This is a genomic window from Dictyobacter formicarum (genome assembly GCF_016587435.1).
On the sequence record NZ_BNJJ01000013.1, the window covers coordinates 230686 to 283903 of the forward strand.

Annotated in this window: 42 protein-coding genes and 6 tRNA genes (1 of these 48 cut by a window edge); 24 read left to right on the forward strand and 24 right to left on the reverse strand. The window is 50.2% G+C overall.

Annotated elements, in window-relative coordinates:
* From cysS to JMI88_RS22905, 3 genes are all read left to right on the forward strand, one after another.
* Positions 1-1157 carry the 3' portion of a cysteine--tRNA ligase gene (gene cysS, locus JMI88_RS22895; RefSeq protein WP_201364295.1) on the forward strand. Its footprint begins 28 nt before the window's first position, so 1157 of the gene's 1185 nt are visible here — the last part of the coding sequence; the start codon falls outside the window, past its left edge; the stop codon is at positions 1155-1157.
* Between the two features lie 554 nt (positions 1158-1711).
* Entirely contained in the window at positions 1712-4165 is a 2454-nt protein-coding gene (locus JMI88_RS22900; RefSeq protein ID WP_201364296.1) for an MFS transporter, read from the forward strand.
* A gap of 72 nt (positions 4166-4237) precedes the next feature.
* Positions 4238-5398 carry a hypothetical protein gene (locus JMI88_RS22905; protein ID WP_201364297.1) on the forward strand — a complete coding sequence of 387 codons (1161 nt, stop codon included), beginning with the start codon at positions 4238-4240 and terminating at the stop codon, positions 5396-5398.
* A gap of 65 nt (positions 5399-5463) precedes the next feature.
* Here the strand turns inward: JMI88_RS22905 and JMI88_RS22910 are convergent, their stop codons facing one another.
* From JMI88_RS22910 to JMI88_RS22920, 3 genes are all read right to left on the reverse strand, one after another.
* Positions 5464-6375, reverse strand: coding sequence for a hypothetical protein (locus JMI88_RS22910; RefSeq protein WP_201364298.1), 912 nt, complete (start codon positions 6373-6375; stop codon positions 5464-5466).
* Positions 6376-6628: 253 nt separating this feature from the next.
* On the reverse strand, positions 6629-8062 hold the full coding sequence (locus tag JMI88_RS22915) for an APC family permease (protein WP_201364299.1): 1434 nt from the start codon (positions 8060-8062) through the stop codon (positions 6629-6631).
* Positions 8063-8207: 145 nt separating this feature from the next.
* Positions 8208-9173, reverse strand: a complete 966-nt coding sequence (locus JMI88_RS22920) for an acetamidase/formamidase family protein (protein ID WP_201364300.1) — start codon at positions 9171-9173, stop codon at positions 8208-8210.
* Between the two features lie 418 nt (positions 9174-9591).
* Between JMI88_RS22920 and radC the strand changes: the two genes are divergently transcribed.
* Entirely contained in the window at positions 9592-10251 is a 660-nt protein-coding gene (gene radC / locus JMI88_RS22925) for a RadC family protein (protein ID WP_373323959.1), read from the forward strand.
* A gap of 114 nt (positions 10252-10365) precedes the next feature.
* Here the strand turns inward: radC and lon are convergent, their stop codons facing one another.
* Together lon and JMI88_RS22935 are read right to left on the reverse strand one after the other, a co-directional pair.
* A complete protein-coding gene (gene lon, locus JMI88_RS22930) occupies positions 10366-13191 on the reverse strand; it encodes an endopeptidase La (protein WP_236023016.1) in 2826 nt (941 codons plus the stop codon).
* 28 nt (positions 13192-13219) lie between these two features.
* Positions 13220-13696 carry an Hsp20/alpha crystallin family protein gene (locus JMI88_RS22935; RefSeq protein WP_201364301.1) on the reverse strand — a complete coding sequence of 159 codons (477 nt, stop codon included), beginning with the start codon at positions 13694-13696 and terminating at the stop codon, positions 13220-13222.
* A 734-nt stretch (positions 13697-14430) separates the two neighbouring features.
* On the opposite strand from JMI88_RS22935, the gene JMI88_RS22940 reads away from it, so the two are divergent.
* Positions 14431-14910: a hypothetical protein gene (locus JMI88_RS22940; RefSeq protein ID WP_201364302.1), complete on the forward strand. Its 480-nt coding sequence runs from the start codon at positions 14431-14433 to the stop codon at positions 14908-14910.
* 188 nt (positions 14911-15098) lie between these two features.
* Here JMI88_RS22940 and JMI88_RS22945 read toward each other — a convergent pair whose 3' ends face one another.
* From JMI88_RS22945 to JMI88_RS22970, 6 genes are all read right to left on the reverse strand, one after another.
* Positions 15099-16004 carry a hypothetical protein gene (locus tag JMI88_RS22945; RefSeq protein WP_201364303.1) on the reverse strand — a complete coding sequence of 302 codons (906 nt, stop codon included), beginning with the start codon at positions 16002-16004 and terminating at the stop codon, positions 15099-15101.
* A 467-nt stretch (positions 16005-16471) separates the two neighbouring features.
* Positions 16472-16918 carry a hypothetical protein gene (locus JMI88_RS22950; RefSeq protein ID WP_201364304.1) on the reverse strand — a complete coding sequence of 149 codons (447 nt, stop codon included), beginning with the start codon at positions 16916-16918 and terminating at the stop codon, positions 16472-16474.
* A 1106-nt stretch (positions 16919-18024) separates the two neighbouring features.
* Positions 18025-18369: a hypothetical protein gene (locus JMI88_RS22955; protein WP_201364305.1), complete on the reverse strand. Its 345-nt coding sequence runs from the start codon at positions 18367-18369 to the stop codon at positions 18025-18027.
* A gap of 231 nt (positions 18370-18600) precedes the next feature.
* The gene (locus JMI88_RS22960) at positions 18601-18939 is read right to left on the reverse strand and encodes a hypothetical protein (RefSeq protein WP_201364306.1); all 339 of its coding nucleotides are present in this window, start codon (positions 18937-18939) and stop codon (positions 18601-18603) included.
* A 782-nt stretch (positions 18940-19721) separates the two neighbouring features.
* Positions 19722-22496 (reverse strand): MGH1-like glycoside hydrolase domain-containing protein, encoded by a 2775-nt coding sequence (locus JMI88_RS22965; protein WP_201364307.1) that lies wholly within the window; start codon positions 22494-22496, stop codon positions 19722-19724.
* Positions 22497-22742: 246 nt separating this feature from the next.
* Positions 22743-22818: transfer RNA gene (locus JMI88_RS22970), tRNA-Met, on the reverse strand.
* A 594-nt stretch (positions 22819-23412) separates the two neighbouring features.
* Here JMI88_RS22970 and JMI88_RS22975 point away from each other — a divergent pair.
* Positions 23413-24537 carry a helix-turn-helix domain-containing protein gene (locus tag JMI88_RS22975; protein ID WP_201364308.1) on the forward strand — a complete coding sequence of 375 codons (1125 nt, stop codon included), beginning with the start codon at positions 23413-23415 and terminating at the stop codon, positions 24535-24537.
* A 171-nt stretch (positions 24538-24708) separates the two neighbouring features.
* Here JMI88_RS22975 and JMI88_RS22980 read toward each other — a convergent pair.
* The 3 genes from JMI88_RS22980 to JMI88_RS22990 form a co-directional block, all read right to left on the reverse strand.
* Positions 24709-24784, reverse strand: a tRNA-Met gene (locus JMI88_RS22980).
* Positions 24785-24809: 25 nt separating this feature from the next.
* A tRNA-Met gene (locus JMI88_RS22985) sits at positions 24810-24885 on the reverse strand.
* Positions 24886-24910: 25 nt separating this feature from the next.
* Positions 24911-24986, reverse strand: a tRNA-Met gene (locus JMI88_RS22990).
* 496 nt (positions 24987-25482) lie between these two features.
* On the opposite strand from JMI88_RS22990, the gene rsgA reads away from it, so the two are divergent.
* The gene (gene rsgA / locus JMI88_RS22995; RefSeq protein WP_201364309.1) at positions 25483-26535 is read left to right on the forward strand and encodes a ribosome small subunit-dependent GTPase A; all 1053 of its coding nucleotides are present in this window, start codon (positions 25483-25485) and stop codon (positions 26533-26535) included.
* Positions 26536-26752: 217 nt separating this feature from the next.
* Here the strand turns inward: rsgA and selA are convergent, their stop codons facing one another.
* Genes selA through JMI88_RS23010 form a run of 3 tightly spaced genes read right to left on the reverse strand, consistent with a single transcriptional unit; the run spans position 26753 to position 28874 of the window.
* Positions 26753-28138, reverse strand: coding sequence for an L-seryl-tRNA(Sec) selenium transferase (gene selA / locus JMI88_RS23000; RefSeq protein WP_201364310.1), 1386 nt, complete (start codon positions 28136-28138; stop codon positions 26753-26755).
* Positions 28139-28185: 47 nt separating this feature from the next.
* Positions 28186-28617 (reverse strand): type II toxin-antitoxin system PemK/MazF family toxin, encoded by a 432-nt coding sequence (locus JMI88_RS23005; RefSeq protein ID WP_201364311.1) that lies wholly within the window; start codon positions 28615-28617, stop codon positions 28186-28188.
* 32 nt (positions 28618-28649) lie between these two features.
* A complete protein-coding gene (locus JMI88_RS23010; protein ID WP_201364312.1) occupies positions 28650-28874 on the reverse strand; it encodes a hypothetical protein in 225 nt (74 codons plus the stop codon).
* Positions 28875-29247: 373 nt separating this feature from the next.
* Here JMI88_RS23010 and JMI88_RS23015 point away from each other — a divergent pair.
* From JMI88_RS23015 to JMI88_RS23075, 13 genes are all read left to right on the forward strand, one after another.
* A tRNA-Tyr gene (locus JMI88_RS23015) sits at positions 29248-29331 on the forward strand.
* Positions 29332-29363: 32 nt separating this feature from the next.
* A tRNA-Thr gene (locus JMI88_RS23020) sits at positions 29364-29435 on the forward strand.
* Between the two features lie 257 nt (positions 29436-29692).
* On the forward strand, positions 29693-30898 hold the full coding sequence (gene tuf / locus JMI88_RS23025) for an elongation factor Tu (protein ID WP_201364313.1): 1206 nt from the start codon (positions 29693-29695) through the stop codon (positions 30896-30898).
* A 126-nt stretch (positions 30899-31024) separates the two neighbouring features.
* Positions 31025-31192, forward strand: a complete 168-nt coding sequence (gene rpmG / locus JMI88_RS23030) for a 50S ribosomal protein L33 (protein ID WP_236023017.1) — start codon at positions 31025-31027, stop codon at positions 31190-31192.
* A gap of 82 nt (positions 31193-31274) precedes the next feature.
* A complete protein-coding gene (gene secE / locus JMI88_RS23035; protein ID WP_201364314.1) occupies positions 31275-31661 on the forward strand; it encodes a preprotein translocase subunit SecE in 387 nt (128 codons plus the stop codon).
* Positions 31662-31694: 33 nt separating this feature from the next.
* Positions 31695-32264 (forward strand): transcription termination/antitermination protein NusG, encoded by a 570-nt coding sequence (nusG, locus tag JMI88_RS23040; protein WP_201364315.1) that lies wholly within the window; start codon positions 31695-31697, stop codon positions 32262-32264.
* 53 nt (positions 32265-32317) lie between these two features.
* A complete protein-coding gene (gene rplK, locus JMI88_RS23045; RefSeq protein WP_201364316.1) occupies positions 32318-32740 on the forward strand; it encodes a 50S ribosomal protein L11 in 423 nt (140 codons plus the stop codon).
* A gap of 51 nt (positions 32741-32791) precedes the next feature.
* Positions 32792-33508 (forward strand): 50S ribosomal protein L1, encoded by a 717-nt coding sequence (rplA, locus tag JMI88_RS23050; RefSeq protein WP_201364317.1) that lies wholly within the window; start codon positions 32792-32794, stop codon positions 33506-33508.
* Positions 33509-34065: 557 nt separating this feature from the next.
* On the forward strand, positions 34066-34605 hold the full coding sequence (rplJ, locus tag JMI88_RS23055) for a 50S ribosomal protein L10 (RefSeq protein ID WP_201364318.1): 540 nt from the start codon (positions 34066-34068) through the stop codon (positions 34603-34605).
* Between the two features lie 16 nt (positions 34606-34621).
* Complete coding sequence (gene rplL, locus JMI88_RS23060) at positions 34622-35005, forward strand: 50S ribosomal protein L7/L12 (RefSeq protein WP_201364319.1); 384 nt, start codon at positions 34622-34624, stop codon at positions 35003-35005.
* Between the two features lie 258 nt (positions 35006-35263).
* Positions 35264-35551, forward strand: coding sequence for a 30S ribosomal protein S15 (gene rpsO / locus JMI88_RS23065; RefSeq protein WP_201364320.1), 288 nt, complete (start codon positions 35264-35266; stop codon positions 35549-35551).
* A gap of 341 nt (positions 35552-35892) precedes the next feature.
* Positions 35893-38328, forward strand: coding sequence for a polyribonucleotide nucleotidyltransferase (locus tag JMI88_RS23070; RefSeq protein ID WP_444542384.1), 2436 nt, complete (start codon positions 35893-35895; stop codon positions 38326-38328).
* Between the two features lie 106 nt (positions 38329-38434).
* Positions 38435-39079, forward strand: a complete 645-nt coding sequence (locus JMI88_RS23075) for a uracil-DNA glycosylase (RefSeq protein WP_201364322.1) — start codon at positions 38435-38437, stop codon at positions 39077-39079.
* Positions 39080-39270: 191 nt separating this feature from the next.
* On the opposite strand, the gene JMI88_RS23080 is transcribed toward JMI88_RS23075, so the two are convergent.
* A complete protein-coding gene (locus JMI88_RS23080; RefSeq protein ID WP_201364323.1) occupies positions 39271-39882 on the reverse strand; it encodes a GtrA family protein in 612 nt (203 codons plus the stop codon).
* 325 nt (positions 39883-40207) lie between these two features.
* Here JMI88_RS23080 and JMI88_RS23085 point away from each other — a divergent pair, with 325 nt between their 5' ends.
* Positions 40208-40966, forward strand: a complete 759-nt coding sequence (locus tag JMI88_RS23085; protein WP_201364324.1) for a L,D-transpeptidase family protein — start codon at positions 40208-40210, stop codon at positions 40964-40966.
* A gap of 66 nt (positions 40967-41032) precedes the next feature.
* Here the strand turns inward: JMI88_RS23085 and JMI88_RS23090 are convergent, their stop codons facing one another.
* Together JMI88_RS23090 and JMI88_RS23095 are read right to left on the reverse strand one after the other, a co-directional pair.
* Positions 41033-41551, reverse strand: a complete 519-nt coding sequence (locus JMI88_RS23090; RefSeq protein WP_201364325.1) for a GvpU-like protein — start codon at positions 41549-41551, stop codon at positions 41033-41035.
* Positions 41552-41697: 146 nt separating this feature from the next.
* Complete coding sequence (locus JMI88_RS23095) at positions 41698-44796, reverse strand: transglycosylase domain-containing protein (protein ID WP_201364326.1); 3099 nt, start codon at positions 44794-44796, stop codon at positions 41698-41700.
* A gap of 455 nt (positions 44797-45251) precedes the next feature.
* On the opposite strand from JMI88_RS23095, the gene JMI88_RS23100 reads away from it, so the two are divergent.
* The 3 genes from JMI88_RS23100 (at position 45252) to JMI88_RS23110 (ending at position 49175) form a co-directional block, all read left to right on the forward strand.
* On the forward strand, positions 45252-45806 hold the full coding sequence (locus JMI88_RS23100) for a hypothetical protein (RefSeq protein ID WP_201364327.1): 555 nt from the start codon (positions 45252-45254) through the stop codon (positions 45804-45806).
* A gap of 122 nt (positions 45807-45928) precedes the next feature.
* Positions 45929-46852, forward strand: a complete 924-nt coding sequence (gene rsmA / locus JMI88_RS23105; RefSeq protein WP_201364328.1) for a 16S rRNA (adenine(1518)-N(6)/adenine(1519)-N(6))-dimethyltransferase RsmA — start codon at positions 45929-45931, stop codon at positions 46850-46852.
* Positions 46853-46961: 109 nt separating this feature from the next.
* Complete coding sequence (locus JMI88_RS23110) at positions 46962-49175, forward strand: serine/threonine-protein kinase (RefSeq protein WP_201364329.1); 2214 nt, start codon at positions 46962-46964, stop codon at positions 49173-49175.
* Positions 49176-49264: 89 nt separating this feature from the next.
* On the opposite strand, the gene JMI88_RS23115 is transcribed toward JMI88_RS23110, so the two are convergent.
* From JMI88_RS23115 to JMI88_RS23130, 4 genes are all read right to left on the reverse strand, one after another.
* Positions 49265-49753 (reverse strand): hypothetical protein, encoded by a 489-nt coding sequence (locus tag JMI88_RS23115; RefSeq protein WP_201364330.1) that lies wholly within the window; start codon positions 49751-49753, stop codon positions 49265-49267.
* A gap of 374 nt (positions 49754-50127) precedes the next feature.
* Entirely contained in the window at positions 50128-52170 is a 2043-nt protein-coding gene (locus JMI88_RS23120) for a prolyl oligopeptidase family serine peptidase (RefSeq protein WP_201364331.1), read from the reverse strand.
* A gap of 65 nt (positions 52171-52235) precedes the next feature.
* The gene (locus JMI88_RS23125; RefSeq protein WP_201364332.1) at positions 52236-52904 is read right to left on the reverse strand and encodes an alpha/beta hydrolase; all 669 of its coding nucleotides are present in this window, start codon (positions 52902-52904) and stop codon (positions 52236-52238) included.
* Positions 52905-53014: 110 nt separating this feature from the next.
* A partial coding sequence (locus JMI88_RS23130) for a hypothetical protein (protein ID WP_201364333.1) occupies positions 53015-53218 on the reverse strand: 204 nt, incomplete at its 5' end.

Below are 53218 nucleotides of genomic sequence, written 5' to 3' on the forward strand. Positions count from 1 at the left end.
CTTTGCAAGAATTCAAACCAATCAATGACACGGTAACTATTTATGTGTGCGGTGTAACTCCTTATGACACCACACACCTGGGTCACGCCTTCACATACGTCACCTTCGATACACTGATTCGCTATTTAGAATACAAGGGTTATCCAGTCAAATATGTTCAGAATGTAACCGATATCGATGATGATGTGATCCGCAAAGCCGGTGAGTTAGGCATGGCCTGGGACGAACTGGGCAATCGCGAGATGGAGCGCTTCCTGAGTGAGATGGATTCACTCAACTGGCGCCGACCGGATGTGTATGCGCGCGCGACCGATGAGATCGAGCGCATCATCGAACTGGCACGAACACTGGTAGCACGTGGGCTGGCCTATGAGAGCGAAGGTTGTGTCTTCTACAGTGTACGCCAGGATAAAGATTTCGGCAAAATGGCCCAGGCTGTTGGTCTGAACGATTATCAGTCCATGCTCGCCATCGCCAACGAGCGCGGAAATTTCCCTGACGACAAGCGCAAACGAGATCCGCTGGACTTCGTGCTATGGCAGGCCCAGGCTCCAGGCGAGCCCGCCTGGGAGAGCCCATGGGGGCCAGGACGTCCCGGCTGGCACATCGAATGTAGCAGCATGTCCATGCATTACCTGGGAGAGCAGATCGATATCCATGGTGGTGGCGCGGACCTGACCTTCCCTCACCACACCTGCGAGATTGCCCAATCGGAAAACTACAGCGGTAAAGCGCCATTCGTCAATACCTGGATGCACGTTGGCATGGTCTACCAGGAAGGTGAGAAGATGAGCAAATCGCTGGGGAACCTGACTCTGGTCCGAGATATGCTCAAGAAATATAGCGCGGATGCCATTCGCATTTTGCTGCAGAGCCATCACTATCGCTATCCATGGGAATGCTTCCCCGAAGATCTTAAAATCGCGGCCGATACCGCTTACCTCTTTACGCAGGTACGAGAGATGGTTGGCCAGACGCTGGACGGCGAAGATCGCATGCTGCACAATCGTTTTATAGCGGCCATGGAAAACGACCTGAATACGCCAGAAGCGGTCCTGCTGCTCAGGCATGCCGCTCAGGAAGCCCTGGAAACAAAAAATTGTCGGCTCGGCTCTGAAGTATTACGCCTCACCGGCGTTCTGGGTTTGACAGCTTAAGCTATATCCCTGGCCGGGGGCTGGGAGGACGCTGACGCCCCTATATCTCTTTATTTATGGTGAAGTGTAAAAAATGCGCATATGCGCATTTTTTACACTTCACCATAAATATTTTGTTGAGCGCTATAGGCGCTCAACGTCAGGGGCCGAAGGCACGAAATGCAGGTACACTCCTGCTCTATGACGCGTTGGTGGTGTGGGAAAAAAGTCTGCTATCCCCGAAAGAGGTCTTCAAAAACGTTCATTGTTTAGAAATAAGCCATGGTTAGCTACTCGTGTGATAGCCCAAAAAGGCTGCTAATCGCGCGTAATACACTATACTAGAACGAGGAATCGGGCGCAAGGCTCCAATCGGGCGCTAGGCCCGAACCTACGAAGGGATTTTTTCGGGCGTCGAAAGAAAAAATCGGGCGCTAGGCCCGAACCTACGAGGGGATTTTTTCGGGCGCCGAGGGACAAATCGGGCGCTAGGCCCGAACCTACGAGGGGATTTTTTCGGGCGTCGAGAGACAAATCGGGCGCTAGGCCCGAACCTATGAGCGCATGGGGGGACAATGTATACATTTGAAGACGATCATGAGACATCTTCACGTTATAAACGGACTATGTATGATGCTTCAAGCCAGGACGAGGCGACTGAACCAGATCAGGCCCAGGATGTATCTGCTGGAGGCAGGCAGACGATTATTTTACCCGCAGATCCAACGCTGGTGGATCTGCCTACACAACCACGCCAGACAGCTACCGTAGTAGATCCAAAATGTAGCCGGACCGCGACAGCGGCCATTATCGTTGCTTGCATCGGCGTCTTTCTGACCGCCCTGGATCAAACGGTGGTAGTGACGGCCCTGCCACAGGTGATTACAGACCTGAATATTCCACTAACCCAATTGGATCATGCGGCCTGGATCATCAGCGCTTATCTGCTGGGTTTTGTGGTCGCCATGCCACTGATGGGGCGCGTCTCCGATATTTATGGACGTCGACGCATCTTCTTACTATGTCTGGTCATCTTTGGGTTTGGCTCGGTAGGCTGTGGCATTGCTCCCGCCCTGGGCAAAGACTTCCCGCTACAATTCCTGGCCACGCTACACATCGATACATCCTCGCCCGGATTGATCTGGCTGATTGTCGCCCGCGTGCTACAGGCAATTGGCGGGGGAGCCATTGTGCCGGTAGCAATGGCCATTGCCAGCGACGTTTACACTCATAAAAAGCGCGCCCTGGCGCTGGGTATCATCGGTGCGGTTACCGAAGCCGGGGGCGCGATCGGCCCGCTGTACGGAGCACTGATCGTCGAGCACCTGGGATGGCAATATATCTTTTATCTGAATGTGCCTCTGGTAATCGCCCTCTTTATCGCCGCCTGGATTTTTATTCCACGTGGCACAAAGTTACCCGAGCAGATCGACTGGCTGGGAGCCATCTTTCTGGCGCTGGCATTGACATGTCTCAGTCTGGGGCTGGCCCAACAGGGGACCTCACTGGGACCAGCCGCAGCCCATGGCAGCGCGCCACAAAACAATCCGCTGGCGCTGGTACTGGCCCTGGTCTTCTTACTCGCATTCATCCTGATCGAGCGCAAAGTGCGCTGGCCAGTCGTCGACCTGCAGCTCTTCAAACGCTTTCCATTCAGTGCATCGTCACTGGTCAGCCTGCTGGTTGGAGCAGCGTTGATCATCGCCATGACTAATATACCAATCTTCGTCGATACGGTCCTGCAAAGCTCCGTACTGGATAGCGGATTGGCCCTGTTGCGCTTAACGGTCATGATTCCCATCGGCGCGCTGCTTGGTGGCTGGCTCAGTCATCGCATTACCAGCCGCATTACCGCCATCATTGGGCTCCTATTTACGGCGGTCGGCTTTTATCTGATGAGCCGCTGGCCCACCTATATCGATTGGACGCAGATGACCATGGGGACTGTCGCGGCTGGCTTTGGATTTGGGCTGGTCATTGCTCCAATCGGTACTACTGCCATCAGCGCAGTCCGTAGCACCCAGGTTGGCATGAGCTCCTCGGTGGTGACCGCGCTCAGAATGATTGGTATGATCTTAGGATTGGCCGCCCTCACATCGTGGGCGCTGGCCTACTTCCGCCAGCTCTCGCTGGCCTATCCTACATCCCCACAGGCTAGCAGCGGCAATCCACTCACTGGCTATGCCCACTATCTAATCGAATCCGCGCATACCGTCTACTGCACCGTATTCTTTATTTCCGCCATCCTCTGCCTGATCGCCATTATTCCCGCCTTGTTTCTCTGGGGCCGAACCGCACCGACAGCGATCAGTACGGTCAATCTGGCTGACATGGATCAACTGGCCGCCGTAGCACCAGCAAGCACCGTAGGACAACGAACGGCGGCGCCGGCGCGCAACATCGTCACTATCGTTCTGGTCGCCATGCTCGTCGTAAGCGGTGGCCTGGCTACCTATCTGCTGGTCAGCAACCCGGGAGGAAATGACATACAGACGGCCGGTGCGACACGCAAAATCGACCTGGCGTTGAACCAGACCGCGCTCACCTCTATTTTTGCCAGGCAGTTCGGTCAGCAGCAAAAATTTCTCAAAGACCTGAAGATCACGCCAACGGAGAATGATGGTCTGAGCATCGCATTTAACCTACAAATAGATCTGGCGGGTATCCATCGCACGCTGCCAGTTGAAATACAGAGCAAGATGTATCTGGACCAACAACAAAATATGCAACTGACCGTACAGCACGTCAGGCGCGACGGAATTGATGCCGGACCGGCGGCGGCACAAACAATGCAAAAGGCCCTGAACCAGTTACTGATCGCGACAGTCATGCCCGCCATTCACCAGCAGCTAAAAGATGTCAAAATTGTCTCCATCCATACCAGTAAAAACATCATTTGTAGCAAAGGAGCCATTACATTCGTCTTACAGATAGAAGCAACAACCATTCAAGGCATTGCTGCGCAATCGCTCCCATCTCCAATCTGTTTTAATGACACACTAGATTTCAAAACACTACTACACAAATAATTCGCACGTATATACATGTGTGTATATAATGGCAGAGCGATAAGAAGCAATTAAGGATCGAGGATCGAAAAGATGACAAGAAGCTATACACGCGCCATACAAATCAGCTGGGTATTGCTAATCGGCTTGCTACTGATTGGTATGGCGGCGCCTGTAGATGCCTCCACGTTAGAGACCCATCAAACGAAGGCGGCCAGTATGCTCAATGCGCGGGTCTATCTAACCAGAGATGTGCTGCGCCAACGTTTTCAGGATACGATTAATCAGCAGGTGCCACGGATTAGTGCCAACACCATCAAGGGCATCGTGCATAGCGCACCGGCTGGCGACCAGGGCTGGATCGGGCAGATAGCCAATGCGCTGATCCAACCGTCAGCGACCCTGACCGAACTGACGCCCCAGGCAAATGGCTTCAACACAGGCATTAAACTAAGCCTCTATCCTGGCGATCCTAAACCAACCAATAGCCGTATGCTCGTTACATTCAGTATCCTGAACGACTCAACCATCCAGGTCAGCGGCCAATCTCTGCCCGGCAGCCAGGCGTTAATAACAGGTCCTCTGACCACCTTGCATGTGCCGATGGGTAAGCTCATTAGCGTGCAAACCACAACTAATTGTGGCGACGCCAATCTAGAACTAGGACTGCAAATTCCGTTGGCAGGCAATCAGGCTCAAGGCAATCTAAATGGGCAATACCAGGCGCGCACCAACCGCTCGGCCCCAACGACCGCGCCCCTGAGCCTGACCATGATGGGCATAGCAAGCAATCCCACAGCCTCACAGGCCGTCCCGACCTACGTTGAAGTCCCATTCAGCTCCCTCACAACGGTCGCCACTGGCGTAGGGAGTCTGCCCCTCAACAACAGCATGGTCGCAAAAAATATCCAGCTCGGCATGCAAAATGGCCAACTGGTCGTCACCGCCGATATCATCAGTCTGGTATTCGGAACACCCATGCTTAAGCTGGGAACCGCCACCACGATCATGGAGCCACAAGTTGCCAATGGAAAACTCCAGTTCCACGTCGACAAAACCACGCTCAACGTGCTAATCTTCACCTTTCCGGCCGACAACTATAATCAACAGATAGAGCAGACGCTCAACGATAAGATTGGATCGGCGTTAAGCAACGATCTAACTCTGACCTCGGCCAGCATGGGACCCAGCGCCCAGGTCAGCTGTGCGGCCGCCAACAGCCTGCTCCTGACAGGCACCACCAACCTCAGCTGACCACAAACAAACAAGCAAAAAAATAAAGGGAGAGAGAATGAACATGCGCCTCTCTCTCCCTTTACCTACCGCAAATCATACAACGGCTGGCCCGTCTTCACCACGATAATCGAGAGCAGAACTTGCATCTGCTGATTGTAGATCTCATAGCCCAGCGCTGGCTCTGCAATGGACAACTCGTACCAGCGCGGCGGACGGAGCCAGCGCCACTGCAGAATAACCTGCTCGCTCGAAAGCTCATAATACGTCGGGATATCACTGCGCATAAAAGGCAGTAAATTTGTTTTCCAATCCATAATCGCAGTGTTATCAATGGCAAACAAGCGGACCTCATGCCAGGGGATAAACAGTTCTCTTTGCTTCGTCCGTTTCAAAAGACCATGTTCCATCGCCACCAGTTGTTCATATGCCCTGGATTTAGCAGTTAATGACCAGATAAACAGAATAAAAAGTAACGCTCCTGCACCTGATACACATATAAATAGATCAACATCCATATGTTTCCAGAGCATGTATTCCATTAGAAATGAGAATCCATATATGGCGATACCGATCGCCAGGTAATAGCCAGCACCTCGAATATAATAGGCCCAACTGATGCGTTGATCGATAATCAGTAGATGTGGCAAGAAACCATCAACAACCCGGGGCTGCGCCGCAGCCAGGTTTACAGAACCATCCAATAGCGTATCCTGGCGCTTGCGTTGCAGATCAGATAGCTTGACTGTACTGCTTATTACGACAATGGTAAAAAATACAACCTGAACTATATTAAAAAAAACTGGAAAAATCGCGCCATTAAAATATCCAATATCTCCCCAATGGCGCAATAAAACGTCACAAAAAGTGTAGAGTCCACCACACAGTGCCAGTAAAAAGAGAGCAGAAAGTCCGTATGGCAGTGGTAAATTGATTTTTTTGACCGCTTTACGCGAAACCTGCGGCTCGGTTACGAGACCAGACGACTCAGGACTCATAATATATCCTCCAATAACAGATCAGCAACAGTGTAAATATTTATATTTTTGGCTTAATCACAGTCTGCTATCTATTAGAGACGTAGAAAATTCATTACATCAAAAAGAGAAAATCGCAGCATATAATTCAATCTATGCCGCAAGCAGAAAAAAACAAGGACCGTCATCTTCTTTTGAAGAAGATAACGGTCCTTCATTAGAGATATTAAGCTGGTCCAGCATCATGCCAGACCAACTACAGGCAGTAATCCGGCTAGATTTCAGCATCTTCGATATAGACTTTGCTGCTGGCCTGCAACGCATCGGGGGAGCGTCGGACCAGTAAGGCGATAACAACGATGCCAATCACCAGCCATATGCCGACAATGGGTCCAGCCAGATTCAATGGCGCCGCAGGCAGTGGCGAGAATTGGAAGTAGAGCACAATCAGGAGAATAATGAATGGAATGCCTGGAACGATGATATGGCGCAACACGTTAAACTCTTCACGATGCTTACGCAAGTAGAAAAAGGGAACGGATATACAGGTAGCCATATAGACCAGAATAATCGGCAAGGTCAGCACGGCCCCCAGGAAGGCAAAACCTGTTGTAGTTCCATAGGCGAAACCAGGCAAGAGCGAAAAGATGATCGCCACAATCGTCGAAAAGATGATTGCCACGTCCGGCACGCTAGCCTTGTTCAAATGGGCCAGGATAGGAGGCAGAGACCTGGTGCGGCCCATGGCGTAGAGCATACGGGAAGCAGCATTCACACCAGCGTTAGCATTACCAAGCGCGCTATTCAAAATCGCCAGGATGACAATGATATGGAATGGTCCCCATACGCGCGTCGCCATCGTTCCCCAGGGATCTGGATCACCACTATATGCTCCGATCTTTGCGGGTCCCCAACCGACAACGCCCGCATACGAACAGAAGACATAAAAGATACCGATACTGAGAGCGGCCAGAACGATCGCGCGCGGCACCGTACGGCGAGGATTTTTGGCCTCTTCCGCCAGGGGCGCCGAAGATTCAAAGCCAGCAAATGCCAGTAGCACAAAGATCATGCCAAAGAACACACCCTGCCAGCCTCCCAGACCATGTTGCAGGCTGGAGGCGGGATTAAACACCGCTATGGTGTTATTGCCGGAGGTTGCAATCAGCCAGATCGATAGCAGCGTAAACACAACAATCTCGATCACGCCAAGCACAATGCCGGTATCAGCAGAAATCTTAATGCCAAAGAAGGTCAGGGCAAAAACGATCACCGCAAAGATCAAAGCCCAGACGGCCCAGCCCAGATGAATATTAAATGCGCTGGCAACAAAAGAATCCGCTACCGGACCTAACACCAGCAACTGAAACGGCACGATCAGCAAATATGCCAGGTCAAACATCCAGCCAGTCAACCAGCCAAGATGAATGCCGAGTGACTCACTGACATAAGTAAAATAGCCGCCAGCCGATGGAAGGTGCCTGGCCAGCGAACCGATACTCAACGCAATAAAGCAACAAACAATAAGAGCTATGATCACAGCCAGGGGAAGAGCGCTGCCCGTAAATGGGATAGCTGCTCCCAGGCTAAAAGAAACAGCGGACGCAGGCGCCATCGTAGTGATGGACTGGAACAACACTCCGGGCAGTCCGATAGTGTTCGCGCGCAACTGGCCTTGTTCAGGCGGGGAAGAAGTTTCGATAGACATAATAGCTCCTTCTCACAGAAGATAAGAATAACAATTACGACAAAAGGTAGTACAGTTTCGCTTTTCAAGGAACAAAATATCAGAGTGTTTCAGTTTTTCGATGCCTGCAGGCATCGAAAAACTGAAACACTCTGATAGAAATTGGCTAGGAATTGTGGGAGAAAATGCTCAGGGGTAGGAAGGCTCCGACGAGCCAGTTGGGCATATCCACAACTTCACAGAGCTTCAAGTCGACCGCGACACTGCAGAGCATATATGCATCTTCGCGTGATAGCTGATAGGTACGCTGCAGATGCTCAATCATATGTCGAACGGCGCTGCGGGTAGCTTCAACCAGGTCAGGACCAATGCCGTCAGTGGCATAGTAGGGGGCAGTATTGGTGCGAGAAGTCAGAGGTCCACTAGTCAAAAACTGGGGCTGCGGCAACCGCAAGTCTTTACGCACCGTCAGGCGCACCGTTGCGTGCATCGGAGTCTCAATAGCCGTACCGCACACCTCGCCATCACCTTGAGCGGCATGCCCATCCCCCATAGAATAGAGGGCTCCAGGGGCCTCGATCGGCAAATAGAGGTGAGCCCCTTTGGTCAGGTGCCTGGTATCCATATTGCCGCCGTGGCGATATGGAGGAATCGTCGAAAGGGCGCCAGAAGCGCCAGGAGCCAGGCCAATCTCGCCACAGAAAGGTGCCATTGGAATACGAATGCCAGGCAAAAATTCAGCCCAGCCATCGGCGCCGCCTTCAATCTTCCAGATCTTCAGGGCCGGCTCGGTAAACTCATCGGCCAGCAGACCGAAACCAGGAATAATCGCGGTCCAGCCCCAATCCGCTGGCTGGAGGTCCACAATCTCAACTTCCAGCGTATCACCGGGTTCAGCACCCTCAACATAGATCGGCCCATTCACCTGATCAACCCGCGAGAAATCCAGAGTCTTAATTGCCTCAACAGTACTCTCGGGGCCAATCTGACCACCAGCCGAATCCAGCAGATCAAACTCCACTATTTCACCAGATTGAATCCTGCCAATAGGAGCAATACTGTTATCCCAGGCCAGGTGCCACTGGTTGCGATGTATATGAATAGTGCGTCCAGAATTATGCGTATGTGTCATAAATTTTAGAACGATCCTTTCTGCGCGATCCCTACCGTCCTTTTCAAGCTATATACCCATTGTTTGCCTGAAGCGTACTCCATTCTCAACAAAAAGGCAAGGTTAAATATAAAGATGTGCTTATTATAGGGGCGCAGATTCAGCTTAAAAATCGCAGAAAAGCGTTAAAAACAGCTTGCTTCTTATTTTGCCTATTTACAGTGCTGGCGATGCATTGTATTGTCAGAGAACAGCAACTATGCGCAAGGATCCAAGCAGCATACGGCAAGGAGCAAAAATAAATAATATGATTGACATCACTGCATTAAATAATGATATGGAAACCATCATTACCGACATACCCGCGCCCACCAGCAACCCTGAAATCCCTATACCATTGTCCCTTATCCCACCCACCTATCACGCCACCGTTCACGACATGCCTGCCAGCGAGCGTCCGCGCGAGCGCCTACAAAAGCAAGGGGCAGAAATACTCACCATCGCCGAATTGTTGGCCATTATTCTGCGCACCGGCACGCAGCGCGAGAATGTCATTGAGGTCGCCAACAAATTGATCGTCAAGTATGGTGGCCTGGCCGGACTAGTGAGCGCAGACTTTCATGAGCTCAGTGCTGAACATGGCATTGGTCCGGCAAAATCAGCGCAGCTAAAAGCGGCATTGGAGATCGGAAAGCGTCTAAGCGTACTGCCAACGGAGAAGCGCTATCAAATCCAGTCGGCCGATGACGCGGCCCGCCTGGTACGCATGGAACTGATGTATCTGGATCACGAGGAGATGCACATTCTCCTGCTGGACACCAAGAATCAGGTCGTCGAATGCGTCAAACGCTACAAGGGGACCGTCAACAGCTCGGTGCTGCGCATCGCTGAGATTATGCGTCCCGCCATCACCCGTAACTGCCCCCGCATCATCGTCAGCCACAACCATCCCAGCGGCGATCCCACACCATCAGCGGAGGACATAGAAGTTACCTATCAGCTGGCCGAAGCTGGCAAATTACTGGATATCGAACTCCTCGACCACATCATCATCGGCAACCCACTCTACATCAGCTTGAAGGAGAAACTGAACTGGTGAAATTAGTGGATAAAAAGGGGACGAGCGCGGTTGCACTCGTCCCCTTTTTATCCACTAATTTCACTATATGGGAACGCAAAGCTTAATACAATGAATGCACTTGCATTCATTGTATTAAGCTTTGGCAACAGCCTTTTCGCCTTTGCGCTTGCGATGACGACCGTCGCCATTGGCTGCGATCTTCTCGTCATGCTCGCCCTCAGGGACCAGAGCAATGTCGAGGACCTGGCGAATGTCGCTGACAAAGGTGAAGTGCATTTGCTCGCGCAACTCGTTGGGAATGTCCTCCATAAACTCGGCCTCGTTTTTGGCGGGCAGGATAACCGAGCGGATACCAGAGCGGTAGGCCGCCAGCACCTTCTCTTTAACGCCGCCAATAGGCATGACTTTGCCCCGCAAGGTAATCTCACCGGTCATCGCCAGATCGGAACGGACTTTACGGCCGCTGGCCAGCGAGACCAGCACTGTCACCATCGTCACACCGGCCGATGGTCCATCCTTAGGGATAGCTCCAGCGGGGACATGGATATGCACATTCTGGCCCTCAAACACGTTCTTAGGCAGCCCCAGAGCGGTGGAATTGGAGCGCACATAGCTAAGGGCAGCAATGGCAGATTCTTTCATCACATCTCCCAACTGGCCTGTCAGGATCAGGCGCTCTTCTTTACCCGGCATAGTCGCGGCCTCAATAAACATGATTTCGCCACCCACCGAGGTCCAGGCCATACCTGTCGCGATACCAGGACGATCGATACGCTCGGCCGCCTCGTCGAAGAAACGCTGACGACCCAGGTATTCAGTCACCTTATCCGCGGTAACATGCACAGGGGTTGGCAGGCCTTCAGAGATCTGGCGCGCCACCTTACGGCACAGCGAGCCCACCTGGCGCTCCAGGTTACGTACACCAGCCTCGCGTGTGTAATCGCGAATCAGGCGTCGCAGCGCATCATCGTCGATTGTCAATTCATCTGGCTTCAAACCATTAGACTCACGCTGCTTGGGAAGCAGATAGTTAAGGGCAATATGTAGCTTCTGCTCCTCGGTATAGCCAGACAATTCTAGAATTTCCATACGATCGCGCAGAGGCGCAGGAATAGGTTCCAACGCATTGGCGGTGGCGATAAACATCACTTTGGACAAATCAAAAGGCAGATCCAGGTAGTTATCGCGGAAGTTAAAGTTCTGCTCGGGGTCCAGCACCTCAAGGAGCGCGGATGAAGGATCACCACGCCAATCGGCGCCCACTTTATCGACCTCGTCCAGCATAATCACCGGATCATTGGCCTCAACACGGCGCAGCGTCTGGATAATACGCCCCGGCATAGCTCCAATATAGGTACGGCGATGACCACGAATCTCAGCCTCATCGCGAATACCGCCCAGCGACATGCGCGCAAACTTACGACCCAACGCGCGAGCGATCGACTGACCAAGCGAAGTCTTACCAACTCCAGGAGGGCCAACGAAGCACAGAATAGGCTCGCGATGCAAAGGACGCGCCGCCTCCTGATCCTTCAACGGCTGGGTAGGAACAATCTTCTCAATCTCCACACCCTCCTCACTCCCATTGATCTCGCGCTCATGTGCGATCTCCTCAGACAGACGATCCTCTTTCAAGCGGCGTACCGCCAGATACTCCAGGATACGCTCTTTAATCTTGTGCAGATCATAATGATCCTCATCCAGCACCTCACGGGCATGAGAAACATCGATCTGGGTAGCGGTCCCTTTATTCCAGGGTAACGATACCAGCAACTCAATATAGGTACGGATAATACTATACTCAGGGGAAACCGTCGGCAGCTTCTCAAGGCGCGACAGCTCACGATTAGCCTCTTTATAGGCCTCCTCGGGCATCTTCGCCTCTTCAATCTTACGCCGCAGCTCATTAACAGTCGCCTGCTCCTCGCTCTCCTCACCCAGTTCCCGCTGAATCGCCTTCAACTGTTCACGCAGCAAGTATTCTCGCTGCACTTTGCCCATCTCTTCCTGGGCACTATTCTGAATTTTCTTGCCCAGTTCCAGAATTTCCAGCTCGTGAGCCAGAAAATTGCTCAACAGACTCAGCTTCTCATGTACAGAATCGATCTCAAGCAGCTTCTGACGCAACTCCATATCCATCTGCACAAAAGTAGCAATCACATACACAACCTGGCGCGGCTCCTCCAGGTTCAAAGTTGCCGCAGCCACGCCTTCCGGCACATTTTGCACCAGAGCGACCAGCCGCTGGAAGTAGCTAATCACATTGCGCTTGATCGCCTCGGTCTCTGTATCAGATTCCTGAATATCCGGTTTCGTCGTCACGCGTGCCTGTAGATAAGGTTTCTCCTGAGTAAACTCATCAATGGTCACGCGCTCCAGGCCCTGAACAGCGATCTGCACCGTACCATCCGGCATCCGGAACATACGACCAACACGAGAAACCGTACCGACGCGATAGATATCATCCGGGCCCGCATGATCGATATCCGGTGACTTCTGAGCCACCAGCACAACCAGGCGATTGCCGCGCATCACATCATCGATCAAACGGATATAGCGCTCTTGCCCAACCGAGAAAGGCTGCACAGAGAAAGGATAAATCACGGTATCCTTCAAAGGCAAAATGGGCAACACCCCAGGAATATTCAGGCGCTCCTCATCTTCTCCATGGGCTGGAAGTTCACCACCCTCACTCTCAGGAGCCGCCCCTTCAGTACCAGTAGTAGTCGTCGTCGTCTCATCGGACGACTTCTCATCAGAAGGCGATGATGGCTCCGACTCATCGTCGGTAGCAGAAGGATGCTCCTGATCAGCTTCGTTATCGCTCACAGGCGCATCCTCAGATGCATCCTCATCGACGGGCTGACTCTCCAGAAGCTCGTCCACAATATCTGCGTTTGCCTTTTGCATCACATCCTCTTGCGGATCAGCCGCATGCTGATTTGTAATCTTTTCCATAAAATCATCTCTACGCATTTCGACTATTTTACTCTTGTTTCACGACATCTTGAACGTGCAATTGTTCAGCCTCTTTAGCAGGCAATTTCGGTAAATCTACAGAGAGCATGCCATTCTCATAGCGAGCAATAACCGCATCCTGATCGATGGGTCGGGGAATAAATACCTCTACCCGGAAGGGGCCATAACGAATTTGTGCCTCCTGGTAGCTCAAATGTTCGCGAGCCTCATGAACATCGCGTCGCTCGCCACTAACAACCAACGCATCTTCGTACAGAGTAACTTCAATATTTTCTTCTTGCATGCCAGCGAGCTCGATTTTTACCCTGATCAAATCAGCCGACTCAAGAATATCGGCCGGAGGACACCATGTCGTAGACTGCTGCAGAATCGACTGCTGGCCCTGGCGAAGCGCGTCATTTAGAAGCTGACGATAATGCTGCTCCAGTTGCTTTTGTGACCCCTCACGAGAACGATAGGTCACATACCGATAGCGCATGCGCATAGCTTTTACCCCTATCATAAATCAAAAGGGATGGCACACGGCCTCTACTTACCTATGTAAATGAACGAAGAACTTGCCTGTATACAATATCACGACAAGCATAATTATTGGAAGGAGGGGACGTGCATCTCTATAGAAAAAGGCAAAAGACCCAGGCATTTATTCCATGCACTGAATGACGAATGCCCGCTGCCTTTTGCCATAAACGACGCTACAAAAAAGATGTTGTGCTTTACCCGAGAGGAAGATCCTTCTCTCCTGAGGCAAGAGCTATCTGGCATTCCGAACAAAGATATTCATACTCGGAATTGCTCTCTGAAAGAACATCACTTTGAACCACGCGAGCATGCCGGAGACGAGTTGCCTTCCCGCATCGCGCGCAAGTGACATATGTTTCCGTGACGGCAGTTCGTCGGGTTCCAAGAACGTCTTCCTGCATGACCGACACCTGTCTTTCTATGCTATTTCAGAATAGGCTAAATCATAAAATGCTCCATATCCACGTATATGGAACTTTTGCCAGAGAACACATCAAAAGACCTTTCATTAAGGCCTAACACCCTTGATTATGGCACGCCGTATATAAAATTGCAAGTATATTTGACGAGTTTACATTGATATGCTACTATGTTTCTATATCCCCTTTAAATACCATCAATTATTTTCTGTAGCGCGTCCTCAGAACTTTCGTCACTGTATTTGTCACCCCTACAATAACGAGGGCAAGAAATACGATGATCATGCAAACGTTCAGGCGTTGGCTGAACAAATTATTTGGCTGGTGGCCCTGGAAAAACTCAACCACAATCGATCAAGTTCAACCAGCAAGCAGTGCAGGTTGGAGCACCTTTCCAGAAACCACCTGGCGTTCAAGTATCAACAAGACAGAGTCGGCAACGCCACAAACAGGCAACACATCCATCGCAATTGAACAAGGCACGGATAACACGCACCCGGACGTGCAGTCCATCAGGCATGACCTACCAGCAGACACCAGTATCCAGGCGCCATCTCCTACTACCAACAATAGTGATTTTTTAGCCCCACTCCCTATTTTATCCAACAAAAAGCCGGATGATACCACCAAACTACCAACCCGGGATAGTACAGACACAGAAAGTCATTTATTGTTCCTCCGCTATCTTGTTCAAAATGGCATTGTCAATGAAGGTTTTAAAGAAGGACAAATACCAAAACAATACAGGACCGAATAGGGCCAGAGGGTAGGTCAGAACGCTAAGCGGGCTATATAGAATATAGCCTTCACATCACAAATAGACAGCAAGCAAATATAAAAAAGAAGAGTTGCTAGATAGAACACCAATCATAGTCGGTCAGCACTATATATCAGAGAAGAGGGGGGACACATGATCTCTCATTTAATCCCCCAAAGGCATGTTAGCTAGACATTAGCAGCGGTAAAACCTTGCGTCTGCGCCTCTTTTTCAGAAGAAAAGTAGATCACATCCATAGGCTCACCATCAGCCGTGCCTAATTGATCAAGGGGAGTTTCAACAGGATAATACTTTTTGGTGCTGGCCAGGCCCACAAAAGTAGCGTCAGTAGGGGTAGATTGCGCGGATTCGGCCAACTCCGTCGCGCTCTTATCAGACACAGGTCCATCATGATCAGCGATCATCTCTACCTCATCAAAAGGGTGAGATTCTGGATAGCTGGTCTTGCTACTGATCGCATGAATTTCGCCCCTTGGTTGCGAGACATGGATCCTCGAGCGATTGGCATCATAACTCAACTGAATTGAAGAATCATTAGCTACTTTAGCATCGCGCAGGCGTCGACGTACCAGGACAAATGTCACAATGGAAGCCGCCGTCAAACCACAGCCAAAACCAAGGGCAATCCAAAAACTACGCTCTTGTTCCGCAATGTTCTGCTGCGCCTTGCGGCTACGCTTGCCTAATTCATGAGAGAACTCGCTACCACGCTCAGCCAGAGCCTGCGAAAACTTATTACTGCGCTCAAGAAAATCTTCTGTCAGCTCATTAGCGCGCTTCAACATGTCCTGATTCGCGGAACGCTCGCGCAAATCCTCCAAAACATCAGCCAACGAAGCACCAATTGATTGTAGACGATCTTGCAAATCAGACTGAACATCAGTCGCGAAAGCAGCAACTTTCTCTTTCCGATCGGCATTGCGAATATCTGCAGCAGCCTGTTCTGCCTGCTGCTGGGCACGAATACGTTCAACAGCCGCACCAACCATGGGAGCCAGTGTACTGGCCGATAAAACACCAACACGGACCCAGCGGCCCGCGCTCTGGAATATATTTTTCTGTTTAGATTTCATAACAACCTCCTCATTCAGAGCGACGCTACTTATTACAGGACACGCTTCATAAACCATTATCGATGTACAGGTCGAGTAAATCATGAAAGCGAGTACATCAGAAGAAGCTCACTCTACCACCTGTTTATAGCCTGCCAATTCCATATAGATAAAGGCGACAGAGCTCCTGCATTAGTATGTCAGCTTATATCGAAATATGTCAAGAAAACGAGTTGTATTTCAATGATGAGATAGAATAAGCACAAATGCAGATAAGCTATCGATAGGAAGCATTTAGTAGAAAAAAACACCGCTTAAGAATGTAGGCGGAGAAGAAGAGGAAGAAAAAGGAAGGGAAAAAACCGCAGCAATGCCAGGTACAGCCCCAACAATAGCAGCTCCAGGGCAACGTGTGCACTCACCAGTTGTCAAGCATAGTTAAGCAGCCTGACAATCATACATACAATTATAGCTGACAGAAAAGGAGATTAAGAGAAATCTTCAGTCGAAAACTCACTCAATTGAAGGACCAGGCGGCAAAAATGCAGCATCGCGGAAGCTGATTCCAGATAGGCCTCATCGCTATTCGCCGACTGCTGAGCCACCGGAATACGACGTCGCAAAGCGCGCAACACCACCATCACATCTTCTTTAAGGGCCACATCCAGGTCACCGCGCTGCATCAACAGCACCACCTGACTAACGATAGAATCCACTTCATGACGCATCATATCCAGATCATCGATCCAGGGATCGCCATCATCTTCAGCCGCATTATCACCATTGCTCCACAATAGTGCATCCGCGAATTGATCGCGTCGTTTGACGTCGCTACGCATGGTTTTACGTGATTGTCGTAAATGAGCCTGGGGTTCTTCTTGTTTTACACCTAGTTCGCTCAGCAGCACAGACAATTCATCTTCCCAGCTAGCCATAGAGCACCTCCTTGTGAAACACCGCACACAGTGATCGAAACAGGGTTCTCAAGACTGTAAGGTTTCGCGCACGCAAAAAACATGGTTTTTATGCAAACAGCGTCAATCCTCTAAGCCTGAAACCTTACCCGAAGTGTAACACAGTGCTTCATCATTGTAAATGACCCAAATGGTTGTAAGAGATACTGCCGGAGATAGGACTTTTGCGCCCCTGGCATGAAGGTAAATACGATAGATCGACACTCCTGTAAACCTTTGCATCTTATGGAAAGTCAACATAATACCTATATATTGTCGTTGTAATAGTTTCGTGTCGTTTCCTACTCTATGCGAGAGTTGTATATATACTTAACAATTCATATATGATGCATGTTTTTTTCTCACCTGCACAGATCGAAGATAAAGAAAAAGGAGAAGTTCAAAATAACCTGTAAAGGTATCTATAAGTTTAACGATCGAATAATAGTTGCTTAATATAAGCCTGCTACACTACAGTTGTCAGCCAAAAAGCATAAATGATTGATGTAATCAATGCCGGGTTTGAGCATATAAGCGGGTAAGCGCAGATATCTCTATTTTACCCCCACAGCATCTCCCTGGCACCTTCCATCGATATAGGCTTGTTGTGTATTTATACGCAGTAAGTGCTATGCCTCTTGTAACGACGTTTCCCACAAGGAGACGCTCGTTTACTGGGCGAGAAGGCTCCCCGAACTTCTCGCCCCTGGAGCAAGCGAAATTTTATCCCCTCACTGCGTTCCTCGCCATAGATGACTTAGACCAGAATAACCTGGATCTTAAACAAGAGCGAGGCGACACGGAGGCGCATAAAATATTATCATCTGATAAAGATCAGCAACCGCAACGCGACTTCTGAAAAGTATTATTTCGCCTCATTATAATAGAAGTAGAACGGAAAAGACGCTATCTATCAGCAAGATAGTTGCAGATATATGAGATCGCTATCTTAAGCGTTATAGCGATGCTTAAGAAGATTATATACATAAAGGGAGGAGGATAGCAGAGCAGCCCATTAAAGAGGAAGTGGGGCATAGCGGAGAAGCTAGCCTGGAGGCTCATATTTGCCGCTATGCCCACCTGACAACTTAAGGTGTAGTTTCTTCGTCCTGTAGCGTGCTCAATATAGGATCAGCGTCCACCTCCCTGCGGAAACGACGCCTTCTTCCTATGCGCACATCGCTGGGCGACATCGGATTGATCAATCCAATCGCCACGCGTATCAGGCCAATCAAAACAACAATCGCACCAATACCAATTAACAGTCCCTCGGCCGAGTAAGCACCAGTCTTCATGAGAAGCCCAACCACAACCAGAAGACAGCCGATTCCAACAATGAGCAGCCCACTCCAGGTATACCTATTCCATTTACGCCACACAGCACGATCCAGAATCTCTGTTTCAGTGACGATATCAGACGGACGTTCTGCCATTGCGGCACCTCTTTCTGCATTGCAATGCTGTTTAAAGCACTCTACAACGGTCTATTCTAAACCCATTCAGTATGGGGTATATATGAGGACAAAGTAAAAAGAGTAAAGATAGCAAGATAAAAAAGTCCTCTGCTGTTATATACGGAATGGGACATTATATAGCTCCAAAAACAGAAAATGCAGTGAGGCAAACACTGCCAGCAGAAGGCAAATACCTGTAGTCAAAACGGCTTAATGGCGAATTTTGGAGGGAGACATCTGCAAAGATGGTGTAAACAAATTGGTGAGCACGCCTTCTTCTTTGATAACTGTCATACCGGTACCTTGCTTACAATAGATACCATCTCCAATATCGCGTAGGTTAAAATGGCAGCAAATACGAAACGTACTTCCATTAGCGAGCATTTCAATGTTGGCCAGACATTCACGTAGTGTAAACATACGCCGCCAGGGTGTGGTGGGATCATCCAGCCAGATTTCTAGCATAAATTCTTTAGATGAGAGGTTCATGTCATTGGCGTACAGCGTGTTTAGTGCAGTACCGGGCACGAAGTAGGAGGAATCTTTCATTATCGTCTTGCTTCTTTCACTTTTGGTAAAGAGACAATACTGCAGCTGGCTAAAGAGTATTTAGAAATGGATTGTGTTTTCTTTTTATTATAAGGATATGGGTTTTGAGAATTTTGTGTGTTTGTTTAAGAAAGGTGTATAGGTATTTCTTTATTGTTCTTTTTGGTGTGGTTGATATGGTTGCTTTTAAGAGTGCTCATTTTTTAAGTTATTTCTAGGTTAGAATATACCATAGGTAGATATAAAAGTACATAGTTCTTTTTTTTCTTTTTGATGTGCCGCCTGATGATCTTTTACTTTTTAAGAAGGTATAAATGATCTCTTGTATTCCCGCCTTCGGCGGGAGGGGGGAGAGGATGTTGGTGGGGACACCCCACTCCCCGGCAGGAGGGGCTGGCCGCCCCTCCTGCACCCCCCGCTTTATACCTGCTTTATTTGTTAAACATCATGCGGCGGCACGGGGGAAGGAGAAGGCCGGGGCGGGGGCACAGCCCCCGCTCCCCCAGTCAAGGGGCTTGCCGCCCCTTGCATCCCCGCTTTTGGCTGGCGGATAGGAAAAGATGGGAGGCTGCATCCGGTCAAGGGGCACATAATAATATTGATATATGCATCCATCGGCAATCGAAACACATCAAGAAAGATGACATCAATAGGTTCGGGCCTTGCGCCCGATTTGTTCCCCGACGCTCGACAAGGCTCCCGTAGGTTCGGGCCTTGCGCCCGATTTCTTCCTCGACGCTCGAAAACGATTATGATCAAATATGATATCCACGGCCATCAGGTTAGAAGTCGGGGATGGGTGGTTGGGAGGGGTGATTTGGGCCGGGGTATTCGGCCCATTGTTGGATGAGCTTGGCTATTACGCCAGTCCAGCCGGTCTGGTGGCTGGCTCCAAGGCCAGCTCCGTTGTCTCCGTGGAAGTATTCATAGAAGAGGATGTAGTTTTTCCAGTTGGGGTTATTTTGCAGGGTGGCGATGCCACCATAAACCGGTCGCTGGCCATTGCTGGTGTCCCGCTGGAAGATGCGCATGAGGCGGGTGGAAAGTTCGGTAGCGACTTCCCAGAGGTTCATGTTGTTGCCTGAGCCCGTCGGACATTCGATAGTGAAGCTGGCTCCAAGATATTGATGAAATTTTTGGAGCGCTTCAATGAGCAGGAAATTGATCGGGAACCAGATGGGTCCACGCCAGTTAGAGTTGCCTCCGAAGTCGTTGGTGCGCGATTCTGCCGGGGTGTATTGCACTTCATAGGGTTGACCATTAGAAGCTGTAATGCCCGGTAAGATATAGGGATGCAGTTCATGATATTTTGAGAGTGAACGAATCCCGTAAGGACTGAGGAATTCATTCTCATCCAGCAATCGGGTCAGGATGCGCTTGAGGCGCTCCGGTTTGACCAGGGCCAGCATGATACCTCGCATCAAGCCGCTATCCACGGTGCTGCGGATTTCGACGTTCTCGTGACTGGTCAGATCGGTACCTGATCTGAGGAGATGATCAAAACGCTGACGGAAGTCGGCCAGATTGGGAGACTCGAGGAATTTGAGGTCGATCCCTTCAATGGCGAGCAGTGGCACCAGCCCGACGACTGAGCGTAATTTCATGCTCAAGAACTTTTTTCCGTCAATTTCTATATCGTCGGCCAGGTGCAGAATATCATAATAAAAGCCATCCACATCATCCCAGAGATTTTCACCATCGTCGCCAATTTCATTGATGGCGCGAGCAATAAATAGAAATTGCAACAGAAATTGGACCGCCATTTGTTCATAACTAACGTCGTGGCTGGCCAGTTCAATGGCAATGCGCAACATATTCAAGCTAAACATGCCCATCCAGCCAGTAGCATCTGACTGATCTAGATAGCCACTGATACCGGCTGGAATATTACTACGATCAAAAGGTCCAATATTGTCCAGCCCCAGAAAGCCACCCTGAAAGATATCATTGCCGTCCATATCTTTGCGGTTCAGCCACCAGGTAAAGTAGAGCGTTAGCTTCTGGAAAGCCTGCTCCAGAAAAATGCGATCACCGGCCCCATACATCCTGGCTTCAATTTTATAGACGCGCCAGGCGGCCCAGGCCTGGACAGGTGGATTCAAATCATTGAACGACCATTCGTAAGCGGGAATTTGTCCATTTGGATGCATACTCCACGGCTGCATCAACAACAATATCTGCTGCTTGGCTAGTACAGGATCAATCATGGCCAGTGGGATAGTATGAAAGGCGAGATCCCAGGCAGCGAACCAGGGATATTCCCAGGTGTCAGGCATGGAAATAACATCTTTCAGAAAGAGATGCTTCCAGGTTGAGTTGCGCCCATTCTTGCGCTCAGATGGCGGAGGTGGAAAAGCCGGATCCCCTTTTAGCCATTCTTTGACCATGTAAAAGTAGAATTGCTTATTCCATAGCATACCCACAAAGGCCTGACGCTGGATATTGCTCAGGTCTGCGGAAAGAGGATAGGGGGTAACCGCCTGATAAAATTCATCGGCTTCCTGGCGACGCGTTTGAAACAAGGCAGCGAAACTGGTGGCATCGCATGGCTCGCTCATAGCAGCGATATTGCTCAGGCGCAAGCGGATCACGCGCGTTTCACCGGCTGCGATCTGCAAGGCATACGAGGCTGCAGCTTTCGTGCCCACGGCGGCGGGATTAACTGCCGCCCGCTGTCCATGAATAATGTATTGCTCAAACGCATCCTTCACATAAGGAGATGCATTGGCGCCCCAGCCGAAGTGGGCGTTATTGGTCTCGTTCTCGGTAAACAATACCTCATCGGCCCCCTCGGCATAAAGCCACATCGTCCCAATATCCTGAGCACCGCCCTGGGCTTCAATGACGTGTATATTCGCATGCTCCGCAGAATCGCGGCGCAGCAACGGCTTGCTCACAGTGTGATCCCAGGACCAGGTATTGCGAAACCAGAGCATGGGCAACGCATGCAATGGAGCAGCCTGGGGGCCGCGATTAGTGATCGTGAACTGGATGCAGATATCTTCCGGTGTCTGTTTGGCATATTCCACTAATACATCGAAATAGCGATCTTCGGCGAAAACACCAGTATCGAGTAGCTCATATTCAAAGCTAGTGAGATCGGCCTTGCGCCTGGCGTTCTCCGCCCGCAAGTCGGCATAGGGAAATTTCGCCTGAGGATATTTATATAAACACTTCATATAAGAATGGGTTGGGACATTGTCTAAATAGAAATAGTATTCCTTGACGTCCTCACCATGATTGCCCTCGCCGTTCGTCAGGCCGAACAGGCGCTCTTTCAAAAAGTCATCCAGCCCATTCCAGAGCGTAAACGCAAAGCAGAGACGCTGGTCGGAATCGCACAAACCGGCAATACCATCCTCACCCCAGCGATAAGCGCGAAAGCGCGCATCCTCATAAGAAAAATAGGTCCAGGGCTGGCTGTTCGCGCTATAATCCTCGCGCACCGTTCCCCACTGCCGATCGCTTAAATAAGGGCCCCAATGCTTCCAATGCGCCGTTCCCTGCTGATTAACGGCTAACCGCTGTCCCTCTTGCGTACCCTGGATATCAGTCATAACACTTCCCTATCAATCCATGCATATCGGTGGCAAATCTCAACCAATCCATTTAGATGAGAAGCCCTTACACCAAATTGTACCTCTTTCTTCTTATACAGCGATTTTACCCCTGGTGCGGTAACTGCTAGCATTGCTGCGCGCTCAATCTCATAAAAGCAGGGAACTATCGCTGTTCATCATTGGTAGATCACGCCATAAAGCAAAAAAAGCCCTCGATCCACTTATTGAGTGGATCGAGGGTGATGGTAGCGGCGACAGGAATCGAACCTGTGACACAGGGCTTATGAGTCCCTTGCTCTACCGACTGAGCTACGCCGCCATGAAAGACAGTTCCTTGGATTAGCAGGGTTTTGGCTGCCATTTCGTTACGGCCCTTATAATATCACGACTATCAATAGGATGCAAGGGGTTATTGGATGAATTTTGTCCGATTGACAAAATTCATTGGTTCTTCCCGTGTCGTGCTTTTTACTTTAAGTTGAAAGGTGATAAAAAATTGAGATATAGTGTATTTAGACTGGGACAGCTAGCGTACAATGCGGTTATACGTTTCAATTACGATTTCTAGTGCTCGCTGTTCCCCGACAAATGTTTCAAGTTCTTCTTGATATGAACCCAGTGTGCTATATCTATGGTTAATTATGTCGTGCCTGGCAGTGATCGCATACCCGGATAACATCTGGTTCATGGCACAACATATTGTTTCTATTTGTTCTCTAAGCCTTGCCACCTCACTTCGACATTCACCCATAGCCCTGGCTCCTTTCTTCCTAATGGTATTGTCAAAAGCCCAATAAACTTGATATACTAGGAAAAGCTTCCAATATACAGTATTAAACTAAAAAAATCCATTTTTACAGGACATCCATCGCTTATTGGTGTGGATAGGTAGAAGGTAGGAAGAGGACACGCGATGTCACTACATACAAAAAGAAGTCGCAGCAATTCCCCATTAGCTCAACTTGTACGCGAATATCGCGATAAATATACATTGACGCAGGAACAGCTAGCCAATGATTTATCTGTTGATGTACGTACCCTACGCAGGTGGGAAAGCGGAGATACCTTGCTCCATGATGTGCGGGAATTACGGCGCATCGCCACGTTGTTAGGAGCTGAACCAGAACGCCTGGGCATTGCCAGATCTACATATACAGTATTGACCGTAGATCATATTGACTCTGTCTTAAACCATGTCTGGGAATTGATCAACGTAGCTCGTAGCTATGAAGCAAATAGCCTGATCGAGAAACTCCTCCAGGATCTCAACGCACAGATTACCACTGAGAATCCCATTCTGTTACAAAAGCTGGCGCAGGCTCTTCACCTGGCAGGCTATGTCAAGTCAGTCGTTACACGTGCGAATGAAGCATCCTATTCGCTTAATCACTATCGAGAAATGGAGCGGGTGGCGCGTATCATTGCGAATGATACGCTATTAAATATCGCTTTGACCTACGAAGGAGATATGTACTGCCGAGGTGGGGATATTCCTAAAGGAATTACTTACCTGGAGGCAGCCCGCGATACAACGCCCAGGGCGGACGTGGCCGCCAGAGGCAATGGCGTGCAACTGCTAGGTCGTGCATATCTACGCGCCGGTCGCGTGGATGATTTTGAGCACATGATGGCCGAAGCCGAAGAATTATCCTATCAAATTGATCCGCAACACAATAGTACCTGCGGACAATATAGCCTGGGTACAGTTTATGAGGAGTATGGTCGCAGCTACAGCCAGCTGGGGCAAACGCAAAAGGCTTTAGAGTACCTGGATAAGGCCGAACAAAGTCTAGAGCCGACCAAGCACTGGGAAATATTACTTAAGACGGCACGCGCCATGGCGCTGGTACGGGGAGGTGAGTTACATAGTGGTGTAGAGCTGGCCGTAGAATGCATCGAGCAATGCCAGGAACATGGCACGATCCGTCTAATGGAGCGCATCTATGGCGTACAAAAATACCTGGACAATCTGACGCGGGAAATTGGTATGGCAGGAGTAACCCTCAGAGAAGCCCTGGATGGGCCAATCGAGTACTGATAGCCCTGTATTAAAGAAAGCATACTTAAAAAGCATGATGGCAATAGCTCTTTTTTTATTACTGATGATGCTTATTCCAGAGAATGAAAGATCTCCATTGCGTGCAAGTATGTTCCAACCGGAGGGCAAGCATAAAAAGAACTCCTTCCATAGGATATATGGGAGGAGTTCTGGTAGCGGGAACAGGATTCGAACCTGTGACCTCCGGGTTATGAGCCCGACGAGCTAACCACTGCTCTATCCCGCGTTAGTAATTTCAGGTGCGATAGCACTGGTAGCGGGAACAGGATTCGAACCTGCGACCTCCGGGTTATGAGCCCGACGAGCTAACCACTGCTCTATCCCGCGATAATGATTTTAAGTGCAATAGCACTGGTAGCGGGAACAGGATTCGAACCTGTGACCTCCGGGTTATGAGCCCGACGAGCTAACCACTGCTCTATCCCGCGACAACTTCCATAGAATACTATAATCCTTTCAGAATGTCAAGTAGTGTTTAAATAATTAGATTAAGGATCGGTGATATAGCCAGGAATGTTAAGTAATTATAATTACGCAAAAGCAGATAGGAATATCATGCCTGGAGGCCAGGAAAAACGGCGAAAATCCTGTCACCTTTGCTCATTGACAAACGTATAAGTATTCTAGTATGCTCTTAAAAGAATACTGTTTTTTCAAATTCTGGCTCGTCCAGTTGAAGGAGGTGCAGTTTTATGGCCAGGATCACTTACTCACCGATAGTGCCTACATGCACCTTGTCTACCCTGCACGAGGGTAAAGGGCGAAAACCACATAGCCAGGTCCCCGGTATCCCCCAGCGATGCGGAGTGCCTGACTAACGCAACACACGAGGCATGGTTCGCTCCGCTCCCTCCAGCACGGCAGACAGCAAGATTGTTACTGTTCAAACCGTGTTTTTTTATTCTCTGTGGAGGGAATATAGCATTGATTAATAACCCGGCACAACTGACCGGCATGGTCCTCAACGGCGCACATGGCATTTATGATGTTCATACCGATGATGGTATCTTGCGCTGTACGCTCCGAGGTAAACTCAAGAAAGCATTCGCACAGGCCAACGCAGCCAAACCCGTAGGAAAAACTCGTCAAAGTCAACAACGCAACAACAAATACGATACACAGAATCAAACGGAACGCGTTGAACGCATAGAGAAACGCGACAGCAGCGAAAATGCTCCCCCGACCCGACTTTCGGTTGGGGACTATGTCAAAATACGCCGTCTCGACGAGACAACAGGTCTAATTGAGGAAATTCTGCCGCGTAAAAGCGAGCTTTCGCGTATGGATGCCGGCTCAACCGCCAAAAGACTGGTTCAGCAAACCTTGCTTGCCAACCTTAGCCAGGTAGTCGTCGTATTCGCAACGGCGCAACCGGAGCCACACTTTGGCCTGCTAGATCGTTACCTTACCATTTGTGAGTCAGCACAGCTCTCCCCGGTAATTTGTATTAATAAGGCCGACCTCCCTCATAGTAGTTATATTGAAGAAGAAGCAAAGCTGTACAGCCAGCTAGGGTATCAAGTCATCTTTACCAGCATTCAGACCCAACAAGGCATTGATCAACTGCACGACCTATTGAAAAATCACACCACTCTGTTTACAGGCCCCTCTGGCGTAGGTAAATCTTCACTGGTCAATGCAATCGAGCCAGGTATGGCCATTCGCACAGGACTGGTAAGCGACGCCACAGGGAAAGGCAAACACACAACGACCGGATCGCAGCTCTATCCGCTCTCGGCAGGTGGCTGGCTGGCCGACTCGGCTGGTATTCGCGCCCTGGCCGCCTGGAATATTACTCCAGAAGAACTGGCCTGGTGCTTTGTCGAGTTCCGTCCTTATCTGGGTGAATGCCTTTATGGAGATTGCGCCCACCTGGACGAAGAGGGCTGTGCCATTCGCCAGGCAGTCAACGACGGGCTCATCCATGAGCGCCGCTACCGTAGCTATGTACGCATCTATACAGGAGAAGAGCGCTAAGCGCGTGTTTGAAAAATGCACTTTTTGTGCCTTCGGCCCCTGACGCTACGCGCTTACAGCGCTCAAAAGGTTTTTTATAGGTTGGTGTAAAAAGCGCGCACAGCGTGCTTTTTACACCAACCTATAAAAAACGTGCGGCCGCGCATGCGGACGCCCACAAGGGAGCACACGAATTCCCATCACCATAAGAATCAAACACTATCTTCTAAAGGGTATTCTAAGATAAGACAGCGCGCAGAGCATCAATAATCTCTGAGTCTTGCTCTTCTAGCACCGTACGAGGATCGAGGTAAAGCGTATCGCGCGAGATTCTAGTAATAATGGGAGTGCGATGAGAGCGCAAACGCTGTGAAATGGTCTCCAAGGAGAGAGGAAAAGAAGCGGCATCCAAAGCCAGCAATGTAGTGGGCAATGTTTCACCCGGCAAAGATCCCCCACCAATGGTCGATTGTCCAGGCTGTGTATGGACAGGGAGCCCCTGAACAGTCAACCGATGGGCCCAGTCAGCGGCACGGCGCGCAATTTTTTCAGGTTTAGTCGCAATCATGCGCCAGACAGGAATCTGTGTCTCAGCCTCACCGCGCTGGTAGTGGCGCAACGTAGTCTCCAGCGCCGCCAGCGTCATCTTATCGATGCGCACAGCGCGCATCAAAGGATGGCGAGCCAGGCGCGCAATCACCTCAGCCTTGCCCAACAGGATTCCAGCCTGGGGCCCACCCAAAAGCTTATCGCCAGAAAAACAGACCAGATCGGCCCCCGCTGCCAGGCTCTCCTGTGGCGTTGGCTCATGGGCCAGGCCATATTTTTCACAATCCAGCAGACAACCGCTACCAAGATCATCCATCACCAGCAATCCCCGTTCGTGAGCCAGTTCAGCCAGAGCAGCAATCGAAGTAGACTCGGTAAAGCCAGTGATCAAAAAATTACTGGGATGGACAGACAAAAGTACCGCTGTACGCTCCGTAAGGGCCGCAGCATAATCAGCAAGACGTGTCCGATTCGTCGTTCCTACTTCCACCAGATGGCAACCGCTCTGGCGCATCACATCGGGAACGCGAAAGCCGCCCCCAATCTCAACCAGTTGTCCGCGTGAAATCACCACCTCGCGTCCCATAGCCAGAGCACTTAATCCCAACAGCACAGCAGCGGCATTATTATTAGTCACCAAAGCCGCCTCAGCTCCAGTCAACGCACGCAAAAGAGCACCGACATGCACATGGCGTGATCCACGCGCCCCCAGCTCAACATCATACTCAAGATTAGAATAGCCGCCAGCAACCTGTTGGACAGCCTGTAAAGCGGCCTGGCTCAAGGGTGCTCGACCCAGATTGGTATTAATGATAACACCAGTCGCATTAATCAGTGGGCGCAGTTGGGGATGGAACTGTTGCTGAAGCTGTAGTTCAGCCGCGAGCAACAAAGACTCAGCAGAAGGACAGGGAGATCCCGCCCGGATGGCATCGCGTGCCTGGGATATGCTCAAACGCAGCGCGCTAACGGCCAGGGCATGGGAAAAAGTCTGAGCCAGCGTCTCTCCTTGTGGAGTATGCAGCAGCTCATCGACGGAAGGGAGTAAGCGAAACTGATTCTGATCTAGAGTCATAAGCAAGTATCTATCGGTACACAACGAAACGAAGGTAGCTAATGAAACTAATGTAAAGAGTAGAACATCGTAATCGCCAGGCTATTCGCCACTTTCCCCATTATGGCCCGTAAATCAGCATCATTGAGACGGCAAATAGCATACTGATCAGCCAACAAGGTACGAAGGATAGGATACATCAACTCTGTTTTCACCAGGCTATCAGTATCGAGTAAAGGATAATCGCGTTTAAGGAGAAGATGATGATATGGGCGCAGTTTCCCACGATACGAAGTCAAAGCGACAACATTCACAGCCCCCGCGTGACGACAGAAAGGATCGCCAGACACTACCAGAGCGGGGTGCCAATCCAAGATACGCTTCTCTTCAATCCCAGGAGGGAGAGATGAATAACCGAAATTCACCCAGTACACCATGCCAAACTGCACAGGTGTAAGGTAGGTAAGAGCTTCCGGTGCAATTTCAGGAGGATGAGGCATGGCAATTAAACTGACACATCTTCACTAGAAAACTACGGACGAACAAGAGCAACCGGCGAATAGGACGGAACGTCACTGGTCTCAAGCTGAGCATGGAAGCAAGCTGAAGTCAAAGCCCAAGACTGAGCGACGAGACAAAGACGCTCATCACGTTCATCCTGAGTCTCTTCTTGTAATGCAACAGCGATAAGTTCCATTTCACGCTGATACTGCTCACTAAGTAAGGAAGAACGGCTGAAGTCACAATTCGTCGCCATAGAAGCTACCTCTTATTCCTAAATCCAAACAGATTACTCATACATTGGGTAGCGGAAAAACCGCATGCTGCTCAATTATAGAGCAACTGTGAACACCAATCAACCCTGGCTAGCTATGCCCATACGATTGAGAGGCATGAGGTGTTATGAATTTCTCCAACGTTGGAGATTATACCAGCAATTTAGGCAAGACGCAATGCTTTTGGCAATGATTTTCCTCTAATCGATCAGACGGAGATAAATTTATCAATTTAATGACTACTTAAAAAAAAGACGAGAAAAGGTGTTGACACAACTGATTGGGTCGGCTATAATGTGGGCGTTGATCACTCAGAACGATCACTCAGAGGAACCGGAGTGTTTGACAAAATAGGGGCAGTTACCAAAGTGGCCAAATGGGACTGACTGTAAATCAGTTGCGCGAGCTTCGGAGGTTCGAATCCTCCACTGCCCACCACTATCAATGACTCCAGGTATTGGTAGTATCAGGCCCGTGTGGCGCAGAGGTAGCGCACATTCTTGGTAAGAATGAGGTCATGGGTTCAAGTCCCATCACGGGCTTCCGTGGTTTCTATATGATGAGTGGGCTCGACGTTCTTCACGTTCACAGCCCACACTCATGAATTCCGCGTGTAGATTTTAAGTAAATAAAGATCTTGCTGCCGTCTTCTGATTGATCGTCAACTCCCGTTCATCTCCCCATAGGGAAGTTTTAACGTTGTTTGGCGATCAGATACAGGGGGCGGCTGCTGCATGTCTATACCCATTGCTATCTGATCTGATCGTAAGCAGGATTGCAGAAGGAGCCACAGTAGGAAATGGCGAAGAAAAAGTTCGAGCGAACAAAGCCGCATGTGAACATTGGCACCATTGGACACATTGACCATGGTAAGACGACCCTGACTGCAGCTATCACCAAAGTGTTAGCTGCTGCTCAGCTTGCCAAATATACGGCTTTTGACCAGATCGACAAAGCTCCCGAAGAGCGCGAGCGTGGTATCACCATCTCGATCGCTCACCTGGAGTATGAGACCGAGAAGCGCCACTATGCGCACGTCGACTGCCCTGGTCACGCTGACTACATTAAAAATATGATTACTGGTGCCGCTCAGATGGACGGCGCTATTCTTGTGGTAAGTGCCCCAGACGGCCCAATGCCTCAGACCCGTGAGCACGTACTGCTTGCTCGTCAGGTAGAAGTGCCTTCCATGGTGGTCTTCCTCAACAAGGTTGACATGATGGATGACGAAGAACTGCTGGAATTGGTTGAGCTGGAAGTACGCGAACTGCTCTCCAAGAACCAGTTCCCTGGCGACGACATCCCCGTCATTCGTGGTTCGGCCCTGGGTGCTCTTGAGAGCAAAGGCGACCTGTCCCGCAACGACCCCGCTGCCAAATGCATCTGGGATTTGATGGACCAGGTCGACGAGTACATCCCAACCCCACCACGTCCTACCGATCAGCCATTCTTGATGCCTGTGGAAGACGTCTTCGGTATTAAAGGTCGCGGTACGGTGGCGACCGGTCGTATCGAGCGCGGCGTCGTCAAAACCGGCGACACCATCGAGATCGTTGGTATTCATGAAGACATCCGTTCCGTGGTCGTGACTGGTGTTGAGATGTTCCAGAAGACACTTGACTCCGGTATGGCCGGTGATAACGTTGGATGTCTCTTGCGTGGCGTTGAGCGTACCGACATCGAGCGCGGTCAGGTGCTGGCCAAGCCCGGTTCGATCAAACCCCACAAGAACTTCCAGGCCCAGGTGTACGTCCTCTCCAAAGAAGAGGGTGGCCGCCATACACCATTCTTTAACGGCTATCGTCCTCAGTTCTATGTCCGTACCACGGACGTAACCGGCGCGATCAAGCTGCCCGAGGGTGTGGAAATGGTTATGCCTGGCGACAACATCGAAATGACAGTTGAACTCATCCAGCCGGTCGCCATGGAAGAAGGCGTGAAGTTCGCCATCCGTGAAGGTGGCCGCACCGTTGGTGCTGGTATCTGCACAAAGGTGATCAACTAAGGTTATAGAACGACGCACTATGGGCGCAAGGATCTTGCGCCCATAGCTGTCTCTAAAAAGATAACCAACAACGACGACTACCTGAGCATGCAGCAAGCCAAACCCAAACTCTAAACGGAGAAGATAATGGCTAAAAGTAAAGAGAATCGTATCGTGGTAACATTGGCTTGCACAATCTGCAAAAGCCGCAACTATACCACCTCGAAAAATAAGAAAAACAATCCTGAGCGCATGGAGCTCCGCAAGTATTGCAACACATGTCGACAGCCTGCAGCTCATCGTGAGACCAAGTAAGAAGGCAGATTGTATACTTCAACTCGTACGTTGAACTAGGTGCGATCGCTACTGATCAGAAAGGTTGAACGTGGCTAAGAACATGACTGACAGAAGAAAAAATGTCAGCCGAAGTCAGGTAACTGAAGTGAAGCCGCAAGAGCGTGCGCAAACAACAGGAAAAGCCGCCAAGACTTCGGCCCGCGAAGAACGACGTGAGTCTGCCACCATGAAATCAACGAACAAAACAGCAGCTCGGCGTACTTCCAAGGGATCTTCTCTTTTTGCGCGTGCGCGCAATAATCAGATTGGTCGCTTTGTGTATGACGCATACTACGAGCTGCGCTACAAGGTGACCTGGCCAACCTTCGAAGAAGCTCGAAGCATGACCATCATGGTCGTGATCATATCGGTTATTCTAGGAGGGCTCTTATCCTTAGTCGATTTCGGGCTTTATCATCTCTTCATACTTGTTATCGGTGGTAAGTAGCTTCGTCACCTGGAAATCATAAGGGGAAATGCCGTGGTTACTGAACGTACCGGTGAGAAAAGGCAGCCCGAGGAGAAACGTGCCTGGTATGCTATCCATACATATTCGGGCTATGAAAACAAAGTAAGAAGTCACCTCGAGGCACGCATCGCATCGATGGACATGCGAAACAAAATTTTTCGTGTCATCGTACCGATGGAAGAAGAGGTAGAGATTAGACAGGGTCAGAGACGCACAGTACAGCGCAAGGTTTTTCCCGGCTACGTACTCGTTGAGATGATTATGAGCGACGAAGCCTGGTATGTCGTCCGTAACACGCCTGGAGTCACAAGCTTTGTAGGTTCTGGGACACGCCCCGTTCCATTACAAGAGCACGAGGTTCGGTCGATCTTAAAACAGGTCACCGAAGAGACCGAAAAGCCCAAGGCGAAGGTCAGCTTCACCAAAGGTCAGAGTGTACGTGTGATAGATGGCCCGTTTGAAGAATTTATTGGCACTGTCAACGATATTAATATGGATCGTAATAAAGTGACTGTGCTGGTATCGTTTTTTGGTCGCGAGACCCCGGTGGTGCTGGATTTCCTCCAGGTTGAGAAAATCTAACCAGAGCACCAACCAGTCAGAGAAAGACCCATTTTTGAGGAGTTTGAACAAACATGGCAAAGCGTATTAAAGCTGTAGTAAAGCTGCAGATCCCGGCCGGGAAAGCAACCCCAGCCCCCCCAATCGGTACCGCGCTTGGTCCTCACGGCATCAACTTGATGATGTTCTGTAAGGAATACAATGCACGTACCGCGGATCAGACTGGAATGGTCATCCCTGCTGAGATCACCATTTTCGAAGATCGCTCGTTTACATTCATTACCAAGACCCCACCGGTGCCTGATCTGCTGAAGTCAGCCGCAGGTATCGCTGGAGGTTCTCCGACACCAAACAAAACCAAAGTCGGCTCCATCGATCGCACCAAGTTGCGCGAGATCGCTGAGCTGAAGATGAAAGACCTCAACGTCAACACAATTGAGGCAGCTGAGAGAACAATAGAAGGTACTGCACGCAGCATGGGTGTCACCATCGAGTAGACCCGGCCCGAAAGTCACTGCGGTTAATTGCCTCAAGGAGGGCAACAAATAATGGCAACAAAAACACACGGAAAAAAATATCTGGAAGCAGCCAAACTGGTTGATTCCGAGAAGCTGTACCAGCCACAAGAAGCTGTTTCACTCCTCAAAAAGCTTAACTATACCAAATTCGATCCGACAGTCGAAGTCCACATGAAGCTTGGTGTCGATCCACGCCACGCTGATCAGATGGTGCGCGGTGTAGCTATGCTGCCCGCTGGCACCGGTAAAGAAGTTAAAGTGCTGGTCTTCGCACAGGGCGAAAAGGCGATCGAAGCCGAAGCCGCCGGCGCTGATATTGTTGGCCTTGATGATCTCATCAAACAGATTGAGGGCGACTGGCTGGGCTTTGACGTAGCCATCGCGACCCCTGATGTGATGGGTAAAGTTGGTCGTCTCGGTAAAAAGCTGGGACCCCGAGGCCTGATGCCAAGCCCAAAAGCTGGCACCATTACCTTTGATCTGGCTAAGACGATCCGCGAGGTAAAAGCTGGTCGTGTCGAATTTAAAGTCGACCGCACCGCACTGCTGCATATCCCTGCAGGCAAGCTTTCGTTCAGTGAAGAGGCTCTGATGCAGAACATCTCCTCTATCATGGACGCGGTTGTGCGCTCACGCCCTTCTGGTGCCAAAGGTACTTATGTGAAGAGTGTGGTTCTTACGTCGACGATGTCACCCAGCATTCGCCTGGAAGTGGCAGCCGCGACAGCCTTGAAGCCACAGGTATAAATCTCATTACGCCATTGGCGGTGGGCGGGCGCTTCGCGCCCGCCCACCCTTTTTTATTATGAGGTATGGCAAAACACGGCGCCGGGCGCCGTGTTTTGCCATACCTCACTCATTACAAACTCCCTCCTCAATTTCGCCGCAGGCGGTGAAGTTAGGGAGTTTACAATTTGGAAACGCTGTGGTATTATAGTGGGGCTGTGTGCAAACACACATTTTCCAGATGATTGTATTCATCACCGAAGACAGCAAGCGTGCCACCAAGCACCTAAGCGATCTTTGAGATCGACTTGCCGAGGGGATAACTATTCGCTAGCTCCATACGAGGCCGTGTCATACGGCTGCGAGCGTATTTCTATCTCAGAGTACGAGTGAGTCCGCAACAGAATAGAGGTTCTCTCCTGGCCTTCGGTGTTTATCGAAGGCATTTTTTATTGCCCTTTATACACGAGTACAGCGATTAACCTTTGGGGGCTGGAACAGCTATTTAAATGTTTGAGATAGCCAGGAGTAAGGTTAATCAAACTGACAACCATTTCAGGAAAGGAGGAGAGCGCCTTATGCCAACACAGGCAAAAGCAGGGAAGATTGAGGAGTTAACAGATAAGCTGAGTCGTGCGTCGATCGCTATCCTTGTTCAGACTCAGGGTTTGAGCGTAAAGGACATGAACGATCTGCGCAAAAAGATGCGCGCCGCGAAGGTGGAGTTCCAGATTGCAAAAAACACCCTTCTGCGCATCGCAACTGAGCGCAACAAAATGGCTGCCGTCGATAAAAAGATCTTCAACGGTCAGACCGCAGTCGCCTTCGGTTATGAAGACGAAGTTGCTGCCGCTAAAGCTGTCACTGACTACATCAGTACCTCAAAGGTTGCAGTTCTCAAGTCTGCCATTCTTGGTGGTCGTTCATTGACGCCCCAGGAAATTGAAGGCATTAGCAAAATCAAAGGTGGCAAAGACCAGGCAAAAGCGGAGGTCGTTGGTACACTCCAAGGACCACTTGCCAACACGTACGGTCTGCTCACTGCACCATTACGCGATCTTTGTTATGTGTTACAAGCACACTCAGAACAACTCAATAGCGGAACAACCGCTGAATAATTAGGAGGAACCAACCATGGCTGTACAAGATATCATTACTGAAATTGAGAAGTTAAATGTACTCGAACTCGTCGAGCTGACCAAAACCCTGCAGGAAAAATGGGGCGTGAGCGCTGCTCCAGTCTCCGCTGCTGCTGCTGCTCCTGCCGCCGCTGCCGAGGCTGCTCCTGCCGCCGCTGCTGAAGAGAAGACCGAGTTCGACGCCGTCCTGACAGATGTCGGCCCCAACAAGATCAACGTCATCAAAGTTGTTCGCGAGCTGACAGGCCTGGGCCTGAAAGAGGCGAAAGCCGTTGTTGACGAGGCTCCAAAGCCCATCAAAGAAGCCGTCTCTAAAGAAGAGGCCGAAAAAATCGCTGCCAAACTGGCAGAAGCTGGCGCTAAAGTTACCGTTAAGTAAGACTTTTCCCGCCATGGCACCTCACCACCTGTCCACCAACATGTCGGGGAGGTGCCTTTCCTTACATGACGCAGGATCGCATGAGAGAGCACGAGGGGAATCATTCATTGCGCCCCTGAGGTATCCATGTTATAATGCGAACGTATACAACTACTTCCGAATCACTCAGAATGTGCAAGCATTGTCATGTACATAGCAATCTGAGCACAGGAAGCATCTTTTTTCCCACCCAAATTACATTGGAGGTGATTTAGAAACGTGGCATTGACTGTTGAAGAAAAAACAGAGATCATTGCTGATTCCCGTGTCCATGAGACCGATACAGGTTCTCCCGAAGTACAAATTTCAATTTTGACACGCCGCATTAATCAGCTTACAGAGCATTTAAAGGTTCATAAGCACGACCTCCATTCACGTCGGGGCCTGCTCATGCTAGTTGGCCAGCGCCGACGCCTGCTTACCTATCTCAGTAAGAAAAGCCCGGAGCGCTATCGCGCATTGGTTGCTAAACTGGGTATCCGCGTCAAACTTGGCGCACGCCAGTAATTTCGAGGTTGCTGTGGATGCGGTCGGCGCAGCATGGCGAGCGCCGTACGTTATGCCCGACCGCTGCTCCATTTTTCTCCGCTTTATCCAATCCGACAGTTGTTAGAGAGAAACGAGACGAACGAGAGAGAGCTAGAACAAGGGTATTCATTCCCCCACAGAGAAGTAAGTGATAGAGTTTCAGGGATCGGACCACAACGAACAGATGCATGTATGAGTGTGATTGCACGCAGAGTTGTACCCTTATAAGTAAAGAAGAACTGCACCCAGTTTTACGTAGTATGGGATGTGAAAGGCTCTCACGAAGATTCCAGGACAGAGCATAGAATAGGGTGCCATTTATCGGAGGAAATATGATTCACCGTCAAGAAGCTGTTATCGGCGGTCGGGTAATGAGCATAGAGACCGGCAGGGTAGCAGAGCAGAGTAGTGGCGCAGTGTTGTTGCGCTACGGAGATACCGTAATTTTGGTAACTGTGGTAGGCAGTGACGAGCCGCGTGAAGGTATTGACTTTTTCCCACTAACTGTTGATGTAGAAGAGCGTATGTACGCTGCAGGTAAGATCCCTGGTGGTTTTATTAAACGTGAAGGCCGCGCAACTGAACATGCAATCCTCGCATGCCGCCTCGCCGATCGCCCTCTCCGCCCTCTCTTCCCCAAAGGTTATCGCAACGACGTCCAAATTGTTATCACTGTACTTTCTGCTGACCAGGAAAATGACTATGATATTCTCGGTATTGTTGGCGCTTCCGCCGCTCTGAGCGTATCGGATATCCCCTTTGCTGGCCCTGTTGGTGCCGTTCGCGTTGGTTATATCGATGACCAGTTTGTGATCAATCCGCTCGAATCCCAGATGGAGCAGAGTAAATTAGACCTCGCCATCGCTGGTACCGCTGATGCGGTCATGATGGTTGAGGCCGGAGCGAAAGAGCTGCCAGAAGAGTTGATGCTGGAGGCCGTTCGCTTTGGACATGAGAGCCTGCAAGACATCATCAAGATGCAAGAGAAGCTGGTGCAGGCTGTTAATCGGGCAAAACGCCCATTTGCACCTCCTCCCGTTGATACAGAGTTGCAGGCAAAGGTGGCGGAGTTTGTACGGCCACGCTTCGATGCAGCTGTCAACAATCCTGACAAGACAGCGCGTTCAACTGCCTTGAGCCTCGTACAAGAGGAACTGGTTACTTCGTTCAGCGAGCAGTATCCTGAGCGTTTGAAGGAAGTTATCGCTTTCTACGAAAAAGAGCTAAAAGCCTATGTCCGCAATAACATCCTGGACAATGGCCAGCGGCCCGATGGTCGCGATCTGAAAACGATTCGCCCGATTAATTGTGAGGTTGGCTTGCTGCCACGCACACATGGTTCGGCTATTTTCACCCGTGGGCAGACACAGGTCTTGAGCGTAATCACACTTGGTTCACCAGGAGAAGAGCAGGTGCTCGATGGTCTGGCCGCCAACGAGAATAAGCGCTTTATGCACCACTACAATTTCCCACCTTATTCAACGGGTGAGAGCAAGCCTCTACGCGGACCTGGCCGTCGTGAAATTGGTCACGGTGCCCTGGCCGAGCGTGCGATCGCAGCGATCATTCCTTCTCAGAGCGAATTCCCATATACCATTCGTGCCGTTTCGGATGTTCTTTCATCCAATGGTTCGACCTCGATGGGCTCGGTTTGTGGTACAACCCTGGCGCTGATGGATGCTGGTGTCCCGATTCATGCTCCGGTCGCTGGTGTGGCGATGGGCCTGATCACGGGCGAAGGCGAGCGCGAAGGCAAATGGGCCGTCATGAGCGACATTCAGGGAATTGAAGATGCCCTGGGTGATATGGACTTCAAGGTAGCGGGTACCGCCGACGGTGTCACTGCATTGCAGATGGACATCAAAGTTAAAGGTATCACCTACGAGATTATGTCTAAGGCGCTGGAGCAGGCGCGCGAGGGCCGCATGTTCATCATGGAGAAGATGCTCGACGCCATCGATGCCCCCCGTGAAGAGTTATCGGGATTCGCTCCCCGTATCCAGACTATCAAGATCAATCCTGATAAGATCGGTGCTGTCATCGGACCAGGCGGAAAAACTATCCGCAAGATCCAGGAAGATAGTGGCGCGAAACTCGATATCGAGGATGATGGCTCAGTGAATATCTCTGCCGTCTCTGGCGAGTCGATGCAGCAGGCCATGGATGCTGTGCGTGCCCTGACCGAAGAGGTCGAGGTTGGCCACATCTACACCGGTACTGTACGCCGTATCGTCGACTTTGGCTGTTTCGTTGAGATCCTACCTGGTAAAGAGGGTCTGGTACGTACCTCGCAGCTGGCCGACTATCAGGTTATGCGTCCTGAAGATGTCGTCTCCGTTGGCGACGAGATCACCGTCATGGTGATTGAAGTTGATGGACAGGGTCGCGTCAATCTTTCCCGTCGCGCAGCTTTGAGCGGCGAGATGCCAACCCAGGCCGAAATGGAGCAGGATCGCGGTAGCCGTGGTCCTGGCCGTGGTCCTGGCCGTGGTGGCCCTGGTGGCGGCTACGGTATGCGCGATCGCGATGGTGGTTCCGGCCGTGGCTACGGCGGTGACCGTGGCGGTGGCTACGGCCGCGATCGCGGTGGCTATGACCGCGACAATGGCGGCTCACGTGGCGGCTACAGCGGTGACCGTGGCTCTGGTGGTGGCTTTGGCCAGCGCCGTCCAATGGGCGGGCCGGGAGGAGGTCAGCGCAGTTCTGGTGGTCCACGCCGCGATAACTATGGTCAACGCTCTGACCGCCGCTGGTAAGACAATCACATTTTAGCAACACAAAAGATAAGGCGACCAACATGGGTCGCCTTATCTCGTTCAGGCCTCGGTATTCACAAATACTTTAAAAAGGGGTAAAACTGTCATGTCGTCAGAGGAAATCCTGCAAGAGATTGCTGTAGAGGTTTCTACCTGTGCCAGGTGTAGACTCTGCCAGGGCCGCACCAAGGCAGTGCCAGGCGAGGGAAATCCTAATGCAAAAGTGATGTTTATCGGTGAAGGCCCCGGCTATCACGAAGATATGCAAGCACGTCCATTCGTTGGACAGGCAGGACAATTTTTAGATTCCTTACTTGCAAGTATTAACCTGAAGCGCTCCGAAGTTTTTATTACAAATGTGGTAAAATGTCGTCCCCCCAATAACCGCGACCCCGAACCCGACGAAATGGTCGCTTGCAGCGATTATCTAGACCGCCAGATAGCCGCTATTAATCCACAGGTCATAGTTACCCTGGGCCGCTTTTCAATGGCTAAATTTTTCGGCTCAGAGCGAATCAGCGCTATTCATGGACGAGCCCGCAAGAAAGATGGGCGCATTTGCATCCCTATGTTCCATCCGGCCGCCGGCCTGCGCAATCCCAGTACCAAAGACGCGATCCGTGAGGATTTCAAGAAAATTCCTTTAATCATAGCCGAAGCCGAACGTATGGCAGCTGAACAGCCCGCAAAGGCCGTTGTGCAAAAGAAGCGTGAAGAGGAGCCACCTCCTCAACAATTATCGCTATTCTAATTTGTGAGTTTCGCCCTGGGCGGACGGGCGCATGCGCGCCAGAGCAAAATTATAGAGGTGGTGGGGAACATGCGCCCGGCGCATGTTCCCCACCACCTCTATAATTTTTTGAGTACCGCAGATGCGAAAACACGTGCGTTCCCTGATTATTGCGCATATGAATTAGATACGCAGTAATGTTATACCTGGCGTTAGATAGCTTCTTCGACGTTTTTCAGGCGACGATAAGTAAAGAACTGATGAAAGAAAAAGTTATAGAAAAGCACGATCACAACAGCAATGGCTTGACCAATCAGAGCATTAATGTGCAGCAAATTAATAAGCAGAGTTTGAATCAAGATCGTCAGCAGAATACCACCAATCGCGGTTGCATGGAAACGACTGAGGCGTACATACCAGGAGCGCTCATGTCCGGGCATAAAACGAAAGGTAAAGCGATCGTTGAGCGCGAAGTTGGCTAACAGCGAGAGCTCACTACCCAGGGTTGAACCCAGTAAATTATGAAAAAAAGCATTGGGTAACGAAATATAGTTCAGGACAACATAGAGGATAACTAGATTGACGATTGTGGTGGTGCCACCAATAAAGAGAAAAGTAAAGAACTGTACCAGTGAACCAGCGCGGCCACCCGTCATAATATCAAGGCGGTCAAGCAAGCTATTAACAACATCCCAACGCGTAGGACGATAACTTGGAACAACCTGCACCGGAGCTACTTGATCTACAATTTCGACCAATTCCTCCATTACCTCACGCGAAGGATCTACGATTTCTTCTACACTATTTTGCACAAAACGATCCATACTGTATATAATGCTCCATTTTCTTTAGAAATATTGCAGTCAAATCGACCTACATGTTTGCAGACGATCCCACTAAATAGATTGTAACTGACTACTCAAAATGTAGTAATTAGTACCCCTGTGCCGCTGTCTGGCAGCACAGGGGTAGAAAAATCCTGGTAAGGTGCAGGCGCGTCAGAGCCCGCACGCCCAAGGGGACTACTTATAAATAATGCCTTGCTTGAACCAATCTGGCTAAAATGTGAGGTATTTCACTTGAGTATACTAATATATTTATATATACTTATATCATTAAGGCTCTAGAGATTCAAAAAAAGGAGTCGTTATGCAAAAAAATCTGAAAAAATTGTATGCCATTGGTTTTCTGTCGCTACTGCTTGCGCTATTATTTACTGTAAATCCCTTGAATAGCAAAACCACGTACGCGGCTACTGCTACCCAATCCGGTACAACGACCGGATATACTAATGTGCGCTCGGGTGCAAGTACTGCATCACGCGTGCTGGCAACCTATGCTCCCTATACGCATGTCACTATCTATGCACGCGTCAATGGGCAGATTGTCTGGGGAGGTAATCCCGTCTGGTATCGCATCTCTGCCTACAATGCATCACCTCTCTATGTATATAGCGGCCTGGTGAGTATTGGTAGCACCAATGTTGGTGCCGGAAAAGTCGTGATTATCAATCGAACCACACAATGGGCCTATTTCTACGAAAATGGGCGCCAGGTTCGCAATGCACCCGTTACCACAGGCCAGCCTGGACTGGAGACCCCGCTGGGCGTCTATCATGTCTTTGTCAAACTGAGTCCCACCACATTCTATTCACCATGGCCAAAGGGTTCTCCCTACTGGTATGCCCCGACCCATATCAATTATGCTCTGGAGTTTAAAGAGGGTGGTTACTTCCTCCACGACTCCTGGTGGCGTAGCGTCTATGGTCCTGGCACCAACGTCTACCACCACGATCCGGTATTTGGCTGGATAACCGGCTCACATGGCTGTGTGAACATGTCATACAGTGTGGCGCAGTGGTTGTATAGCTGGGCCCCCATAGGCACGACCGTCAAAATCGTCGCATAACACCTCGCATATCACACGAAAAGACAGGGCCGCTGTTAGCGCAACCCTGTCTTTTTAGTTATCAGATTAGTGATCCGAACTTATGCCCCCGGCCGAAGCTCCGATCACAAAAGCATCCACCTGATTAATCATGCCGCGCCAGTAAGGAACCTTAATTTTATGACCCGCGCTCATAATTGTGACATCGCGCAGATGGGCATAGCGGTAAATGGTGGGTAAGCCTTCAGGACCGATCTCCGGCTGATCATCGGGGGGTACCAGGGCAACATAGTACTCGCGCAAGAAATCGGCGGTCTCTGGAGAACTCTGGCGGTACATCTGCTCATGCATATCAATATAAAACTGGGCATACGCCTGTGTACTCACCATCGTCCCAAAAACCAACAGCCCCTGCATCTGCAGCATAATCTCAATCTCTAAGCCCTGCTGCTCAACCAGACGCGCCCAGGACTGCAAAGCAATATCCTGCTGTTCATAGTCATGCAACCAGATATTACGACGCTCGGTCCGGTTGAGAGGTCGAAAGCCAGATTGTGCCAGCGTCTGCTGTAAATTATCCTTCTCGTTATCTGAGAGATCCGCCATAAAAATATCCTCCAAAGGAATTCCCCTGAATTGTCATCCCTGTCACACTCAACTGTTCAAGGATACCCAATCCAGGGGATCAATAGTCTTGACTGTAACTATTCTACCACCCTTACGCACATAGGCCACATAAAAGAGACTATGGCTTAGTTGCCAATGTTGACGTCGCTCGGGCTTTGGATATTATTGCTGCTGCTCGGGTTTTGGCCATTGTTGGCGTCAGCCGGGTTTTGATCCTTCTTCCCATCTTTCGGGGGCTTCACAACAGGTGGTGGCGGCGTGTATATGCCCTGGACAGTAGGTACGGTACCGTCAATGAACCAGTCGGTCACAGTGGGTTCGCCCAGGTGGGGCAAGAGGCCCGTATAGGCTGAGACCGTGGCCTGGTGTACATTAGGCGGAGGAGTGAAACCATCCTTCGGGAAGTGGTATTTAGCGTTCGCATACTGGAAAACATCCTGCCAGATAGGACCGGCACCGGTGATACCAATGACATTTTCCATCGGTGTGTTATCGCTATTACCAGCCCAGACACCTACCGCCAGGTGAGGAGTATACCCCATGGTCCAGTTATCGGCAAAGTTATCAGTGGTACCAGTTTTAGCGGCCACCGGTCGTCCATCTAACTCCAGGGGATTGGGAGATGGGAACTCTTCGTGGCGGGCCACGGTATCAGAGAGCATGCTACTAATCAGGAAGGAAACATCCTCTCCCAACACACGCTCCCCTTGGGCATGCTGCGCATCAAACTTATAGATCGGCCGCCCTTGATTATCATTAATCTGCAAGACCGTCGTCTGCGGCATACGCACACCACCGTTGGCAAAGGTCGCATAGGCAGTGGTCATATTGAGCAACGTCTCCTCACTGACTCCCAATGCCATAGCAGCCCCCTGGCGTCCTGGTGCCGTATGAGCGACGTGAGAGAGGCCAAGGCGGCCAGCCATAGTCATCACGTTTTTGACGCCAGCATATTCAATAGCATCAACGGCTGGAATATTATATGAGTTGGAGACCCCACGCCGGATCGTCATGTTATCGCCATGAAACTTATGATCATAGTTCGGTGGATTATAAGGCTTTTGACCATCTGGATAGTAAGTATTATGATCAGGCACATTCATAGCTGGATACCAGCCCATTTCAAAGGCTGTGGCATAGACGATAGGTTTAAATGATGAGCCTGGAGGTCGCAAGGTATTGGCAGCGTTATACTGACCAGCCATAGCTGGATCATTAGATTGATCATTATAATTAACACTACCATCCATGGCCAGGAGTTCGCCGGTTTTAGGATCTGTCACTACGACTGAGGCATTATGCAGATTATGCGCCGTACGCAGATTGCCATAGCCATAGATATCCACCTCATTACCATCGATGCGATTATAGACAATTTTTTCAACCTGGCGCTCCAGATCCAGATCCAGAGTGGTGTAGATCGAATAGCCGCCGTTGCGCAGGTTATAAGCCCCAAATAAAGGGATCAAGACGTTATCGACGACGTAATCCACAAAGTGGGGCGCGTTCTTCACATATGGGGGCCGTTTGAACTTAAAGTTCTGGATCTCTTTCTGGGCAGCCTCCATCTGCTGGGTAGTGATCATCTTCAGTGATAGCATGTTTTGCAAAACATGCTGTTGACGCTGCAAGGCTGCATCCTTATTGGTAAAAGGCATATAACCAGTCGGACTTTGTGGCAAGCCAGCCAGCAACGAAGCCTGGCCCAGCGTCAACTGAGCCACCGCTGGTTTACATACCCCATTTTTACACTGCGGCTTCAGCCCAAAATAATCCTGCGCCGCTGCCTCAACACCAAAGTTGGAATCGCCATAGAAAACAGTATTCAGGTACATTTCCATAATCTGGGCTTTGGTATAGCGCTGTGTCAGTCCGGTGGCCAGGATAGCCTCTTCACCTTTGATTTGAAGAGTACGGTCCTGATTTAAGAAAAACTGATTTTTGATCAACTGCTGCGTGACGGTACTGCCACCTTCCTGCACGCTGCCATGCTGGAAATTGGTAATCACGGCGCGCAAAATGCCATTGTAGTCCACACCGCTGTTATTCCAAAAAGAGTGATCCTCCGCTGCAATAGTCGCATTCACCAGTGTATTGGGAATATCCTCAAAATTGACATAGGTGCGACGCCCCCCCGAATTGCTATGATCATAGAGCTGGTAGAGCAGTTTGCCATTGCGATCATAAATATTTGTCGTCTGAGCCAGCGAGTGCTGAGCAATACCATCTAGCAGGGGCAGTTGTGCCTGGTAATAGGCGTACGCGACGCCTCCTGCACCCGAGGTCAGCACGATCAGGATTGCCAGCAAGACCAGAGCGACAGCCATCAGACGCGGCAATAGAGTATCATAGAAACGGCTATGGTGACGTTTGTGCATCAAAACCCGATTGATCCGCTTACGCCTCTGTATCATGATTTCGTATGAGCGCTCGGGTCGATATGGTTCAGCCACCGCTACGCGTGAACGAGACGACACCGACTTTGTGCGCGTCGCGGTGCCTTGGGCTACGGGAAGGATATAGTCGTTACCACTCAGACCATGGTGAGAAGATGCCTTCTGCTGTGACTTATACCTAAATTCGTTTGCTAAAGCCATAGCGGCTGGTTCTTCATGTCCATTGTCAGGAATGGATGGCTTCTGCTTCTGAGCAGCCTGCCGCTTAATGGCGGGCAATTGATTGATGCCCTCCAGATTTTCCTCCTCAAGGGTGGTCTGGGATTCTTGATTTGGAAGAGGCTCAGAAGGTTCAACAGGCAACGAGGCAGGGTGGTCCGACTCGCCTTCAGCAATCGGCATGCTCTGTTCTTCAACGCTCTCGGGCTGCTCTAGCTCTTCTATTGGCTCCATTAGCGGCTCTGAAGCTGATAGTTCCGGATCAGGCATGGTAAGGTCTGTATTATCAGATAGTGAAGCCTGTGCAGGTTCGCTCGGCAAGGATGAGTTTGACTCCTCTGAAATAGATGATGGTGAGGAGGGAGGCTCTGGTTCTTCGGTTTTCTGTAAGGATGATGACAGGGTATTTTTGACAGATGGTCGCTTGGGAATGACTTGCTGCTGGCGCTTAGCTGACTTTGGCGTCGCTTTTAGCGGCGGCTCATCTGCAGCTTCACCCGATTGTTTATTCTGATCATTATTTTCTATAAAATCACTATTACTATTGTCAATTGTTTCTACCGTATGAGATTCTTTTTTGCCGCCATCATACGAATCATTTATAGGCATACTGCATCCTTCCCAAGAAATCTAATTATGGCTGTTTCAATCCGCACTATTCCCTCCCATCCTTTATTTTATTTTAAGCGTAAGTGTTCTCGTAAAATACTTTTTTTTCAATGATACCACACCCTCCCAACTCTACTACCCTTCTTGCTCTATTTGGTGACGATAGTGAGGGCGAAAATTGCGTAAAACCTATGTCTGGTAACATAGGTATAGAAAGCATACATGTAACTGGAAGCATTTTGGTAGACTATACCGTTCATTATAACGCATTATAGGCCAGATTCGTCGCGCTTCTATGACTATCAGGGCGAGAATACCTACTTATTTTTTATAGCATCTATTAAAACCAATAAGGGACAGCTTCTAGCCTGCTGAACCTATCTGCAACCCTTACTGTGAGTGAACGTAACATTTATGGAGGGGTTTTATATACCCGTGAGGTTAAAGAATATACCATGAGCCAACAGGAATTTATGCCCGAATCACAACGGGAGCATGCCAGCAAACAAGATAACGAAGAAATATATACGCAATCATACAGTCAATATCGTACCAGCGATATGCCCAAGCGAGATCATCCGGCCGATTTTGAAGCGACGATCCCGCCATATAGCTATCAGGCGCGGGGCGAAGCAACTGCCCATACGGCATACCAGCAGCCACGCCGGAGCAACGATCGACCACGCCAGACTTTTCCACGCATGCGGCGGATCGGTGATGTTTTTCAGCAAGGCTATCGTTTCTATCGGAAGCAGCGCCAGCGTTTTTATGCTTCCCAACAGGTACAACCGGCCCAGCAAACGGCCTCGACACCACGCTGGTTTGTGCTGTTACTCCTGGGCCTGGGATTTTTATGTGTGTTGCCGATCCTTATTAAACTCTTCTTACTGCTGTTCGTGGCTTTGATTGCGCTGGGATTCATATCTTTACTACTCATATTGAGTGGCTTGATCATTTACCATGTATACCTCAAAAAGTATTGGCGCAACAGTCGCTGGCGTTGGTGGTAGATATCATATAATCAAACAGACAGGCCAGAACATACCTCACTTCTCTTATAGGTTTGACAGCCGGCGGGTGGTTTGTTAGAGTTAGAGGCAGTTGAGAAAAAGAAGAACAAGAGAGCCAGACATTGACGGATAATAACATACAAAACACACAGCATATTCCACCTGCCGTAGTAGATATGGTAGATTTAACCAATGTACGTGAGCTAAAGAACTTGCTAGCGTCTCACGGCATGCGGCCCAATAAGTCCTTTGGCCAGAATTTTTTGATCGATCGGAACATTCTGAAAAAGATCGTCCAGGCCGCTGAAACTACATCTGAAGACGAGGTGCTGGAAGTTGGTGCGGGTACAGGTGTATTGACACGTGAACTGGCCCAACTGGCCCGGCGTGTTGTAGCGGTCGAAATAGAGCGCGACATGCTCACCCTGCTGGCCCAGACCACCCGTCGCTATCCCAACATCGAACTCATCGCCCGCAACCTGCTCTTTCTCAATCCCAGTGAAGTCTTTGGTCAGACGCCATATAAGCTCGTTGCCAACCTGCCATACTATATTACCGCTCCGACCTTCAGGCATTTTCTCGAAAACCCCAACCCACCGCGTATCCTGGTCGTAATGGTACAGTGGGAGGTTGCGCAACGCATTATAGCTGAGCCTGGCGACCTGAGTTTACTGGCGATCAGCGTGCAATTTTATGGTCGGCCGCAGATCATTGCGCGCGTACCAGCGCAGTCGTTTTATCCGGCACCCAAAGTAGATTCAGCGATCCTACGCATCGATGTGCATGAGCAGGCTCCGCTCTCACATGAGGAAAGGGATCGTTTCTTTAAGGTTGTGCAGGCTGGCTTCTCAGAGAGGCGCAAGCAGTTGCACAACTCCCTGACGCATGGACTACATCATAAAAATGAGCTTATCCGCACCTGGATGAGTGAGGCAGCCATTGATAGCAGCAGAAGAGCAGAAACCCTCAACATTGAGGAATGGATACGCCTCTGGCGCATCATTGACCAGGCGACGCGCACCAACGCATTACCAGAAAATCAATGAGCACCAAAGTCAAAACTATATGCTATGATACAAGCAGTAAGCAATACATATAGATATTTTTGTCTCGACTTCTTTTGGCATAAATTTCGCATAGGAAAATGTAAGCTTTATGGGAACGCAGGAACAGTTCTGTGAAACATGTGGAGCGGCCAATGACATGACGGCGCGCTTCTGCCAATACTGCGCCGCTCCACTCCCTTTTAAGCATACGACCGGAGCATTACCAGAGCAAACGTTGCTCAACGGTCGTTATCAGCTTGAAACACGCATTGGTCAGGGCGGTATGGGAGCCGTCTACAGGGCGGCCGATACTCGTTTTAATAATCGTGCCATCGCCGTCAAAGAGATGAGTCGGGCCGGGCTCTCCCCCGCCAGCATTGTAGAGGCGGAGGCAGCCTTTGAACGTGAGTCGCACCTGCTGGCAGATCTTCTTCATCCTAATTTGCCTCGTATCTATGATCACTTCACCGAAGAGGAACGCTCATACCTGGTGATGGATTTTATTGAAGGTCAGACTATCGAGGAATATCTGGAGCAGCATGGCAATGGTCCACAGCCTCTGGAGCAAGTTTTGAACTGGGGTGATCAGATATGCGATGTGTTAAGCTACCTACATAATCATCAGCCGCCAATCATTTTCCGCGATCTCAAACCATCAAATGTTATGTTGGATGAGAACGGGCATATTTATTTGATCGACTTCGGTATCGCGCGTGTATTTAAACCCGGACAATCGCACGATACAGTCGCCCTAGGCTCGCCCGGCTATGCCGCCCCTGAACAATATGGCAAGGCGCAGAGCACACCACGCTCAGACATCTATAGTCTGGGTGCGCTCCTGCATTGCCTGCTGACAGGCATAGATCCCAGCGAACAGCCATTTTTCTTTCGGCCAGCCAGGCAGATCAATCCCAGTATACCAGTAGAGCTGGAAGAGTTGTTACAGCAAATGCTAGAGATGACAGCAGATAAACGACCGGCCAGTGCTCAGGAGGTCAAAAATGTGCTGCGCCATATTGAGCAGCAGCGCATCAGCGGCACGCTCAGCCAGACGACTCCTCATAGTGCCCTGCCGCCTACGCCGTCCGCGCCATCCAGCAATCCACATCTCAAAGAGGCCTACCGGCTCTATACACAGCGCAGGCTCAATGAGGCGCTGGTGCAGTATGATCGCGCCCTTAAAGTGGATGATCGCAACGCGATCGCCTGGCAAGGGCGTGGCCTCACCCAGGCTCTCAATGGACAGCACCGCGAGGCCCTGGCTTCATTTGAACAGGCATTAAAGTTCGATCCCAGTCTGATCATCGCCCTCAATGGGAAGGGAACCGCCCTCAATATGCTGCACCGCAATCAGGAGGCGCTCGACGTCTTTGATCGTGCCATCCTGATGGAAAAAGATAACGTCATTGCCTGGAATGGCAAGGGTGCGGTCCTCAGTGCGCTGGGCCAACCGGAACAGGCGCTGACGGCCTTTGATGTAGCCCTGCACTATGATCCTCAGATGGCCCAGGCCTGGGGCAACAAAGGTCTGGTCTTGCGCCAGTTGCGCAATTATCCAGAGGCGCTGCGAGCCTTTGAGAAAGCGTTGGCGCTGGATCGCAATTCGATCGTGTATTGGAACGGCAAAGGACTGGTTCTCAGTGAAATGGGACGCTATCCAGAGGCGATGCTGGCCTATCGCGAGGTTCTGGATCGTGACCCAAACTACGCCCCGACCAAGTGTGGTATTGGCGATATTCTTTATGCCCAGCACAAATTGCGGGGAGCGTTGGAGCATTATGAGCAGGCATTGAAGAGCGATCGGCATTTCGTCAAGGCCTGGGAGAGACGAGCCATCGTGCTGGCTGATATGGGCAATTTCAATAAAGCCCTGGAGTCCTATGAAGAGGCTTTGAAGCTGGATCAGCGCTATGCTCCGGCCTGGAATGGCAAGGCAAGTGCACTCTGCCAGCTCGGACGCTATGATCAGGCCCTGGACGCCTATAGCAAGGCCCTGCTGATCAATGCCAACGTCCCACAGGCCTGGAATGGCAAGGGCAACGCGTACTATCACCTGGGCAACTATCCCATGGCCCTGGACGCCTACGAACGGGCGCTACGGCTCAATCCCAGGATGGCAACGGCCCAGCATAATAAATCACTGGTGCTCAAGCAACTGCAGCGCTATGAAGAAGCCCTGGATGCAGCGGAAGAAGCGATTCGCCTGATGCCATCTGATCCAGATAACTGGCTGCGCAAAACGGAAGCGCTAAAAAAATTGCACCGCCGTCGTGAGGCGCGCGCTGCTGAAGCAGAGGTTGCGCGCCTGCGTGGCGATGCTTAGGTATTATTATACACAATACCACACACTATTCCCTGTTATAAAAAGAAAATGGTGAATCAAGGGAAGAGACAAAAAAAATGCTGGCGTGGTTAGCGCAAACTTTTTGCAGACTGATCGTAGACTCGAATGCTGTTATCATCGTCATTGTAGTGCGACACAACCTCAGAGCTAAAGCTCAGTAAGGAGGAACCGCGCAACATTTCAAAACCAGCGACACGCATTGTGACAGGTGGATTAATAGCCAGCACCACGTCTTTCACCGTGCCCAGCTCGCGATCCTTGACGCCTACAACCTTGCGCGAGAGCAACTGCTGTCCTCGTCCCAGAGGAGGAAGGGCTCTGGCCAGCATTTGTGCATTGCGGATCGCCACCCGATCTTTCTCAATCGCGACAATACCGGTAACAGGCAATGACATATCGCCATGCAGGCGGGTACTCACACACAACGCATAGACAGCGTTCGAGCCTTCTTTGAAAAAGAAATCCTCTACTTTTCCTAGCGACTTACCTTCCCCAGGGACAAACACGTCCAGTTTATACATCTCTGACCATTTACGTATGGCCTGATTATTCTCCATACAAAGCTCCTCAAAAATTAGATCTATTAAAGATAATCTATTCCTGGTGCTAAATAATGCTGGCCCCATTATACGCCAGATGGCTAGCAACATGACTACCTCTAGCGAAGGGGATGGCTACTCATCAACACACTTTACACCAACTATAACGCTGGCTGATCAATAAAACATATACCCCAATATTATCACTTTTCTAAAGGACACAAAAGAGACGCATTACCTCTCTGAGAGAGGTAATGCGGGCGGGCGCGTCAGCGCCCGCCTCTTTTTTAATGCAGTGTGCAGAGAAGTGCGCTCGGCGCACTTCTCTGCACACTGCATTAAATTGTTTGAGCGCTGCAGGCGCGAGCCGTCAGGGACCGCAAAGGGCAGGACTAGGACATGTGGAAGGTGTGAAAGAGGAAGGCGAGTATATCTGACTCTTCTTCGATGATTTTGGCGGTGGGTTTGCCCATACCATGGCCGGCCTTCATTTCGACGCGCAGGAGAACGGGGGACTCGCCCGCCTGGGCGGCCTGGAGGGTGGCGGCAAACTTGCGCGCGTGAGCCGGCACGACACGGTCATCGGTATCAGCGGTCATAATCAAGGTTGGAGGATACGATACATCTGACCGGACATTATGTAATGGCGAATAGGCATACAAAAAGGCAAAGTGCTCGGGATTATGCTCGGCATCCCCGTATTCGCCAATCCAGTAGCGTCCCACTGTAAATTTATGGTAGCGCAGCATATCGATTACCGGTACCCGACAGATCACAGCCCCGTAGAGAGCGGGACGCTGCACCAGGCAAGTGGCCACCAGTAAGCCTCCATTACTTCCGCCCATAATCGCGATCCGCGATGTCTGCGTATAGTTGTTTTCCACCAGCCATTCTGCTGCAGCAATAAAGTCGTTGAAGACATTCTGCTTCTTCTCCAGCATACCCGCCTCATGCCACTGCTCGCCATATTCGCTACCACCGCGTAGATTGGCCACAGCATAGATGCCGCCATGCTCTACCCAGACTAATGGTGTAATACCAAAGGTTGGTGTCAGGCTAATATCAAAACCACCATAGCCATAAATCAGTACAGGATTGTTGCCGTCCAGAACCAGACCCTTCTTATGGGTCAAGAACATAGGCACGCGTGTACCATCTTTGGAAGGATAAAAAACCTGGGTCGTCTCATAAGCACTGGGATCAAATCTGATCTGTGATTGGCGCAGAGGGTACAGCGTATTGCAGACAAAATCATAGTGGAAAACAGTTGAAGGAAAGAGGAAAGAAGTGAATGTAATAAATAGCTCATCGCCATCCGGCTCGCCCGAGAGATCAATTACTGAACCCAGCGTTGGCAAGGCCAGTTGCTGCTGCAAACTACCATCCTTACTATACAACTTAATCTCATGATGGGCATCATGCATGTAAGCAATCACAAATTGCTGATTAACAATCTGCGCAAAAGCTATCACATCATCCTGCTCAGCAACCAGCTCGCGCCAGTTTTCACGCGCAGGATTGGCACTATCGATAGCAATAATACGACCTTTGGGCGCATCCAGGTTGGTCCGAATATAGAAGATGGGTCCATCATTGCCAATCAGATTATATCTGGCATCAGCCTCGTCCAATAGCCGTATGAAAGGTGAAGAGCTCTCAACCTCGCGGTAGTAAAGGCGGTTGCGGGGTTCAGTACCATTCCAGACCGAAAGAAACAGATATTTGCCGTCATCGGTAATGAAGGGTGTAAAGCTGAGCTCTTTGGCCTCGGGACGCTCAAAGACCAGTTGATCCTCCGACTGCGGCGTATTCACCGTGTGCCAGTAAACCTTGCTGAACTTACTTTGATCCTCTTCAGCCACCGTACCCGGCTCGGGCAAACGATTATAAAAGAAGCCCGAATTATCATGCTTCCAGGCAATACCACTGAATTTACACCAGCGAATCACCTCATCAAAATCCACGCCACTATCCACCTGGCGGATACGAATTTCCTGCCAATCGCTCCCACTACTTGAAATGCCATATGCCAGCAGAGTACCATCATGGCTAAAAACCTGATTGGTCAGCGAAACCGTGCCATCCGTGCTCAAACTATTGGGATCCAGCACTACGCGCTCTTCGGCTTCCAGCGACGATTGCATATAAAGCACACCTTGATTCTGCAGGCCGGTGTTCTTAGAAAAATAGTAGCGCTCGCCTTTTTTTTGCGGTGCCGAAAACTTCGGATAATTGTACAACTCGATATAGCGAGCCCTGATCTGCTCGAGAGTTGGAAGCTGATCCAGATAAGCCCGCGCCAGCGCGTGCTGTTGCTCAACCCAGGACTGCGTTTGCTCCGACTTCTCATCCTCTAGCCAGCGATATGGATCAGCAACACGTGTACCATGGTAATCTTCAACCGTCTCATCTCGACGTGTGGTAGGGAAATTCAACTGCAGGCTCCTTCGTATATGAATATTTCGTATATGAATATATAGAAGACAATAAACAACGCTGTTTATGCTTGCTCAATCGATGGGGGCATTAGCAATGAACGAGCAAAGTCCGCTACCAGCGTCTGCACCTCCGGCAAATGCTGCTTAAAGAAATGATCCGCGCCCTCCAGCGTCACCAGGCGCTTCGGGGCCGACACCTGGTCAAACCACTCCACCGCCAGATTATAAGGGGCCAGTTCATCAGCGGTACCATGAATAAATAATTTGGGCTTATGGCATTGTGGCAACGTCTCACCACTTTTAAACATACGTGCCGGCACCCCCAGACCGATCATCCCCGAAACTCGATCATCGGCGCAGGCGACCCGTAATCCAACATATGAGCCAAAAGAAAAGCCCGCGATAATCGCTGGCACACCTGGATAGCGGCGGCTCATAAATTCCAGCGCATAACGCACATCATCCATCTCACCACGTCCCTCATCATATGTTCCAGTACTATGGCCCACACCACGAAAATTAAAACGCAAAGCTGGCACATTTATCAACTGCAATGCCTGTGCCATCTTAAACACTACTTTATTGTGCATTGTACCGCCGCCCAGCGGGTGAGGATGACAGATAACACCAACAAAATCAGGGATAATTCCCTCCTCCTCTGGCTTCAAAATGCCCTCCAGATAGCCAGTAGGAGTAGGTATATTCACATGCAATACTTGATTACTTGACATGATAATTCCTATTCTTCATTCGTATAAATACTTCTCATTCCACTCTATCTTACCTGCAAATCAGTTATCTTTGCATACTACCACATTTACACTATACATAACGATTATTCTTATTGCGCATCCTTCCTCGGACGCGTCAATTCGCGTGATGTTTGCATGACCGACATTACACAGCGCACCACCAGCACAATACTGATCACCAATAGCAGCGCCAGTAGGGCGATAATGACCAGCTTCGTGCTGCGGTTCACCACTACGGTCAGCAGTACAACCAGTGCCAGTAAAGCGGCAAAAACGATATTATTCAAACCAAA

What these genes read in the sequence shown, in the direction of transcription:
- JMI88_RS22900 (WP_201364296.1), top strand. Translation starts at nt 1,712, where the DNA reads ATGTATACATTTGAAGACGATCATGAGACATCTTCACGTTATAAACGG.
- JMI88_RS22905 (WP_201364297.1), top strand. Translation starts at nt 4,238, where the DNA reads ATGACAAGAAGCTATACACGCGCCATACAAATCAGCTGGGTATTGCTA.
- JMI88_RS22910 (WP_201364298.1), bottom strand. Translation starts at nt 6,375, where the DNA reads ATGAGTCCTGAGTCGTCTGGTCTCGTAACCGAGCCGCAGGTTTCGCGT.
- JMI88_RS22915 (WP_201364299.1), bottom strand. Translation starts at nt 8,062, where the DNA reads ATGTCTATCGAAACTTCTTCCCCGCCTGAACAAGGCCAGTTGCGCGCG.
- JMI88_RS22920 (WP_201364300.1), bottom strand. Translation starts at nt 9,173, where the DNA reads ATGACACATACGCATAATTCTGGACGCACTATTCATATACATCGCAAC.
- radC (WP_373323959.1), top strand. Translation starts at nt 9,592, where the DNA reads ATGCCTGCCAGCGAGCGTCCGCGCGAGCGCCTACAAAAGCAAGGGGCA.
- lon (WP_236023016.1), bottom strand. Translation starts at nt 13,191, where the DNA reads ATGGAAAAGATTACAAATCAGCATGCGGCTGATCCGCAAGAGGATGTG.
- JMI88_RS22935 (WP_201364301.1), bottom strand. Translation starts at nt 13,696, where the DNA reads ATGCGCATGCGCTATCGGTATGTGACCTATCGTTCTCGTGAGGGGTCA.
- JMI88_RS22940 (WP_201364302.1), top strand. Translation starts at nt 14,431, where the DNA reads ATGATCATGCAAACGTTCAGGCGTTGGCTGAACAAATTATTTGGCTGG.
- JMI88_RS22945 (WP_201364303.1), bottom strand. Translation starts at nt 16,004, where the DNA reads ATGAAATCTAAACAGAAAAATATATTCCAGAGCGCGGGCCGCTGGGTC.
- JMI88_RS22950 (WP_201364304.1), bottom strand. Translation starts at nt 16,918, where the DNA reads ATGGCTAGCTGGGAAGATGAATTGTCTGTGCTGCTGAGCGAACTAGGT.
- JMI88_RS22955 (WP_201364305.1), bottom strand. Translation starts at nt 18,369, where the DNA reads ATGGCAGAACGTCCGTCTGATATCGTCACTGAAACAGAGATTCTGGAT.
- JMI88_RS22960 (WP_201364306.1), bottom strand. Translation starts at nt 18,939, where the DNA reads ATGAAAGATTCCTCCTACTTCGTGCCCGGTACTGCACTAAACACGCTG.
- JMI88_RS22965 (WP_201364307.1), bottom strand. Translation starts at nt 22,496, where the DNA reads ATGACTGATATCCAGGGTACGCAAGAGGGACAGCGGTTAGCCGTTAAT.
- JMI88_RS22975 (WP_201364308.1), top strand. Translation starts at nt 23,413, where the DNA reads ATGTCACTACATACAAAAAGAAGTCGCAGCAATTCCCCATTAGCTCAA.
- selA (WP_201364310.1), bottom strand. Translation starts at nt 28,138, where the DNA reads ATGACTCTAGATCAGAATCAGTTTCGCTTACTCCCTTCCGTCGATGAG.
- JMI88_RS23005 (WP_201364311.1), bottom strand. Translation starts at nt 28,617, where the DNA reads ATGCCTCATCCTCCTGAAATTGCACCGGAAGCTCTTACCTACCTTACA.
- JMI88_RS23010 (WP_201364312.1), bottom strand. Translation starts at nt 28,874, where the DNA reads ATGGCGACGAATTGTGACTTCAGCCGTTCTTCCTTACTTAGTGAGCAG.
- tuf (WP_201364313.1), top strand. Translation starts at nt 29,693, where the DNA reads ATGGCGAAGAAAAAGTTCGAGCGAACAAAGCCGCATGTGAACATTGGC.
- rpmG (WP_236023017.1), top strand. Translation starts at nt 31,025, where the DNA reads ATGGCTAAAAGTAAAGAGAATCGTATCGTGGTAACATTGGCTTGCACA.
- secE (WP_201364314.1), top strand. Translation starts at nt 31,275, where the DNA reads ATGACTGACAGAAGAAAAAATGTCAGCCGAAGTCAGGTAACTGAAGTG.
- rplK (WP_201364316.1), top strand. Translation starts at nt 32,318, where the DNA reads ATGGCAAAGCGTATTAAAGCTGTAGTAAAGCTGCAGATCCCGGCCGGG.
- rplA (WP_201364317.1), top strand. Translation starts at nt 32,792, where the DNA reads ATGGCAACAAAAACACACGGAAAAAAATATCTGGAAGCAGCCAAACTG.
- rplJ (WP_201364318.1), top strand. Translation starts at nt 34,066, where the DNA reads ATGCCAACACAGGCAAAAGCAGGGAAGATTGAGGAGTTAACAGATAAG.
- rplL (WP_201364319.1), top strand. Translation starts at nt 34,622, where the DNA reads ATGGCTGTACAAGATATCATTACTGAAATTGAGAAGTTAAATGTACTC.
- JMI88_RS23075 (WP_201364322.1), top strand. Translation starts at nt 38,435, where the DNA reads ATGTCGTCAGAGGAAATCCTGCAAGAGATTGCTGTAGAGGTTTCTACC.
- JMI88_RS23080 (WP_201364323.1), bottom strand. Translation starts at nt 39,882, where the DNA reads ATGGATCGTTTTGTGCAAAATAGTGTAGAAGAAATCGTAGATCCTTCG.
- JMI88_RS23085 (WP_201364324.1), top strand. Translation starts at nt 40,208, where the DNA reads ATGCAAAAAAATCTGAAAAAATTGTATGCCATTGGTTTTCTGTCGCTA.
- JMI88_RS23090 (WP_201364325.1), bottom strand. Translation starts at nt 41,551, where the DNA reads ATGGCGGATCTCTCAGATAACGAGAAGGATAATTTACAGCAGACGCTG.
- JMI88_RS23095 (WP_201364326.1), bottom strand. Translation starts at nt 44,796, where the DNA reads ATGCCTATAAATGATTCGTATGATGGCGGCAAAAAAGAATCTCATACG.
- JMI88_RS23100 (WP_201364327.1), top strand. Translation starts at nt 45,252, where the DNA reads ATGAGCCAACAGGAATTTATGCCCGAATCACAACGGGAGCATGCCAGC.
- JMI88_RS23110 (WP_201364329.1), top strand. Translation starts at nt 46,962, where the DNA reads ATGGGAACGCAGGAACAGTTCTGTGAAACATGTGGAGCGGCCAATGAC.
- JMI88_RS23115 (WP_201364330.1), bottom strand. Translation starts at nt 49,753, where the DNA reads ATGGAGAATAATCAGGCCATACGTAAATGGTCAGAGATGTATAAACTG.
- JMI88_RS23125 (WP_201364332.1), bottom strand. Translation starts at nt 52,904, where the DNA reads ATGTCAAGTAATCAAGTATTGCATGTGAATATACCTACTCCTACTGGC.